The organism is Clostridium chromiireducens (assembly GCF_002029255.1).
In the GTDB taxonomy this organism is placed as follows: domain Bacteria; phylum Bacillota; class Clostridia; order Clostridiales; family Clostridiaceae; genus Clostridium; species Clostridium chromiireducens.
In genome coordinates this window covers 57,672-104,644 of the sequence record NZ_MZGT01000009.1, presented here as the reverse complement: position 1 = coordinate 104,644, position 46,973 = coordinate 57,672, and the positions used below count along the sequence as shown (strand labels likewise).

Here is a 46,973-nt window from a genome sequence, read left to right as displayed (position 1 = left end):
AATATTATCATTGGAAATAAAATAAAATATGCTGTGTTATCATTTTGACTTGATATAATGAACATAAATACAACATATGCACATGTTAATATTAATATTTTTTTGTTTTTTTTCTGTGAGTATTTATATAAATTTACAATTGTTAAAACAATCCAATAAAAAGTTAGTTCGTGAGTTCCACTTGTACCTATTAATCCCGTTACATGATCTTCATACATTGAATTACTTTGCACATTTCTCATTAGAAAATATGTATAATCTAGCTGTTTTATTAATATTGGAATATTTATAATAAAGTAGGTATTTAATATTATAAATAAATCTTTCAGAATAAAATTTTTCAATCCACCTCTATTCTCATTGGCTAACATTAAAATATAAATTACAACACTCAAATTTGCCATTCCTTGAGAATAAAAGTTACTTATGAATAAAGGTTGTATCCCATTATTAATTAGATTTATTATTAATATAAATACATATACTAATCCAATGATCGAATCTATTATTGTTATTCTAAAATTATTTCTTCTTCTAAGAATTATTGCAACTATAATTATTATGCTTACGTATGAAATATATGTCATTTGATTAAACCATCTTAAAAACAATATTTGAAAAATAAAATACATTAATATTATTTTATCAAAAAAATACAATTTGTTTTTTTCTTGCATTACCTCACCATTTTCCTTTTATAATTCTTTTTGTATTTTTAATAAAAATTTCTAAATGCTAGAACAAAACATTTTATCCTTATAATACCAGTTTTTCAATAACTTTTTTGCTTTTGCAATTTTACTTACTGTACTCTTTCTATGAGCTATTTGTTTTTAGCATTTCAATAATTTTATTTACTGTTTTGAGTTATTTCACTAATATTATCTTCATGTATTTCAGATTCTCTTTATTAAACTCCACCTATATTTTTTTCATCTACTTCTAATAGAATATAATGATTTGCAAATTCTCTTCACACAATTCCGCATAATTCGTGGTGAAATTATATATATATATGTTTTAATTAAATCATTTTTAAATATTCTTGTATATTTATATTTTTTTAAAATTTCTAAGCTCTCTTTTCTATTATTTGTAGAGGAGTGAATGATTCTAGCATAATATATTTTCCACATTGCAATATATTCTAGCATATAATAAAGTTTTTCACCTTGTACATTATATTTTAGAATATACTTTTCAGGGTAATCAAAAAAATCAGCATTTATTTTACCATTATATCTACTTGCACTTCCAATAATATTTTGTTGATATATAGCACATATCTTTGTAGAAAAAGCCACATCATATTTTAATGTAATTCGCGCCCACATATCCAAATCCTCCCAATTTCTCAACCCTTCTTGAAAGTATCCAATATCATAGAACACTTCTTTTTTTACTACTGCTGATGATGCAGTAAGATATATATCTTTTTTAATTTTATAATAAAAATAGTTTTCTATTATAAAGTCTTTCTCTTCCATATTTCTTCGTTTTGATTCTATTTGTTTTTCATAATCATTTAAACCTATCGCTGTCCCATAGACTTTTAAATTTGGATATTTATTCATTAAACTTATTATTGTTTCCAAAAAATTCTCATACCAAATATCATCTCCATCTATGAATGCTATAAATTCTCCTTCAGCTTTTTTTATCCCAAAATTTCTGGCCGCCGATGCACCAGCATTAGCTTGCTTATACACTTTTATCCTATCATCATTAAAACTGTTAGCTATTTTAAGACTATTATCTGTAGAACCATCATCAATAATTATTAACTCAAAGTCTGCGTAAGTTTGTTTTAATACCGATTCAATTGTTTTGTATAAGTATTTCTCCTTATTGTATAGTGGTATTACAACAGAAAATTTAAGCATCTTGTTTATCTCCTTTTATATTTTAATCAAGTTATCCTAAAATTCACTAAAATGTAAATTACTTCATAACTCTAGTTATCTTGCCAATCGCTAACTTTTTAAATAGTATAAAACAAATCAAATTCTATAGTATTTTTATTTATTTAATTTGACAAGAAAATATGCTTTGTAACTATGCATTTTTATTACTTTTAAAACTTATCCAATACGTGAATTCACTATAACCTCCTAAAAAATAAAAATCAACCAGTCATTTATTTAAACTTATCTTGTAAATAATTGCATCCTGAATTTCTACATATTTTTCATTATATATCCTTCTCTTGGTATTAAATTTTACTACTGATATAACTTGTAAAATAGTTGAAACTCGACCATCAACTAAACATGTTAAAAACTCTACATATTACCAACAAATTTTTTTAATATATGAAACACTTCTTTTCACCTTACATTTCTTCTCAAACTTAACACTTTCATTAAAAATATTAACGATATATAGAGGAATATCTCTTACAAGTAGTATTCCACATCTCTTAATCCCCAATAAAATACATTTTATTTTGCTTGATTCATCTTTATGCATTTGAGCTAAGCTAGCTCCTTCTAAAATTAGTCGATTAGTCACATATTTTTTATCTACTTTATTCTGATGAACTTTATGTTCTACCGATGCATTTGCAATATAATAAATTTCAAAGCCCTTATTAATTATTTTGCTACAAATATCACATTCCTCGCCTAAATAAAGCTTATTTCCTTGTATACCTAACTCAGAATTAAACTTACCAACTATATTAAAAATTTCTTTCTTAAAAATCATATTTGCTCCTATCGGAAATTCTCCTCTTCTTAATATTCTATCTTTATTTCCATATAATGTTTCTCCTATTATAGAAGCAAATGTATCTGTAAACCAAGTTGGTTTCGGTTCGTTCCAAACAGGTATTATTTTTCCTGCTGCACACATAATGTCGTTGTTAATATTAAAAAATTTCTCTATATTTTTTAAATAATTTATATCAACACATGTATCATCATCTATAAATATAATTATATTACCTTTTGCATTGTCTATACCAGTATTTCTAGCATTTGATAGTCCAATTTTTTCTTCAAATATATATCTGATATTAGTATTGTTTTCTACGAAATTAATACATATCTTTTCAGTATCATCCTCTGAATTATTGTTAACTATAACAATTTCATAGTTATCCTCAGGATAATTATTATTTAATATGCTATTTATACATTTTTTTATTAAATTACTTCTATTGTAAGTACAAATAACTATACTTATATACATATTACTAAGACCCCCATTTATTTCTACTCATTTCCACGAATCCTTATTATTCTAATTGGATTACCAACTGCTACAGAGTTGTGTGGTAAATCCTTATTAACTAAAGTATTAGCTCCAATAACACATCCATTTCCAACTTTAACACCATCCAAAAATACTGCACCTGCTCCAATCCAACAATTATCACCAATTTTTATTCCTTTATTTGTTACACCCTGTTCTCGTATTAATTGGGTCATATCGTCGTAATAGTGATTTTCGGAATGAAATCTGATGTACTGTCCTGCTACAACATCATTGCCAATTTCAATTCCTCCGGCAGCGCCAAAAAAGCAATCCGAGCCAAAAGTTGTCCTGTCACCTATCCGAACACCTTTTCCTATCTTTTGCAATCCTCCTGTACATTGGATTATTGTTCTTTTTCCAAGAACAACCGAATCTCCTATTATAACACCATCAGTAGATAACGCATCTATTTCACAATCATCATGAATCTTAGCTTTATTTCCCACTTGTAAATATCTCTTCTCATACAATTTAACCCCGCGACCAACGAATATACTGGATGAAATGGATTTACTGAAAAAGGAGATAATTCTTCCCCTGATCATCATCCAACCATATGACCAACATAATCTAATAATATACGAAATGCCAATCCTTCTATCTAACTTAAAATTTTCTTTTCCAACAATCTTCATTGCTTTATCCATAATTTTCATATAGCAACTTCTCCCTACTGATACAGCTTATCATTTTGTTTGACAAAAGTTTTATATTCGCAAATTTTATTTAATTCTAAAATTTTAGCATTATATGCCTCTAAATCTTCTATCTTAATATTATTAATTATATTCTTTAATTCCTGAACAGAGCTAGCTTCTATCACCCAATTAGGATTTAAAACAATATCTTTAGCACCTACATTTTCGCTCACTAAAACTGGAACTCCATAGCTTAAGGCTTCCAAAACTGTAAAACCAAATGTTTCGTAACATACACTAGGAGCAACTAACAAGTCGGTTTTATCAAAAATGCTTTCAAGTTCTTCGTAATTATAGCCATCTTGGATTTCCATATATGGACTAATTTTATTAGTTACGCTATACATATTTAATTCAAAATTTCTATTTCCTTCATCCCATAACTCATCCAAAGCTTGCTTTAAAACACTAAATCCTTTATATGGCTTTGCCGGCGCAAGATATGTAATCTTCAACTTACCATGATTAAATTTTTTCTTCTTGCGATTATCTGCAATTCCCTTATGAGTTATGTTAACAACTCTTCCATCCTTAGGTATGAAATATCGTTTATAAACCATTTCAGAAACTGATGAATTGAAGTGAATAACATCGATGTTTTTTAAAATATCGATATAATATTCTCTTAATTGTTTATATTTTTCTACTCTGCTATTAATCTCATTCTGCGCTAGTTGACATTTCACATTTCCTGTAGCCTCAAAGAACTGATTACGATGTTTTCTTCTTAACGCCTTAGTAATTGACAAATTTTTCATCTGACGATACATAGGTGACTGCAACAGCATAATCTTTTTCAAAGATAATGCTGTTTGATTGCAGTTAATACAATCCTCACATCCATGGTCATTATCGCAAACAGATCCATTATAGAAGAGTGTAACTTTAGGACATATACCATAATAATCATGTGTAGTAAAAACAGTTTTAATGTTAAGTTCTTTTGCCGCAATAATAAATTCCTTATGAATTCCCATCAACGTATGAATATGTATAGCATTAGGTGAAAACTTCTCCAAGAAATCTTTATAGATCTCCTTATTTCCCTTAGTCATATACATTTCTACATTTATAATTCCCTCATCTAAAGCAACAGGCAATGGATTTATAATCTCAAAACTGTGTATCCAATTTATATCAATTCCCTGTTTAATTGATGATTTTCGAAATGCTACTCTTATCTGTCCTGGCCAAAGTAATCCAACATCATGACCTTGCTCTCTCTGCGCTATCATTAAATCAGTACAGTATTTGGTTAAACCACCTGTTCTATATGGTGGAAAACCCAACGCGTAATGTAAAATTTTCATTCTAATCTCCTATACATAAATCATAATTCAATAACTTTATCATACTGAATTAAATTACTAGATATTATTTCAAGCCCATTGAATGATTTTTCATACTCACTAACAATGTCTTCCCAGCTATAGTAATCATTAATTCTCTTTTTTGCCAACTTGCCTATAGCTATAATCTCTTCTCTAGACATGATATCAGCCTTATCAATAAGGTTTGCAAGCTCCATCTCTCCCTTCGTCCAATAAAGGGCGCTCTCTTCTCCAACCTCACTATTAAATCCAACATCCAATAACAAATTCAAATCAGTTGTAGCTAACGCTTCTAATAAAGATGGATTGGTTCCCCCAACTTCGTGTCCATGAAGATACCCATATGCGTTTTCTCTAATTTTTTTCAATAATTCTTGATTATATACTGTTCCTACAAACTTTACTCTTTTATCTTTATCAAAGTTTGTCCTCGTTCTTAATTCCTCATAAAATTTATTCTTTTCTACATTTGTTATTAATACAAAATCTTTGTCAGTTTTTGATTTCATAAATTCAGTTATCATAGTTTCATAATTATTTTCTGGAACAAATCGTCCTACAACTAAGTAATATTCTTTTTTCTTAACATACTTTTCTCTATACCATTCTATCAAGGTATTATCATCATCAGATAATTTGGATTTTTCGGTGTCAGCTCCATAAGCTATAAAAATTGTCTTTGGATTGTATTGTTTATAATCTTCTTGTATATACTTCTCAATATTTTTGGAATCGCATATTAATAAATCTGCATGTTTAACCATATACTTTTCGGATACCTTCCAATATTGTCTTATAGCTTTATTCCACTTAGCTCTTTTCCATTCATGTCCATCTGGATTAACAATTAACGTTCCACCTAATGCCTTAAGTTTTCTTTTATAATACCCTAAAAATGGCCCTATTCTACAAGCTAAAATGTATACTATTGAATTTTTTATTTTATTCCTTTTTATGTGTTTAATAGTTTCCTTTAATGCGGCTATATCATAATAAACCGCTTTTGCAGCCCCTATATTAGGTACTTTAACATTAAAACACCTAGCGCCATTATATTCAAATTCTTTAATGTTATCTGCTAAGCAAGAAACATGATATTTTATTTCTTTACTTTTTTTACCTTCTGTCAATTTTTCAACAAAGGTCTCAAACCCACCATATTTTGCTGGTATTCCTTTTGAGCCTATAATAAATACATGTTTCATCTTACTTCCCCTATCTTGCATGTTCATCACCAAATAACACTCCAACTGTTTTAAATACCAGCATTACATCAACAAACGTATTTCTTTCCTTAACGTACTTAACATCCAATTTCATCCAATCCTCAAAGCCGATATCACTTCTCCCCGATACCTGCCAGTAACATGTAAGTCCCGGTTTTACCTCTAATCTTTTCATCATCCAGCCTTCGAATTTCATTACTTCTTTTGGAAGTGATGGTCTTGGTCCTACTAAACTCATTTCCCCTTTAAATACATTGATTAATTGTGGCAATTCATCAATACTCGTTTTTCTAATGAACTTTCCAATTTTAGTTATCCTTGGATCATCTTTCATTTTAAACATAGGGCCATTCATTTCATTTTTAGAAGTCAGCTTGTCCTTTAATTCTTCTGCATTAACTACCATTGATCGGAATTTATACATTTTGAATCTCTTACCATTTTTCCCCACTCTCTCTTGAGAAAAAATAGCATTTCCTTCTGATTCCATTTTTATCAAGATAGCTACAACTAAAAATATTGGGCTTAAAATTATAAGTCCAATCAATGAACATATTAAATCTATAGTTCTCTTTAAAAAACAATACCCTAATCTACTACTTTCTTCTTCATCCACTTGTTCTTTAAACAAAACTTCTTCCCTATTAAATTCTAATTGCTCCACTTCATTCACCCCTAAAAACTTTTTTTCTTATACTAAATTATCAATAGCTTTTAAGATTCTATGCTTTTTTATCAGAACTTATTACTCTATCGTTATTTTCCAACAAAAAGCAACCAACCAAAAAACTATCAAGGCCGGTTGCACTATTAACTCACCATATATAAAGTGCCCAGATAAAATATACGGTTCACTGTTTCCTTAAAAAAATTATACCATATATTACACCATTTGTTAACTTCAAACCCAGTATCCATCCTATTATTCGTACTACATAATAAGACATACTATGGTAAAATCACATTTTAAAAAAGGAAAATATTGTTTTCCTTTCCCTAATTTTTTCACCAACGAATTCAATTCTGTCATTATTTAGCAGTTTTTCAGAACTATCTTTAAGGATATCTTTATTTATACTTTTGTTTATTAACTCCAGAGCATTGTTAATGCCTGTATTTCTCTTATTAATATTATGCGCATCTGAACCTATAAAGTTATAAATGTTATTATCTAATAACACATCGGCTGTTCTCTTAACCTTTTCGCCAAATTTCCCTTCTATACTTCCTGCGTTTAATTGAAATAAATATCCTTCATTAATAAACCCATTAATAAGACTAGGCTTTTCTATAATAGGCTTATACCTTTCAGGATGAGCTATTATTGGAACAATTTCTCTAACTTGAAGCTCATAAAGAACATCAAATATATTTTCATCAAATTTATGCATTGGAAATTCAATAAGCATATACCTTGAATCGTTTATTGTTCCTATCTTTCCTTGTATGTAATAATCTATTATGTTTTCATTAAAGTATACTTCCTGCCCGCTATATACTTTAACATCTATTTTTTCCTGTTCTAGTATCGTATTAATTTCTTGTACGTAGTTCTTTATTTCATCAATTGTCGCCTCTCCATATTCAAGTAAATAGTGAGGCGTAGCCACAATTTTTTTAGTCCCATCTTTTTCTGCATTTCTAAGCATATCTAAAGTCATTTCCATACTCTTAGATCCGTCGTCAATTCCTGGTATTATATGTGAATGAATATCTATTATCATATTTACTCCTATTTAGCTTCTTTACTTTCATCACTACTTCCATAGTAATAATAGTATTTACCTCTAGTATTCTCCACTGCATGTAATACAGTACCTAATATATTAGCTCCAACCTTAGTTAATAGATTTTTCGCTTCAATTACTGAATCCCTGCTAGTTCTTTGTGCTCTTATTACAAGTATAGTTCCATCTGCTTTTGTTGAAAGAATCTGAGCATCTGTAACTGCTTGAAGTGGTGCACTATCAAGAATTACTATATCGTATTGTTCCCTTAATTTTTCTATCAAATTAGTCATAGATACTGATGACAGCATTTCTGAAGGATTAGGTGGAATTTTACCTGATGTTAATATATCAAGATTTCCATTACGGTTTTGTATTACGTCTTCTAGATTTTCTTTTCCTATAAGTACTTCTGATAAACCACTTAAATTAGATATTTTAAAGTTTTTATGTACAGAAGGCTTTCTTAAATCACAATCTACTATTATAACTTTTTTATCATTCTGAGCAAAAGATAAGGCTAGATTTCCTGATACCGTAGACTTTCCTTCTGCTGCTTCAGCACTAGTAATTACTATTGTTTTAATAGCCTTATCAAATGATGAATATTGTACATTTGTTCTTAGAGTTCTATAAGCTTCAGATACTATAGACTTTGGTTTCTTTTCCACTACAAACCCTTTGTAATCTTGATTAGCTACTGCCTTATGCAGTTTTTTCGCTGTAAACATCTCTCATCCCCCTATTCCAAATCATCAGGAATTGCGCCAATAACAGGTATTCCTAATATTTGTTCTACTTGTTCCTTATTCTTAAAAGTATTATCTATAAATTCTAATAAAAACGATAACCCAACACTGATCATAAGTCCAACTAAAAATGCAATAGCTATGTTCATTTTATTATTAGGACTAGCTGGATTTTCTGGTAATTTTGCCGGCTCGATTACTTTAACATTTCCATTTGGTATAAGTTCTGTAGATGTTTTAATAAATTCACCAGTAATAGAATCTAATACGACCTTGCTTAATTCCCTGTCCTTACTTATATATTTTATTTCCAAAATTTGCGTATTTGCTGTCGGAGTGACAGTCAAATCACTTAGAATTTCTTCTGAAGTTGTATTTAAATTTGATGTATTAATAGCTTTTTCAACTAAAGCATTGGTCTTTATAACTTCTGCGTATGTCTTTAATAACTGTTGATACATTTGAATATCACTATTGTTATAATTTTGATCTTTACTATCTGTTCTCTCTTTTCCAATGAAAACTTTTGTGCTAGCTTCATATTTAGGTGCGATTACAAAAATACTAATAATTCCTACTGTTAAAGTTGTAAGTAATGTTATGGAAAGTATCATTTTCCATCTTTTTAATAAAATATCTGCTATTTCTTCAATTCTTATAAATTCTTCACTTCTTATATTTTCTTCATTCATCTGCTAAACTCCCTATTTCTCTATTTTCACAATACTTGTCCTAAAATTTATCAATAACTAAGCTACTTAACTTTAATAAACTTCTATTCCAAAATTGTACATACCATTAATTTTATAAAGTTCCTCAAAAAAATATTCCCCCTAAAATAGTTAATTATTATTTTTATATCCACCTTTAACATTATAACATAAATTTTTCTCATATCATACTTATGATTCCATTTATATTGAAAATTTAATATTTAGTCCTTTATTTTCCAAAAAAATTTACTAATAATTACATTTACATTAATACTTTCTTACAAAATTTTAAAATACTGTGTATGCTTTCAACAGATTACAATAATATCAAGTTACTTAATTTATCTATATAATCAGAAAAAACTGGTAGTCTTTTACGCAGTGTTGCATAAAAAAATAGCTGTAATCATTTCTTCAGCAAAAGTTGTTCCATTCCTGCTTGTCATTAGCTTGCCTAAGAAACAAGCAGAAATGGCGCTACTTTTGCCGATAGAAATCCACAGCTATTCTCTCGATTCACATATTAGATAAATCCAAATTACGTATGAGGATTATAATAATATTAAGTTACTTATATTTATCTATATCACCAGAAATAGAAGGTGCTCTTTTACGCAATGTTGCATAAAAAAAATAATTGTAGGCATTTCTTCAGTAAAAGTTGTTCCATCCTTGCTTGTCACGAGCTTGCCTCGGGAACATGCGAGGATGGGTACAACTTTTACTGGTAGAAATCCACAATTATTCTCTCGATTCACTTATTAGATAAACCCAAATTACGTATGCGGATTATAATAATATTGAGTCACTTATATTTATCTATATCACCAGAAAGAACTGGTAGTCTTTTACGCAGTGTTGCATAAAAAAATAGCTGTAATCATCTCTTCAGCTATTCTCTCGATTCACATATTATGTAAATCCAAATTACGTATGCGATTATAATAATATCAAGTTACTTATTTTATCTATATCACCAGAAAGAACTGGTAGTCTTTTACGCAGTGTTGCATCGAGAATATGGCTGAAGGCATTTCTTCAGTAAAAGTTGTTTCATTCAAACTTGTCCAAATTTTATATTTTGAACTAGTTAAATGATTACAACTTTCAAGAGCATAAGCTTAAGTTCTAAACTTGATTTATGCCTTTAAATATATATTTCACCAGAAAGAGAAGGTGCTCTTTTACGCAGTGTTGCATAAAAAAATAGCTGTAATCATTTCTTCAGCTATTCTCTCGATTCACATATTATGTAAATCCAAATTACGTATGCGATTATAATAATATCAAGTTACTTATTTTATCTATATCACCAGAAAGAACTGGTAGTCTTTTACGCAGTGTTGCATTGAGAATATGGCTGCAGGCATTTCTTCAGTAAAAGTTGTTTCATTCAAACTTGTCCAAATTTTATATTTGGAACAAGTTTGAATGAGTACAACTTTTACTGGTAGAAATCCGCAGCCCTATTCTCTAGCAACCGAGTAACAGACTACCAGTTCTTTCGGTTTTTATATCACAAATTAAGTTATCCAAATAAAGTTCTATCACTTAATGCTTCTGATCCATTTGCTTTTTCGAATAGTCCTAGAAGTTTATTGTTATCTAGTTTTTCTTTATCTTCACCTTTAACATCAACTAAGATTTGACCTCTATGCATCATAAAAAGTCTATTTCCATGTTCAAGAGCATGTTTAAGATTATGTGTAACCATAAGAGTTGTTATTCCACTATCCTTAACAATGTTTCTTGTTATTTCCATGATTTTTTCTGATGTCTTAGGATCTAATGCTGCCGTATGTTCATCTAACAATAATAATTTAGGTTTCGACATTACGGACATCAATAGAGTCAACGCTTGTCTTTGTCCTCCAGATAAAAGTGTTACTTTATTATAAAGCTTATCTTCTAGCCCTAAATTAAGCTCTCTTACCATTTCCTTATAATAATCTATTCTCTTTTTATTGATTCCAAAGCTAAGACCAAAAGTCTTACCTTTATTATCTGCAAGAGCAATATTTTCTAAAATCGTCATATTAGGTGCTACTCCCTTTGACGGATCTTGAAATACTCTTCCAATAGATTTAGATCTTGCATACTCTGGTTTATTAATAACTTCATTACCATCTAATAATATAGATCCCGAATCCGCTTGAAGGGTTCCTGATATCATATTTAAAAGTGTTGATTTACCTGCTCCATTAGAACCAATAATACTTATAAAATCACCTTGTTTAACATCTAGAGATAATCTATCAAAAACTCTGTTTTCATTTATAGTATTTGGATTAAACACTTTGGATAGTTGTTTCACTTTTAACATTTTGTGCACCACCTTCCACAAGAGTCTTTTTCTTTCTGAATTTAAAAATTCCATTATTAGAGCATAGTGCTACAACAACAATTATTGCTGTCATTAATTTTAAATCATTAGCAGTTATTCCTACTACAGATCCATATTTTAATACAAGGGCAATGGCACATTTATAAATAATTGCACCAAATATTGATAATGTAGTTGCTTTTATAAAAGAAATCTTTTCAAATAAAGAACTTCCTATAATTACAGCTGCAAGACCCATTACTACTGTACCTGTACCCATACCAACATCACTGAAACCTTGGTATTGAGCCATCAATGCTCCTGCAAGTGCAGCTAATCCATTACTTATAACAAGTCCTAGTATTTTAACTAAGTCTTTATTTACTCCAATTGAAGAAACTACCTGCTCATTATCACCTACTGCTATAAGCAAAAATCCTGATTTTGTCTTAAGATATACATCAAGTAATAATTTTACTACTAAAAGTATTATTAAAATAATTACCACAGCTGGGATTCCTGATTTAAATATATTTCCTACATTAAACAAAGGGACATTTGCTTTCCCCATTATTCTTAAGTTTATTGAATATAATCCTATCATCATAAGTATTCCAGCCATTAAATTATCAATCTTAAACTTAACATGTAAAAAACCTGTTATTGCTCCAGCTATTGCACCTCCAATGGCTGCTGCTATAATACTAATCCATGGATTAACTCCATTAACTAGAAGTGTTGATGAAATAGCAGCTCCCATTGGGAATGTACCGTCAACAGACATATCCGGAAAATCTAAGATTTTATACGTTATATATACTGCAATGGCAACAATCGAGAATAGTAGTCCCTGTTCTAAAATGTTAATTAAAACATCCACTACTCAACGCCTCCAGTTACCTTTTTACAACTTGATTCTATATCTGATGGAATTGTAATATTTAATTTCTTTGCAACATCAGTGTTTATAGTAAATGACATTTTACTTAATGTACTTATTTCAACTTCTGATGGCTTCTTTCCACCTAATACTTCTGCAGCCTTATATCCTGCTTCTTTTCCTAATTGGTAGTAATCTATACCTATAGATGCAAGACCACCTTTAGTAACTACCGCTTCTTCTGCACCTATAATAGGAATATTCTTATCTAAACAAAGTTTACCTACTAATGCATATCCTGAAGCTACTGTGTTATCAGTTGGTGTATATAATACATCCATTTCACCTAATGCACTTGCTAAATTTTGATTTATTTCATTTACATTAGTAACTCCAACTTCTTTTACAGCTAATCCTTGTTTTTGAGCTGCTGCTTTAAGTTCATCAACTTGAATTACCGAATTTGTTTCTGAAGTATTATAAATAACACCTACAGTCTTAGCATTTGGTAATAATTGCTTAAGTAATTCTATTTGCTTATCAACTGGAACCTTATCTGATGTACCAGTAACATTTGTACCTGAACTCTTCCAATCCTTTGCTACTTCTGCTTTTACTGGATCTGTTACAGCTGTGAATATTATTGGAATATCCTTAGTTGAATTATACGCTGCTTGAACTGCTGGTGTAGCAATTGCAAAAATTAAATCCTTTTTAGCATCTGCAAATTGTTTAGAAATTGTTTGAGCATTAGCTTGTTCACCTTGAGCATTTTGTTGTTCAATCTTAATATTTTTTCCGTCCTCAAATCCTTTTTCCTTCAGACCATCAACAAAACCTTTGTTAGATGCATCAAGCGCATCATGTTGCACCAATTGAACAACACCAATATTTTTTACTGCTGATGCAGTACTTCCATTGTTAGAATCTGTTGCACTTTTTCCGCATCCTGCAAGGATTCCTCCAACTAAAACTGTGCTTAATAGCATAGCTAACTTTCTTTTTCCTACCATGTTTCCATCCTCCTACTAATTTTCCTTATTATCAATTTCCTACTATACTCCAGAACCTTAAACGTCACTAACAAATATAATCATAAATATATATCTATATTTATGATAAATACTCAAATAAATTGATAATAATTTATAAATCTTTTAAATTATAATATCATAATTTAATTTTTTTGTAAAGTTACCCCGCAATACTTCGAGGCTTTTTAAGTATTTTATTATAAAAATTATAACTATATAGGAAGTGACCTATGACCTATTCCTATAACCACTTCATCTAGATGTAATAATCCTATGTTTAAGAATATACATACCGATATATGTTCTCCACCTCTTGCTATTCCTATTTTTCCTCCGACATTTAAACCACTTGCCCTATTACCTATTTGAATAATAGCATCTCTCGCCGCACCAATAAGAGCACCTTCGTGTAAATGTTCTTCCCTTATCAGCCCATTCCTCTTCGCTGCAACTAACGCACTCTCAAGTATCTTTGTAATCGACGAATTAATATTCCCACCTACATTTACAGCAGTAACCTTTATTCCCTTTTCATCATAAACTTTCTTAAGACGCTCCTCCTCATGTCTATCACATATAGCCATCTTAGTAGCAATTTTAGCAACCTTTGTACTATTACTTTCCATTTTTTCACTCTCCAATCAATCGAAACCTATAACATTACTCTTTATTGACCTAAACATATACCTGTTTTATTATAGTCATTTTCCAATTTAGATATCATGTAATTATATATTCTTTCACTGAATATTCGGTTCGATATATTAACTTTTCCATCTTTATTTTCAAAATATCCATAAAGGTAACCTAATTCTATAAGTGGATTATCATTATTAAAACTCTTAACATTTCCTCTTACTATTATGTCTTCAATATAATCATAAAGTTCTTTATTATTTTCCAAGTTCTTGATCAGACTATCGAATAACGTATTTTTTTCTTCTAAAATTATCTTGACTGCCTTATGAATGTCTTTAATAGTCCACGGCTCTTTATCAAATTCATAAATTTTCTCATCTACTATTTGGCATAATCTGCTAACCAAAAATGGATACCCACTTGTAAAAAAATGAAGTTCTTCACTTAATTTATCTATATCCATTAACAGAGAATTTTCTATAGCATATTCATTTAGCATAGTAATTATTTCTTTAGGTGAAAAACTCATGTCTATATTGAAATCCACTGCAATATTCCACGGAGAATTATATTTTGCCTCGTTCTCGTTTCTAATCTTTATTTTCAAACTTTTTACATCATGAACTCCTGCTAGAATAACGCTTTTAAACGTGAAATCCTTCCCAACTTCTCTTGATAAATACTTGTTTCTAAGCATTCCAATAAAACTTAAAAATAATTGATTATTTGAACTTTTATCTACTTCGTCTACTATTAAAACAACATCCTTTTCAGCACCCTCAACAAATCTTGTTATTACTTCTGATAATTCTTCAATATCATTAATTTCTAGGTTTAGTTTTTCTAATCTCTCTTTTTCTTCTTTATCTACAAATGATAATTCTTTAATAATTAATTTCAAAAATTTATTGCAGAACTTTTTTTCGTCTTCAAATACAATATCGCCAATTCCTTCAAAGCTTATATTTATAACTAAATATAATTCCTTTAACTTATTATTTATTTCATTTAAAGTCGTTGTCTTTCCATACTGCCTGGGCCTATTTATTGTAAAATAGAATTCGTTATCTATAAGTTTTTTTATCTGCTCAATTTTATTACTTATATCAACCATGTAATGCTTTTGTGAAACGCAAACCCCTGTACTATTAAATCTTTTTCCCATAAATATAAAACACACCACCTTAAATTTTCAATTAAAATCTGCTTTACTTTAACATATGAAATTAATACCAATTTAAAAATCATATAAATATTTTTCTTATCTTTATAACATTATACCATAACTGCTAATTAATCAAAGGGGCTCATATACCTCAAAATAAAAGCAAAAAATCCCCTATCGGGGATTATTAACTTAATCTGTTCATACTCTATAAAGTCCGCTTATGGGAAAACCCATTGGAATTATACAATATTTTTCAATAAATTCTTTTGTTTTATTAATAGAAATTTCCTATTTGTCTAAATTTATTATATCTCTCGTTAAGTAATGACTCTAAATCTTTTCCTCTTAATTCAGCTAAAGCATCTATAATACTTTTTTTAACACTTTCAACTGTTTTAGCTGGATTTTTATGTGCTCCACCCCTAGGTTCTTTTATTATATCGTCAACTATGTTAAAATCCTTTAAGTTTTTAGCTGTGATTTTCATAACAGCAGCTGCTTCTTTTGCACGGCTTGCATCTTTCCATAAAATCGATGCAAATCCTTCTGGAGAAAGAATTGAATATATGGAATGCTCCATCATGAAAATTCTATCTGCAACTGTTAGCGCTAGAGCTCCACCGCTTCCACCTTCACCTGTAACAATAGATACTATTGGCGTTTTTAATCTGCTTAATTCAAAAAGGTTATTTGCTATAGCCTGACCTTGGCCTCTTTCCTCTGCTCCTACTCCACAAAATGCACCTGGAGTATCTACAAAACAAATAACTGGTCTTTTAAATTTTTCTGCTTGTTTCATTAGTCTTAAGGCTTTTCTATATCCTTCTGGATTTGGCATACCAAAGTTTCTTTGTATATTTTCAGTGGTATTTGAACCCTTTGTTATAGCAATTACAGTGACGCTTATATCATTGATTGATGCAATTCCTCCAATAATGGATTTATCATCTCCAAAATTCCTATCACCATGAAATTCTATAAAATCTTTAAATATAGTTTCTATATAAAATTTCCCTGTTGGTCTGTCTTTATGCCTTGCTATCTCAACACTTTCCCATGGTGTTACATTAGTCTTTATAAATTCTTTATCCATTATTTCTCACCCCATGTAAAATAAGAATTTTATATATGCATGCTCTTATGTTTTTTCTTTCAACAATGCTATCTACAAATCCTTTTTGCATCAAGAATTCGGCCTTTTGAAAATCATCTGGAAGACTTTCTTTTATTGTATTTTCTATTACTCTTCTTCCTGCAAAACCAATTAAGGCATCTGGTTCACTTAATATAATGTCACCTTCCATAGCAAAACTTGCTGTTACTCCACCTGTAGTTGGATCTGTTAATACAGAAATGTATAAAAGACCTGCTTCATCATGTTTCGCAAGGGCTGCACTTATTTTAGCCATTTGCATAAGCGAAAAAATTCCTTCCTGCATTCTGGCACCACCGGATGCAGTAAAAATAATAACTGGAAGTTTATTCTCCGTAGCATATTCTACAATTCTTGTGATTTTTTCACCAACAACTGTACCCATACTTCCCATCATAAAAAAACTATCCATAATAGCGCAAGCCACATTTATTCCATTTAACTGACCTACACCTGTTACAACTGCTTCTTTACTATCAGTTTTTCCACTTTTAAGTTTCTCTTCATAGCCTTTAAAGTCTAATGGGTTTGTAGTCTTCAAATCTCTCCAAAACTCTTTAAAAGTATCCTTATCAAAAAGAATTTTTATTCTTTCTTTTGCGTTTACTCTAAAATGATAGCCACAAACCGTGCAAACATGTTTAGTATTTTCTAAATCTTCACCATATATCATTGCATTACACTTGTCACATTTTACCCACATTCCTGATGGAATAGTTGGTTTTTCCTGTGGCTTACTATTTCTAACAACTGAAGGTCTGACTGTTGCATATTGTTGTTTTTTTATAAATAGGTCCTTAAGAGACATCCTTATTCACCATCTTTTCTGCTAAAAATGAGGTATCATAATCACCTTCTAAGAATTCTTTAGTTTCAAGTATAGATAACTCAAAATTAATATTTGTTTTTACTCCACCTACCGCAAATTCTGATAATGCTCTATTCATCTTTACAATAGCTTCATTTCTATCATTTCCAAAAGTGATTAATTTAGCTATCATTGAATCATAGCAATGTGGTATTTTATATCCACAGAATATTGCTGAATCCACTCTTACTCCCATTCCACCTGGAACGCAAAGTTCTTCAATTGTTCCTGGGCATGGTCTAAAATCATGTTCTGGATCTTCTGCATTTACTCTGCATTCTATAGCATGACCTTTAATCTTTATATCATCTTGTGTAAAGCTAAGTTTTTCACCTGATGCTATTTTTAACTGTTCTTTTACTAAATCTATTCCTGTAATCATTTCAGTAATTGGGTGCTCTACTTGTATTCTTGTGTTCATTTCCATAAAGTAAAAATTATTCTCTTTATCGAATAAAAACTCAATAGTTCCAGCATTTTTATAATCTACTGCACTTGCTGCTCTTTTAGCGATTTCACCCATTTTATGTCTTAACTCTGGCGTTAATACATTAGATGGAGCTTCTTCAAGAACCTTTTGATTCTTTCTTTGCATTGAGCACTCTCTTTCACCTAAATGAACTACAGTACCATGTTCATCAGCTAAAATTTGAAATTCAATATGCTTTGGCTTTTGGATATATCTTTCTATATATAATGAATCATCTCCAAAACAGGCTTTCGCTTCTGATTTTGCAGTTTTAAATCCCATTAAGAATTCTTCATCATTTTTTGCAATTCTTATACCTTTACCGCCGCCACCAGCTGATGCTTTTATCATTATTGGATATCCAATTTCTTTTGCTATTTCTAGAGCATGATTTTCATCTCTTATTTCGCCTTCATATCCTGGAACTACAGGAACTCCAGACTCTTTCATTATTTCTCTAGCTCTAGCCTTATTTCCCATCTTTTCAATAGTTTCATAATCAGGTCCTATAAATTTAATGTTACACTGTTTACACATCTTTGCGAATTTTGGATTTTCTGATAAGAATCCAAATCCTGGATGTATAGCATCAGCACCGGTTAGAACACATGCACTTAAGATATTAGTTATATTTAAGTAGCTATCTTTTGGCATTGCAGGTCCAATACATACAGCTTCATCTGCTAACTGCGTATGAAGTGCTTCTCTATCAATTTCTGAATAAACGGCAACTGTACTTATTCCCATTTCCCTACAAGCTCTAATTATTCTAACTGCGATTTCTCCTCTATTGGCAATTAGCACTTTCTTTAACATATTTATCACCTATCCTACTGCAATGCAAAAAGTATTTCTGCTTCGCAAACTGTTTTCCCATCAACTGAAGCTATTCCTTTGCCTATTCCTATAGGTCCTTTTATTTTTATAATTTCACAATATAAATCTAACCTGTCACCAGGTACAACTTTTCCCTTAAATCTAACTTTATTAGTTCCTGCAAATAAAGGAGTCTTTCCTTTATATTTTTCCATTGAAAGAATAGCAACTGCTCCTGCTTGAGCTAATGCCTCAATTTGTAATACCCCTGGCATAATTGGCTCTTGTGGATAATGTCCCTGAAAATAAGCTTCATTAGCAGAAACATTTTTATATCCTTTTACAAACAATTTTTCTTCTATATCCATTTCAATAACTCTGTCTATTAACAGCATAGGATATCTATGAGGTATTATTTCTTTAATTTCATTTACGTTAAGCAATCCCTATTCCCCCTTAACCTTAAATAATGGCTGGCCATATTCAACCATATCACCATCATTAGCTAGACGTTCAACAATTACACCATTATATTCACTTTCTATTTCATTCATAAGTTTCATAGCCTCAATTATGCATATAACTTTGCCTTTTGAAACTTTACCACCTACTTCTACAAAAGACGAACTTTCTGGTGATGCTGAAGAATAGAACGTTCCTACCATTGGAGCTGTTATGATGCTTACATCTTTGTCATCTATAGCTGCTTCTTTTACAGAATTTATAGCTTCTTCTTTTGCTGCTACAGAGCTAGCTGCACTTTCATTTGAGACAGTTGAATTTATAGCAGCATTAGCATTAACAGGAACACTAACAGCAGCCCCACTATTATCAGCTAATCCTCTGCTTAAAGATTTATCCATTTTTATATGATCATTATTACTTTTAAGCTCAAAAAATGCTAGGCTTGAAGAATCAACCAATTTAATAAGCTCCTTTATTTTTTCAAAGTCCATAAATATATCCTCCCTTAAATGGATGAATAATTAAACTTAATGATTAATGATGAATAACTGAGGACGAAACTACTTCGGAGTTTCTTTTATTTCATAGAAATCCCGCCTGGAATTCCCCCCTCAATCATTCATTATTCATCATTCATCATTCATCGTAATAAAAAAAATTATTTCCATTTCTTTAATAATAAAGTTGCATTGTGTCCGCCAAATCCTAATGAATTTGTAAGTGCATATTCTAATTCTTGCGCTCTTCCTACATTAGGTACGTAATCTAAATCTAATCCTTCATCCTTTGTTTCATATCCAATTGTTGGTGGAACAAATCCTTCTTGCAGTGCTTTTGCACAAATTATTGCTTCAATTGCTCCTGCTGCACCTAAAAGGTGTCCTGTCATCGACTTACTTGATGATATTGGAATCTTATAAGCAGCTTCTCCAAAAGCATTTTTAATAGCTAATGTTTCAAACTTATCATTTAATTCTGTTGAAGTTCCATGAGCGTTAATATAAGATACATCTTCTGGCGTTATTCCAGCTTCTTGAATCGCATCTTTCATAGCTCTTGCAGCACCAGTACCTTCTGGATCTGGTGAAGTAATATGATATGCATCACAAGTTGAACCATATCCTACTATTTCAGCTATTATATTAGCACCTCTAGCTTCTGCATGTTCTAAAGATTCAAGAATTACAACTCCTGCACCTTCTCCCATAACAAATCCGCCTCTATCCTTATCAAAAGGAATAGATGCTCTACTTGGATTATTTCCTGAATTTAAAGCTTTCATGCTATGGAATCCAGTAACTCCAAGTCTAGTTATAGGTGCTTCTGCTCCGCCTGCAAGCATTACATCTGCATATCCATGTTTTATAGTTCTAAATGCATCTCCTATATTGTTTGTTCCTGTTGCACATGCAGTTACTGCTGATGTACATGGTCCTTTTAATCCATGCTTAATTGCTACATTTCCTGCTCCTAAATTTACTATTGTCATAGGAACGAAGAATGGTGAAACTCTCTTAGATTTTCCAGTAGCAATTTTTGTACATTCATCTTCAATAGTTTGGAATCCACCTATTCCTGATCCAAGCATTACTCCGAATCTTTCTAGGTTTTCTTTTTCTAAATCTATACCAGAATCTTTTATTGCTTCATCTGATGCTACTAATGCAAATTGTGAGAATCTATCTAATCTCTTTGCTTCTTTTCTACCTATTAATGTATCTGGATCAAAATCTTTAACTTCTGCTGCAATTTTTACATCTATTAAATCTTGATCAATTAATGTTATAAAATCTATTCCTAATTTTCCTGCTTTAGCATTATTCCAAAATGTATCTACATCATTTCCTATTGGAGTTAATGCTCCCATCCCCGTAATAACAACTCTTCTTTCCATAACTCAACTCTTCCTCCATTACATTAGCATTCCGCCATCAACTTGGATAACTTGACCAGTAACATAGTTTGAACTTTCACTTGCAAGGAAAGCTACAACTTCTGCTACATCATTTGCAGTCCCAAGTCTCTTAAGCGGTATATTATTTTTCATTTCTTCTTTATATTTTTCGCTTAACGCTTCTGTCATATCTGTTTCAATATATCCTGGTGCCACTGCATTTACATTGATTCCTCTTGAACCAACTTCTTTTGCAAGTGACTTAGTCATTCCAATTACTCCAGCCTTAGATGCTGAATAATTTACTTGACCTGCATTACCTGATATTCCAACAACTGAAGAAAGATTTATTATCTTTCCATATTTTTGTTTTACCATAATTGGAGTAATAGCTTTTAAGCAATTAAATACTCCTTTTAAATTAACATCAATAACACTATCGAAATCTTCTTCTTTCATTCTAAGTATTAATGTATCTTTTGTAATACCAGCATTATTTACCATGATATCAATGCTTCCGAATTTTTCTTTTGCAGATGCAATAAGTTTCAGAGCTTCTTCTGCCTTAGAGATGTCTCCTTTTACGCATAGAGTTTCTACACCCATATCTTTTATTTGACTTTCAACTTCTAAAGCTTCTTTTTCATTGCTTCTATAATTTATAACTATATTTGCCCCAAGAGAAGCAAGCTTTAAAGCAATCGCTTTTCCAATTCCTCTTGATGCTCCAGTAACAATTGCACATTTTCCTTTTAGCATATACTATTTCCTCCTATATTTCAACTCATAACACAACCACAATTAATATTAGATTTCCATATTAATTGTGGATAATTATTAACTATTCAATTTTTCAATGGTACTATTTAATGAAGCCATATCTTCAACATTTAAAAGATTAGCGCTTTTATTTATCTTCTTAACAAATCCCCTAAGAGCTTTTCCTGGTCCAACTTCAATAAAAGTATCAACACCACTGTCAATCATATGATTTATAGTCTTTTCAAAAAGTACAGATGATCTTATATGTTTCTTAAGTAACTCTTTAACATCATCTTCTTTATCATAAGGAAGTCCTTTTACATTTGAATATACTGTTTTATTAACTTCTTTAATTTCTACAGTTTTTATTGTGTTAAAGAATTCTTCACTTGCTGGCTCAAGAAGAGAGCTATGGAATGGTCCACTTACTTTTAAAGGAATTCCAAGGCCGCCTAATTCTTTTGCAATTTTTACTGCTTCATCAATTGCGTTATTTTCACCTGAAATAACTACTTGACCTGGACAGTTAAAGTTAGCACCTTCTACTATTCCAAATTCACCTGCTCTAGTTAATAATTCTTCTATTTTCTCATCACTTAATTTTAGCACAGCAGCCATTTTACCAAGTCCTTCTGGTAGAGCGCTGCCCATAATTCTTCCTCTTTCTTTAATAAGTAGTAATCCTTCTTCTAAAGAAAGTGCTCCCCCGTATATTAATGCTGCATATTCCCCTAAACTAAGTCCTGCTGCATAATCTGCCTCAATATTATTAATTTCTAATGCTTTTAGAGCTATTAAAGACGCAACAAGAATTGTAGGCTGCGCATTTTCAGTAGCTGTAAGAAGATCTTCAGGCCCTTCAAACATCATCTTCTTAATAGGCATTTGTAAAATCTCTTCACTACGATCTAAAAGTTCTTTACATTCTGGTATATTATCACAAAGTTCTTTTGCCATCCCAATAGTTTGAACCCCTTGACCTGGGAAAAGAAATGCGGTTTTACTACTATTCATGTCTGCCTCCAAAACGCTTAAATATTTCATCTGCTTCTGTAAATAATTCTTCAATCATTTCTTTACATGTTTGTTCCTTACAAATAAGTCCAGCTATTTGACCTGACATAAGAGATCCATTATCAACGTCACCATCTACAACAGCCTTTTTAAGCGCACCAATCCCAAGCTTTTCTAGCTCTTCAACAGATGCTCCTTCTTTCTCTAATTTCAAGTAATTTCTTGCAAGCTTATTTCTTAAAACTCTTACTGGATGACCTGTTGGTCTTCCTGTTACTTCTGTATCTATATCATTAGCCTTTAATATCTTTTCCTTATAATTTTGATGTACTGTACACTCTTTAGCTACTAAGAATCTTGTTCCAACTTGAACGCCTTCAGCACCTAACATAAATGATGCAGCCACACCTCTTCCGTCACCTATACCACCTGCTGCTATAACTGGAATATTAACAGCATCTACAACTTGTGGCACTAATGTCATAGTTGTTAATTGTCCTACATGACCGCCTGATTCAGTTCCTTCTGCAATAATTGCATCAGCTCCCGCTTTTTCCATTCTTTTTGCTAAAGCTACTGAAGCTACAACTGGTATAACTTTGATTCCATGAGCTTTCCATTTTTCCATGTATTTTCCTGGGCTTCCTGCACCAGTTGTAACAACGGATACGCCTTCTTCGCATACCAAATCAGCTATTTCATCAGCATTTTCTGCTCTTAGCATTATATTAACTCCGAATGGTTTACTCGTCATTTCCTTAGCTTTTTTTATTTGCTCTCTTACCCATTCAGTTGGCGCCGCACCTGTTATTATTCCAATCCCACCAGCTTCACTTACACCTGAAGCCAAAGAAGCATCTGCAATTCTTGCCATACCACCTTGAAATATAGGATATTTTATTTTTAATAGTTCACACACTCTATTTTTTTCCATAATAAACTCCTCCTACCATTATCAAACTACAAATTACTATCTATACTACCTTGTTACTAATACAATAATGGATCAACTATTTGTCTTTATCGTATTTAAGAGCTATCTAGATAAAATAACCTATTATATGATAAGTAATTTTACTATATATAAGATGTAATTATCAATTGCATCCCTAAAAAATTAAAAATAAGTTCATATTCTCCAATAAAATCTTTATTGACATTTTATAATTTTACCATTCTACTAATGTAGCTGCATAGGTTAATCCCCCACCAAATGCAACTAAAATAAATTTATCCCCTTTATTAATTAAGTTCTTTTCATACATTTCATTTAACACTATTGGAACTGATCCTGCTGATGTATTACCAAACCTATCTAAATTCAAATACCATCTCTCTTCATCAATTCCAAGTTTATTAGCAGCTGACTTTATAATTCTATAATTTGCTTGATGTGGAACTATATATTTAATTTCGTCTAGAGAAACTCCTGTGTCTTTTAATATTTCATTAACTGACTCTACTATTGCATTAGTAGCAAATTTGAATACTTCTCTACCGTTCATTTTAATTATTCTATCTTTTAATTGTGGTTCCTTAGTAAATGGAGTATTAAAATCAGCAGCTCCTATAGTTAAAGCTTCTCCTTTTGCTCCATCTGATCTTAAATATGATTTTATAATTCCTTTTGAGTCACTTGGTTCATTTTTAAGTACGGCTGCACCACCACCGTCACCAAAAAGAATGCAGGTTCCTCTGTCTGACCAATCCATTACTTTTGAAAGTACTTCTGCGCCTACTACTAAAGCATTTTTATAATTCATTGATTTCATCATACTATTTGCTATTTCAAGTCCATATAAGAACCCTGAACAAGCAACGCTTATATCAAAACAAGCGGCTTTGCCTGCATTTAATTTACTTTGCATTATACAAGCAACAGATGGTATGAACATATCTGGCGAAATTGTAGCAACGATTATTAAATCTAAATCTTCTGCTTTAACACCTGCTCTCTCAAGAGCAATTTTTGCTGCTTCTATTGAAATGTCAGATGTATTTTCACCTTCTGAAATTCTTCTTTCTGTAATGCCTGTCCTTTCAACTATCCAATCATTATTTGTGTCAACAAATTCACTTATCTTTTCGTTTGTAACCACTAAAGATGGTACATACGCGCCAATCCCCGCAATTGTAACATTATTCATAGTGCTCTCCTTTTTTATTCTAATTTATATTTTTCTTTAAAAAAGTCATTTATTTTATTTAAAGAGGAGATTAGAATTTCTTCCTCATCTAAACTTAAGCCTTCTATTGCATTATTTATCATTTCTCTATGAAATCTTTGATGCAGCCTAAAGGCTAACTTTCCTCTTTTAGTTAACTTTACTAAAACTACTCTTCTGTCCTCTTCTATTCTTTCTCTTTCAACATAACCTTTTTTTATTAATCTGTTAATCGCAGTTGTTAATGTACCTACAGTAATCTTTAATTTTTGAGCTATCTCTGACATTGTTCGTTCATTATACATGCCTATAACTTCTATTGTGTGTATTTCTGTTATTGAAATATCTGAAAGCACACCACTTTTTAAAGTCTGTTCTTCAATCTGTAAGACGTCATTAAATAACTGCACCAAGAGTTCATTAATCAATGTTGTTGATTTACTCATTCATCTGCACTCTCCACTTTAGCACCTAAAAATCATTTGATAATACATTTATATTTTAATGCCTTAAAATATAAAATTTCGTAACATGACACTATTTTTAGCAACTAAACTTTTAAAATGTCATACGAAACAAGTAGAATACACATTATTTATTTTTAGAAATACTTTAATTTTTATTAATACGCAAACACTAGTAATGATTTTTTCATCCTTAAAATAATATGATGTGAAAATTTTTAATATCAAATAGTTTGATAATCAAAATATACTATACTAAAAATCTGTTGTCAAATCTTTTTCAATTTTTTCCATTTTAAGCATACTTTTAATTTCCAATTTCATATGGTATAATTAATTAATAATACATAACATAATAATTAATACCTAATAATAGGAGGTGTACATATCATGACAAGAAAATTGTTTTTGGCTACAGTTTTGATGTTAGGAATTACTTTAGTTTCCTGTAATACAAAGCCTAATGATACATCTAAATCTAATGACAGCACCAATACTACTGTAGAACAAAATAATGACAGCAAAAGCTCTTCTGAAGCAAAGGACAATAAAACCAATGAAGATGCAAAGGCAAATAAGGTAAAACTTTCTATATATAATATAGATGAAAATTCTTTGGAACCTAATGAGTCAGGTACTATTGAACTTGATGCAAAATTAAGTATTGAAGATAAATTAAAAGCCTTATCAAAGGCAGTATCTGAGAAAAAATTCGACAAACTACCTATTGAAATAAAATCAATTGATACTGTTAATGGCAAGAAAGTTGCTACTATAAACTTAACTGATTCAAGCAGCAGCAAATGGGTGCCAAAATTCCAAGGATCAACTGGTGGTTCTGTTACATCTAATACACTAATCGAAAACTTCCTTCAATCTAATAACAAATCAAAGGGAGAATGGATTGATGGTGTAAAGTTCCTTTATAATAACCAACCAATAGAATACGAACATGCTTCAGATTTATCAACTGTTCAATATAGAAATTAACCGAAAGGGAGTAGACTCTGTTATTTCGGTTGCTATAGAATAGGGCTGTGGATTTCTAACATCAGAAGTTGCACCACATCCGCATGTTCCCAAGGAAACCTTGGGACAAGCAGATATGGAACAACTTCTAATGAAGAAATCCTACAGCCCTATTCTAAATGCAACACTGCATGAAAGAGTCTACTCCCTTTCTGGTATTGCATATATTTATAGTGATAGACCCCCTATAACTCAGACTCATGCGGAACAACTTTTACTCAAGAAATCCTATAGCCGTTTTTCTAATACAACACTGCGCAAAAGAATAACTTTTCTTTCTGGTGTAGAATTTATTTCAAAGTATAAACACAATATGTAGATATATCTATCAACGCATGATTTAAATTCATGTTAAATCAACATAAATTAGGTATATTTAGATAAATAACATTTAAGCCATAAAAAACACCTATAGCAGGTGTTATAAACATTGAATATTTAATTTTATATTTCACATAATAGTTATTTTTCTTTCCAACTATTGAACTTTTCTTGGTTCTATAAAAACTTCTGTTTTACCAAGTACTACAAGTTTATATTGAGGTTCTAAAGGTATTAAATTAAAACTTCTTATAATTGGTGATAATCGTAGAGATTGCATTATAACATAATCTTCATTAAAAATAATTATATATGCATCTTCTGTTGACGAAACATTTGTGATGTTATAAAGATTGTCTGGAGAAACCCGAAGATCAGCTAATGTATAAACTCCTTCTTTTATAACATTAGTAATATTTACAGCAAAAGTTATAACTCCAAAAAAGTTAAATGATAGACCTAAAAAAATTAAGAATAATACAATAAATTTCTTCATTACACACCTCTCCTTTAGATATATCTTGTGTAATAAATATTGTAATATTCAAGTAAGTCACATCATAAATCTAAATTACTGCTCTTTATCCATAATTAATTCTTTATATTCTTTTAGTTGTCTTATGGGATCTAGTTCATTATCTTCTTTCATGTAATCTAGGAAAAACTCATTTAGTTCTATGCTCTTAACTATATCCTGAAACGCTTTTAGATTTTCTTCTATGTTAACGTAGAAACATCCTCTATTATAGTATAAAAAGCCTTCGTCACTATTTTCTCTTATTCCTTCACTAATTATTTCTATAGCTTTATTAAAATCCCCCTCTTCTCTATATATAACAGCTAAATTTAAAAAGCTATAGGGATACTCAGGATTTTCTTCAATTGACCTATTATAGTACTCTATACTTTCTGTAACTCTATCTAGCTTATTTAATATTACTGCCTTATTAAATAGCGCCTTATAATTCTTGTTATCTACTTTTAGTGCCTTATCTATGTAATGCAAGGCCTTTTCATTTCTATCGATTTCTTCAAGAATACAGGACACATTAACATAAGCCCAAAAGTCATTTGGATTTATTTCAATTGCTTTCTTATAATAAAGTATTGCTTTATCCTTTTCCCCAAATTCATCATATATATTTGCCAGGAAGAAATACGCCTTATCATAATTAGGATTTTTGTCTATTGCTTTCTCATAATAACTTTTAGCTTTTTCTAATTCACCATTTTCATCATATATTATAGCTAAACCATAATATGCTATTGCCTCATCTTCATCTAGCTCAATTACTTCTAAATATTTCTTTTCTGCTTCATCTGAAAATCCAATTTCATCATATAATAAGGCCATGTCCATAAGCAAATCAGTATCTTGTTTTCCCATACTTAGCGCATAAGCTTTTTTATAAAACGTTAGCGCCTTTAATTTATTATTTTCGGTTCTTAAATTTCTCGCCATATTTAAATAATTATTGTATAAATAATTCTTATTTTCCATCTTGTCTCTTCATCCATTCATTTTAATCGTACTGTAAAACTTATTTTTTATCTCTATCCTTAAGCCCTTTTTCTAACATCACTTACCTTGGGTAATTTTTATTTCCTCACCTTTAAAAACAATCGCAAGTTTTATGATATTTTTTATTTCTTTAGCTAAAATCTCTGCACAATATTTCTTCTCTTCAATCTGCTTTAAAGCTTCTAAGGTTCCTTGTTCTACCGTTTCCTTGGATAAGTTATTTATTTTTTTAAACTCAATGATAATTCCGGGTTTTGAAATATCTTTAGGAATTATCATTACATCATATCTTCCATAACCGCTTTCTTTATTAGATTTTACCTCATGAGTATTAGAAATTGATATAAGCATACCAAGTACAAAAGCATGGTATATTTTCTCTGGCTCTTTTCCTGACACATCAAAATAACTTATATTATTAATTACGAATTCTTCAAATGCATAACTAAAATTCTCTATATCTCCAGTTATTAAATTAGCAAGCATTTCTTCATATTTCTGATTGCTCATAGTCTCTTGAAACCATTTTATTATTAGGTTTTCATAAAATATCTGCACTTCTTCATTTGGAATCTTAAGTTCACAATTCAATCTACCTCTTATAAGTTCTGTCTTAACAGCCTTCAAATATCCACTCATCAATAAAAAACTCCAAATATTTTGATTAGAATCTTCAACCTCTGCCATTACTATAGTATCATCTATTTCCTTATTTATAGATTTACCCTCTATAAGCTCTTCCAACTCAAGTTTTATTTCTTTATCACCTTTAATTAATAATCTTTTAATCAAATCATTGCTGCTACTGTTAATCCAATATGGCATAAATCCTTCTCTTGGATTCTTTAAATAGTTCAAGACTGACCAAGGGTTATATATTATTTCTCCACCAAAAACATATCCGTTATACCATTGTTTTATAATTTCAATATTTTCTTCCTCATTATAGTAATTAACTAAATCTTCAATTTCACTTTCTGTAAAACCAAATTTATCATTAAAGCTATACCTTACAATCGTATTTACTTCTGCATTATTAAGTCCTGAAAAAATACTTTCTTTTGCTACCCTAAGTATTCCTGTAATAAGAGATTTTTCAACATATGAATTATCTTTAAGAGCTGCTGTTAATAGATTTCTTATTAAGACAATCATACTATTATAATATCCACGCATATACCCTTCTTGAATCGGCACATCATACTCATCTATGAATAACATGACTTTTCTTCCGTAATGCTTATTCATATATCCCATAAGATTACTTATTCCTTCTGATAAAAGTCCTATGGATGGATTTCTTAAAATAACCTCTTTAAAGTCGTTTTTATCAAATTCTGATAACTTAGGACTATGTAATAAATATTCATGCTCCCTATATAAATTAGACAATAGCATCTTAATTCCATCTTCGAAATTATCATATGACAAATGCTTTTGATTTTTAAAGGTAATAAAAATAACTGGATATTCCCCTTGAAGCTTCATTATATCTTTTTCATTTTCTATCTTCAAACCTTTAAATAAATCCTTTGTCTCTTCCTTTGTTCTTATATCAAAAAAGTATCTCAACATACTTAAGTTTAAAGTTTTACCGAATCTTCTTGGTCTAGGTGTCAAAATTATATCTGCACTATTTTCTAAGAATTCTTTAATTAACAGGCTTTTATCTACAAAGTAATTGTTCCCTTCTATTAACTTTTTAAAATCAGATGTTCCTATTTGTATATTCTTTTTCATAACAGCACCTTCTTTCTTCTTTTAATTTACTCTCTCCATATACTATCTCTATTATATCCAACTTTATATACTATTAAAAGAAGCCTACTTTCTATAATCAATACTATAATCCGTAAATTAATATCTAAAATAACAATAAGGAAGCATATCCCCCCCTAAAACTCCAAACGATAGGTGTTAACACACTTCCTTATATAATATAAAATATACAGATAAACAAACCACGAACTAGACTAATACTTTGAAATATTCCACACATTCTCTTTCGTGAGTTATCACATAAGTATGATTTTCAATTTGTTCATCTATAAAACTTATTTTTTCTCTCTATATTTTAATATAACACTATCTTTACTTTCCTCTAAAAATAATTTAAAGAAGTAAGGACTCATCTATAATTCCTCCGAAATAAGTATATTGTTCATCTATCTTTAACATTTTCTCAAAATCCGCATTATTTCTCGCATATTTTAGTACATAATGTTGAAAATCATACCATAGATTTTCATCAATAATATATTTATTATCGCTATCAACTGCAAATCTTGCATATTTACTTGGAAAATCTTTAAATAATATAAAAGTCAAATGTATATTGTCATAGTTGTAATATAGCTTTGATAATTCTAGAATTTCCTCCTCAATCTCCAATGTATCCATGAATGAAACTTCTGGTTTGACCACAACAGCTAAGTCTATATCACTTCTATCCTTATCCCAATACTCAGTTCTGTAACTTCCAAATTCAGAAATACAAATAATGCTGTTAATCTTTTTTATTTCATTTAAAAATTCTGATTTTTCCAAAACTATCACCCCTTTAGTATCACATAAAATACTCTTTATAACTATCTAGCGACTGGCACTTATCAAAAATTATGCTTAATCTATAATTCCCACTAATTTCGCCTTAACAGTAAACTTCTAATATATTTTTCTTTTTTCCTTGAAGAGTAACAATACTTTTCTCAACCTTTCCTGATTCCCCTTTAAGTTTTCTAAGATCAAATATTAAAAGATAACCTTCAGCTAAACTATATTGGTCTAAATATTCAGCTAATTGAAGTAGTCCCTTTTTATGATATTCTTCTCCGTTCCATCTTTTTAGCTCTAATATATACATTTTTTTATTATAGGTTATGACTATGTCAAATCGCTTCTCTTCTCCACCCTGCACTTCTTTAAAGGCGAAGCCTGTTCCATTTATTATAGGACTTATAAATGCTAAAAAAACTAATCTTCCATCTGCTTCTAAAAACTCTTCTCTCTTCTCCGAATATTCATGCTTCATGAACCCCTGGAATTTTATAAGTATTTTTTCAATATCTAAATCTCCATTGCTTTTTATGAATTTTTCTCTTTCATTATAAAATCCTAAGTTTGTTGAAGTTTCTATTAATGAACTCATGTAGTTATATATTCTTTGCTCATATATTCTATTATGGATCTTTACCTTACCATTATAATTATTAAATATACCATACATTATTGCCATGTTTATAATAAAGTTATCTTGATTATAGGTAATTTCATATCCATCAAGTATTATTTTCTTTACTAATGATTTTAAATCATCATTGTTTTCTATATTTTTAATTAAACTGTCAAAATTAGTATTACTCTCTTTTAATAATTCCTTAACAGCCATATCCATATATTCTTTTTCCCACTTCAATCCATCTTCTGGCATTATTTTTTCATCTATTATTTTGCATAGCTTACTTACTAAAAACGGGTAACCTGAAGTATAAAAATAAATCCTTTCCGAAAAATAGGTTTTGTCTAAAATTACTTCTTTACTCTGAATATAATCCTCTAACATTGTGCCTATTTCTTCTGTTGAGAAACTCATATCTACGTCAAAGTCAGATGCTATATTCCAGGGACTGTTATACTTATGTTCTTCATCCGGTCTTATTTTAATCTTTAAGCTCTTTACGTCATGAACTCCCGCGAGAATTACGCTATCAAAAGTATAATCTTTACCAGCATTTCTTAGGAGATATTTATTTCTAAGCATTCCTAAAAAGCTCAAAAATAATTGATTATTGCTGCTTTTATCAACTTCATCTATCATTAAAATCACTTTTTTATTACATTTTAGAATAAACTTTGTTATTTCTCTAGATAAATTGCTAAAACTTTCAACATTGTTTTTTTGTTTTTCTAAAAATGCAGATAACTCCATATGATTTAATAATAAACTATCAGCCATAATCTGTAAAAGTTCTTTCGAAAACATTTTTTCTTCTTGAAAAACCAAGTCCCCTATCCCCTCAAAACTTATAGATATTACTAAATACTCACTATCTTTGTTTAAAAGTCTTTCAAGCATATATAATGTTGTAGTTTTTCCATATTGCCTTGGTCTATTAATAATAAAATATTTCCCTTTATTAATTAATTTCATAGTATTATCTAATTTATTTGATGTATCAACCATATAATGCATATTCGGTATGCATGTTCCCGTTACATTAAATTCTTTTTCCATCCCTAAAATCACTTCCTTACTCCATCACTATAATTATTCTATCATATTTAACTTTATTTAAACATAAACAACAAATCCAAGGTCTCAATAAATACAAAATACTTATCGTCTGGGTTATGTTTTAAGTGAATTATTTGTTGGTTATAATATAAATACCTAATGAAGAAATTAAATATATCTTTAGAACTAAAATTCTAAAATGGTTTCAGGACGAAGTAAATGACTTGAGTAAAATGTATACTGCAATAATAGAATGAGATAACCCAAACAAGAATTTGATTTATGCTTTGAAATGCTTTCTATACCAGAAAGAGAATGTACTCTTTTTCTAGCAATCGAGAAACAGAGTACCTTCTCTTTCGGTTGGTTATCGTATAAATCTAAGTTTTGCATTGTATATCTATAGATATCCAATTGTGAATAATACTATCCTATAAATACATCTATAACATTCTCGGTCTTATAATGACCATAATACCAACTATTTGTGTAAGCTGTGGATCCAAAACTTAAAGAATCAGCAATTTTATTTTCTGCTCCATCCTTTGTCTTCCACAAGCTATATGAATCTCCGTCTTTTCTTACAAATAATATTTCATCGTCTGATAAATATTTAGGCATAAAGTCAAATGATTTACTATTTGTAATTTGAGTTACCTTTTTTGTATCCGCATTTACTTGATAAATATAGTGTGGCTCACTTTCCCAATCTTTCAGACTTTGTGATATATCATCTTTTACGCTATTAGTTCCTGAATACACTATATTTTTTCCATCACCAGAGTAGTCCGGCATCATTGAAACTTGATCCTCTGGAATTAGATTTGTGAAATTGTTAGCCTGAATATTAAAAATCCCCAAAGTTTTATTAGAATACATATCTCTGTATTCACCTTTATTGACTGCAACAAGATTACTATCCACTGGATTTTGCGAAATATTATCATTATATGCTAGCGCTATCATATTATTATTTTCTATAAACTTATTGTTTAAAAGATCAAATACTGCAAATTCTGTCATATCTGCAGATATTGAAGCTGAACGGGCTTTATTCCATATATATAAATATCTATCATCACTTGAGATTTTTGAGATGTTAGGTATTGATCCAATGGATTCAAGTAATTCAGAAAATGTAGCTTTCTCACCAATGTCTTTCCCATTGCCTTCTTTACTTTCCAAAAGAACTTTCTCTTCCTTACTATCTGGATCATAACTAACTATACCAATTGATTTAATATATCGATCATTCCCTTTAGAATATTCTAGCTGTTTATTTGCATATATCTTATTTTTACTATCACAGTTAATATTAAAATAATTATATTCATTACTTATAATCTCCTCTAACTTTTTAGTATTAGCATTATACATGGACATACCTGAATTTTTAGTAGAATAAATTAAGTTCCCTGACTTGTTCCAGTCATATGACTCTACATTTTTAGATACCTCAGTAACCTCACGAGTCTCTATATTGCAAATATATAAATCATCTTCTTTAGTATAAGCAACATATAATCCATCCTTAGATATTTTCGGCAATTTAATTTTTTCGTTTTTATCAAGAATAATTGGGTTATTTTCTTTTAATTTAGACATATATAACCCGTCATCTGATACAAACACTGCAAATTCTGCTCCTTTAGCACTTTTCGAAATATCGCTATTACTAGCAAATACAGTTTTTGAAACAAGCAAACTGGTAGATGTAAAAATTATAGTTACCATAAGTGAAATGCAAACAATTATTTTCTTTGACTTTTTAAAAAACACTATATTCTTCAAACGTGTCTCAATCTCCTTTCTACTTTTACAAACTGATGCCCCTAAACTTAGGGATTTACTCTGAGAATATTCTATTAACTCTAATATAATTTCTCCATAATATTTTCTTTTCGATTTATCCATATTTTTTATAAGTTGTTCATCTAAAGACAGCTCACAAATTATATTTATCCTATTTCTAATAATATAAACAATAGGATTAAACCAATTGATTATATTTGCTAAAAGTGCAACTGCCTTCACCCACAAATCTTTACGCTTAAAATGAATCAATTCATGATCAAGTATTATTTCAAGCTTATCTAAATTATGATTCATCTTAGGAATTGTGATAGTAGGTGCTAATATTCCAGTAATCATCGGACTTTTAATGCCACCACATTCTTTTAGAATTATCTTCCTATATATATTTAATTTTTTCTTACATGTTTCAAAAACATCAAGTATCGATTCATCCTCAATGACATCACTTACACTTTTAAGTTTCTTATAAAAAGATATATATACGTAAGTTTCCTTAATTACTAGTATGAGCACACCTAATATCCATACATAAAGCAGAATATCCCTATTCATTATTTTTTCCACTGTGCTTGTTTGTTTTAAATCTACTTGACTTTGACTTACAGGTTTAAGAGTACCATCTACTTGCGAAATATTTATATCATCACTTTTATCATTTATCTTCAGCATCTTTTCATAATTTTGCGCTGCTACCGTATTTGTATCCTGCATTGATAAATAATTCTTATGTTCCACCATCTGAGGTAATTTAACAAAACTGCCAATAGGTATAATAAAAATTAAAAGTGTTATAAACAACATATAATAATTCCAAGTAGCACTAAAAGTTTTCTTGATAAATGGCTTAAATAAACAAAGTATTAAAAACATAAAGCTGCCTGCCAGTGACATTTGCAGAATCGAATTTAGAATCTCCATATGTCTACACCTCTTTAAGCCATTCTTTCAACTCTGCTATATCTTTATTACTTATTTTCTTATTATTAAATAATGTTGCCATAAAGTTTCTAACTGATCCTTTATGCATATCTTCTAAGAAATTATCAGTTTGAATAGCTCTGTATTCTTCTTCTGTAATTTTAGGAAAATAATTATTTAACTTTCCTACTTTAGTCACGCTCAAAATCCCCTTTTCAGTTAATCTTGATATTAACGTCATTATTGTTGTTACCTTCCATGAATTTTCCTTTGGAAGCTCTTCTAAAATCTCGGCCGTAGTAATTTGCTCATTCTTTTTCCATATTATTTTCATTATTTCCATTTCCGCATCTGAAATCTTCCCTAATTTCATATATAATCATCCCCATAATTAAATTCTACAAGACGTAGTATATTTATATACTACATCTTGTAGAATCCACTGTCAATATATTCCTTAAAAACTATTTTAATATTCAGTTATCCAGCTTTAAAGCTATGATTATAATCATCTTTTTTTGTGTTTTAAGTACATCGTAAAGTCTAATTATAAGGAATCATGCTTCCCTAACTATAGATAACCCAAACAATAATTTGATATATACTTTGAAATATATTCCTCACCAGAAAGAAAGGGTATTCTTTTGCGCACCGTTGCATTGAGAAACCTGCTATAGTATTTCTTCAGTAAAAGTTGTTCCATCCTTGCGTGTCACGAGCTTGCCTCGGGAACAGGCTGGGATGGGTACAACTTTTACTGTTAGAAATCCATAGCAGGTTTCTCTCGCAACCGAGCAACAGAATACCCTTTCTTTCGGCGAGTTACATTTATAATTCTAAGTTACACATTGTTTATCTATATCTACTTTATTTATGTGTTCCAATATCTTTTCTACAATATGCACCTTCAAAAGTAACATATTTAATATTTCCGTAAGCATCGCTTCTAGCTTCTTCTAAAGTTTTTCCAACACCAACAACAGATAATACTCTTCCGCCATTTGTCTTTAAAACTCCATCTTCAGCCTTAGCTCCTGCTAAAAACACCTTATCTTTTACTTTTTCATCTATAGTTATTTCATATCCTTTTGTAAATTCCCCTGGATAGCCTTTTGACGCCAATACAACATTTATACAAACTCCATCATTCCATTTGATGGTAGTCTTATATAATTCTTCTCTTAATGCAGCTTCAATAACTTCAACTAAATCACTTTCCATTAAATAAAGAACAGATTGAGTTTCTGGATCTCCCATTCTAACGTTATATTCTAGAAGGTAAGTCCCTTTATTAGTGATCATAATTCCAAAGAAAATTATCCCCTTATAGTCAAAGCCCTCTTCTCTAATACCAGTTAATGTATTAGCCATTATATTGTCTTCAAAGTCTTTCATTACTTCTTCAGTAACATAAGGATTTGGAGCTAATACTCCCATTCCGCCAGTATTTGGGCCCTTACCGCCATCAAATATCTGCTTATGGTCTTTTCCTGACATAAATGGAATAATTGTCTTTCCATCAGTTATAGAAAGAATTGACGCTTCAACTCCTTCAAGGAATTCTTCAATAACTATTTTTTGACCTGCTCCATCAAATATATCATCCAACATATATGACTTTACAGCATCTATTGCTTCTTCCTTATTTGCACATATAGCAACACCTTTACCAGCAGCAAGTCCATCAGCTTTTATAACAGTTGGATATGGACATGTTTCTAAATACTTTAGAGCTTCATCCGCCTTAGTGAAGGTTTCATATTCTGCAGTTTTAACGCCATACTTTTTCATGAATTCCTTTGAAAAACTTTTGCTTCCCTCAAGCATTGCTCCATTTTCAGCTGGTCCAAATATCTTTAAACCTTCTTTTTTGAACTTATTAACAATACCTTTTGTTAAAGGATCTTCAGGCCCAACTATTGTAAGGTCTATAATTTCTTTTCTTGCAAAGTTAACTAATTCATCAAAATCTGTTATATTAATATTTTCACATTTATTTTCAAATGCAGTACCACCATTACCTGGTGCAACAAAAATTTTCTCAACCTTTTCACTTTTAGCTAATTTCCAAGCTAAAGCATGTTCTCTACCACCTGAACCGATTAAAAGAAGTTTCATATAATATACCTCCAAAACAATTTTCTATTGAGAACTTAAATTATGCTCAACCTAGAAATTGAATACATGTTTATAACCTCAAGGGTCATAATATGAAATAGGCATTTCAAAATAGGATTGTTAGGTTCTTAATGACTGGTCATTCCATTTACTGCTTGTCACAATAAAATTGGGAGCATACAGAAATTGAGCAACCAGATATTTAGAACCTTCAGCTTATTTTCATAGTCCTATGGAATAAACATGTATTCAATTTCGGTGATTATACACATAGGTTCGATTATGACTTAGGAACCTTATATAGATAAAACAATTATAAACTATACTTATACTTTTAAATACATTCCAACTAGAAATAAGTGACATACTTTTGTGGAATGTTTCATTGGAAATTTTGATGGCTGTAATTCTTAGGCTATAAGTTGTTCCAAATGTGATAGTTCAAAGCTTGTTCTTTGAAGCTCTCACTTTGGTGCAACTTATAGCCTTAGAATTACCCATCAAAATTCCCAAGAAACTGGAACAAAAGTATGTTACTTATTTCGGTGAATTATTGCATAAGTATAAGTTCACAGTTATTTATCTATATTAATGTTTAAAGTGTCTATATCCTGTTAATACCATTGCTATTCCGTGTTCATTACAAGCATCTATTGATTGTTGATCATTCATAGATCCACCTGGTTGAATTATAGCTTTTATACCAGCTTTTGCAGCTTGATCTACTACATCTCTAAATGGGAAGAACGCATCTGATGCAAGGATTGTAGCGCCTTGACCTCTCTTTAAAGCATCTTCAGTTGGCCAGATTCTATTAACTTGACCACCGCCAATTCCAAGTGCTATTCCGTCATGAGCGACAACTATCGCATTAGATTTAACATATTTAACTACTTTCATTCCAAATAATAAATCTTTCATTTCTTCGTCAGTTGGTTTCTTTTCAGTTACAACTTTAATTTCTTCAATTAGCTTATTATCTTCTTCTTGAACAAGCATAGCTCCATCAACTGTAACCATATATTTATCAGCTTTTGGTGTATTGTTGAATTTAAGAACTCTTAAGTTCTTTTTAGATTTTAACACTTCTAAAGCATCTTCATCATATTCTGGTGCTGCAATTACTTCTAGGAATATTTTAACCATTTCTTCTGCAGTCTTCTTATCTACTTTTCTATTAAATCCAATGATTCCACCGAATATTGAAGTTGGGTCTACTTCATATGCCTTCATATAAGCTTCATATGAGTCTTTTCCAACTGCAACGCCACAAGGTGTATTATGTTTCAATGCACAACAAGCTGGTTCATCAAATTCATTAGCACATTTCCATGCTATATCAACATCTTTGAAATTATTGTAAGATAATTCTTTACCATTTAGCATTTCAAAAGTGTTCATAGCCCCATCAAGCATAGTAGATGAATAAACTGCTGCACTTTGATGTGAGTTTTCACCATATCTTAAACCTTGCATCTTTTTGTATGATACAGAAAGATATTCTGGATACTCTTCTTCATCTGCAAGTAAAAAGTTTGAAATTGCTCCATCATAAGCACTCATTAAGTTAAACACTTTTCCTGCTAATTTCTTCTTTGTCTTTAATGAAGTTTCGCCACTAGCTTCAATTTCATCCATTACAACTTTATAGTCATTCTTATCAGAAATAACTACAACATCTTGGAAGTTTTTAGCTGCAGCTCTAAGCATTGTAGGACCACCAATATCTATAAATTCAACTTTTTCTTCAAATTCTAAATCTTCTTTAACTTTTTCGAAGAAAGGGTATAAATTTACAACAACATAATCTATTGTATGAATGTCTCTTCCTTTTAATGTATTCATATGTTCTTCGTTATCTCTTATTGCGAGTATTCCTGCATGGACTAATGGATGAAGAGTCTTAACTCTGCCATCTAACATTTCAGGAAAATTAGTAACTTCATTAACTTCGATTACATTTACTCCATTTTCCTTTAAGTATTTATAAGTTCCACCAGTTGATATAATTTCAACATCTTTAGATACTAAAAATTTAGCAAAATCTAAAACTCCATCTTTATCAAAAACACTTATTAATGCTCTTTTTTTCATAAAAACCCCCAGAAATTAGTCATCAGCTAGAAGTAAGCACAGTTAAACATTAAAATAAAACTCCCCCTACAGAGTTTCATTTTAATTATTAACTATATACTGCCGCCGTAACTAGATTTATTTTTGTTTTATAAATTATAATTATTTATTTTCTAATATTTTAGCTTTTCCATCAACAAATTCTACTTTACCTTCACTTAATAATTTAATAGCCTCCGGTAATATTACATGTTCTTTTTCCAAAATTCTTTTTTGAAGAGTCTCAGCAGCATCTTCAAAATAAACTGGAACAGCTTCCTGAAGTAATATTGCTCCTCCATCAACCTCTGAATTTACAAAGTGAACTGTACATCCTGAATATTTAACACCGCTCTTAATTACTGCCTCATGAACCTTTAATCCGTACATTCCTGGACCGCAAAAAGAAGGAATCAGAGATGGATGAATATTTATGATTTTATTATCAAACTCTTTTAATATTTCTCCATCTAGAATTGATAAAAATCCAGCAAGTACTATTAAATCAACTTTACCCTTTGTTAATTCTAATATCTTATCTGAAGATTTATCTCCATACTCGCGTCTTGTTACAACAAATGTTTCTATATTATGTTTTTCCGCTCTCTCTAAAGCATAAATATTATCTTTGCTACCTATAACCATTTCTATTTTAACATCTAAATATTTATTTTCCACTGCATCTATTATAGATTGAAGGTCTGTTCCTCCCCCCGAAACCAAGACCGCTATTTTAAACAAATACCGTCACCTCCAGATGTTACATATCCTATTTCATAAGCTTTTTCTCCCATTTCTTCTAAAGCCTCTATAATAGGTTTAACATCTTCGTCTTTAACAGCAAGAACAAATCCAATTCCCATGTTAAAAGTATTGTACATATGCTCTTTATCTACACCTTTTTCAATAATTCTTTTAAATATATCTGGAAGTGGATATGAATCCTTATTAATTACAGCAGTAAATTCTCCTCCATTGAACATTCTTGGAACGTTCTCAATAAATCCACCACCTGTAACGTGTGACATTCCCTTAATTTCATAGCTTTCTAATAATTTAAGGATAGGTTTTACATAAATTTTAGTTGGAGTAATTAATGTCTTCCAAACTTCTTCACCATTAAATTCTTCATTTAAATCTGGAAATACTTTTCTGATTAATGAATAACCATTAGAATGAACTCCTGATGAAGCAATTCCTATTAGCTTATCGCCTTCTTTAATATTACTTCCATTTATAATTTTATCTTTATCAGCAATACCAACCGCGAATCCTGCCATGTCATATTCACCTTCTGCATAAAAACCTGGCATTTCTGCTGTTTCTCCACCAATTAGAGCACAGTCAGAATCAACACATCCATCTGATATTCCTTTAACTAAATCTGCTGCAACTTCAGCTTCAAGCTTTCCACAAGCTATATAATCTAAGAAAAATAATGGCTTTGCTCCATGACATAAAATATCATTTACACACATAGCTACACAGTCGATTCCTACTGTATCATATTTTTTATTCTTAAATGCAATTTCAAGCTTTGTACCTACACCGTCAGTTCCAGATACTAAGACTGGTTTCTCGTAACCTGATGGTAATTCAACCATTCCTGCAAAGCTTCCAAGCCCATTTAAGACATACTGACTCATAGTTCTTGCCGCATATTCCTTTATAAGTTTAACTGATTTATATCCTTCTTCTATGTTAACTCCTGCTTCTTTATAAGTAATCATTTATTAATCCTACCTTTCAAGATCTTCTACTGGTGCTGCAACTGGATAAACTCCATTAAAGCATCCCATACAAAATTCTTCTCTATCATCGCAACTCTTATAAACGCCTTCTTCACTTAAGTACCCTAAATAATCTGCTCCAATCATATCTCTGATTTCTTCTACAGTATTATTAGCAGCAACAAGTTCACTTCTATAAGGTGTATCTATTCCAAAATAACATGGATATTTAACACTTGGAGATGCAATTAAGAAACTAACTTCTTTTACTCCTGCACGTCTAAGTGATTCAACTAAATGTTTTGAAGTAGTACCTCTTACTATTGAATCATCAATAAGTATTACTCTTTTTCCGTCTAAATTGACTTTTAAAGGGTTTAATTTTACCGCAACAGCTCTTTCTCTTATTTCCTGAGATGGTGAGATAAACGTTCTTCCAACATATCTATTTTTAATAAATCCAGTATCATATGGTATTCCAGATGCTTTAGCATATCCTATAGCTGCTGGTATTCCTGAATCCGGAACAGCAATAACTAAATCTGCATCTAGTGGATGTTCTTTAAATAGTTGTTCTCCTGCTTTTACTCTTGTTGTATGAACTTCAAGTCCATCAATTTTCGAGTCTGGTCTAGCAAAATATATATATTCAAAAGCACATGTTTGACATTTAGTGTTTTCAGAATATCTATATGAATTTATTCCTTCTTTATCTATTATAACTATTTCCCCTGGTTCTATGTCTCTTACGTGCTCAGCACCTACTGCATCTAAAGCGCAACTTTCTGAAGTTAATATATACCCTTCATTAATTTTCCCCAAACAAAGCGGTCTTATTCCATGTGGATCTCTAGCCCCAATTAATTTATCTTTTGACATAATAGTTAATGCAAACGACCCTCTTATAGCTGACATAGCATCAACAACAGCCTTTGCAAAACCTTTTTTTGCACTTCTTGCTATTAGGCAGGCAATTACTTCCGAATCAGTTGTAGTATGAAAAATTTGTCCTGCATCTTCAAGCAATTCTTTTATTACATCAGCATTTACTAAAGTTCCGTTGTGAGCCATAGCTATTGGACCCATTTTTGACGTAGCTAGTATAGGTTGAGCATTTTCAATACCCTTACCGCCAGCAGTCGAATACCTTACGTGACCTACAGCTATATGTCCTTTTAACTTATCTAAATCATCTTGCTTAAATGCTTCTGTAATTAAACCTAAACCTTTGTGTATATCTATTTTTTCTCCGTCTGCAACTGCTATTCCTGCACTTTCTTGACCTCTGTGTTGAAGTGCATACAGTCCATAATAAGTCATCGATGCAACATCTATTGGCTCATTAGCATAAACCCCAAAAACTCCGCACTCATCCTTAAACTTATCATTACTTGGATCCATTATTAATTCAAAATTTGGATTACTCATTTACACAATCCTCTCATTATCATTTTTGATTAAAAATGAATAATGAATAGTGAACAATTATGGATAAAATCTCCTTTGGAGATTTCCTCCTTAATCATTCATTATTAATTATTCATCATTCATTACTTAGAGATTCTCTTTAATATTTCAACGTAAGCGTCTTTAACGTTACCTAAATCTCTTCTAAATCTGTCTTTATCTAATTTTTCACCTGTAGTTGCATCCCAGAATCTGCAAGTATCTGGTGAAATTTCATCAGCTAAGACTATAGTTCCATCAGCTAATCTACCAAACTCAATCTTAAAGTCAATTAAGTTGATGTTTTGTTCTTTAAATACTGCTTTTAATACATCATTTATTTTAGCTGTCATATCATACATTACTTTTAATTCTTCAAAAGTTGTTGCTCCGATTCCAACTGCATGATAATCATTTATTAATGGATCTCCTAATGAATCATCTTTATATGATAATTCAAATACTGTAGTCTTAAGTGCAAATCCTTCTTCAAGACCTAATCTCTTAGCCATGCTTCCTGCTGCAACATTTCTTACGATTACTTCAAGTGGTACAATTTCAACCTTCTTACATAATTGTTCTCTATCATTTAGTTTTTCTATAAAATGAGTTTTAACTCCTGCTTTTTCTAATAATTCAAATATAACTGAAGTTATAGCATTATTCATAACACCTTTGTCTTCGATTTGACCTTTCTTTTCTCCGTTAAAAGCTGTCGCATCATCTTTGTAATATACAATTACTTCGTCTGCCTTATCTGTTGCATATATTTTCTTTGCTTTACCTTCATACATCATTTCTAATTTTTCCATTATAGTTCTACCCCTTCCGCATTTTCCTCAATGAATTTTTTCTTCATATCTGCTCTGAATTCTTTTAATTTATTTTTTAATTCATTATTATTAACTGATAACATTTGAACTGCTAACATTCCTGCATTATAGCTGTTATTAATTCCAACAGTTGCAACTGGAATTGATTTTGGCATTTGCACTATAGAATATAACGCATCTAGACCTTCAATAGCGGCCTTAACTGGAACTCCTATTACTGGAAGTATTGTCTTCGAAGCTATTACCCCTGGTAAGTGAGCTGCAAGACCTGCTCCTGCTATAATAACTTGGCAGCCTTGTTCTTGAATTTCTTCTAATGTTTCTTCTAATTTTTCTGGCACTCTATGAGCTGAAAGAATAAACGCCTTGTATTCTATTCCGAATTCCTTTAAAGCATTTGCAGCTCCTCTCATCACTTCTGTATCAGATTTACTTCCAAAAAATATTGCTACTTGCATTTTAAGCCTCCTATTTTTTATATGTTAAACTATTTTTATTCTTATATTTCTTTGCTATATAGATTGAACTCCTTCTAAATGAAACCCGACTCAAATTCGTTCGCTGGGTAAGTGACTCACACAAAATCATAGATTGCACTGTGTGAAAGTTCGAAGAACGAAATGTAAAATTTCGATTCTCACTTTTGGTTCGCTACTTAAAATAATTTACCCCTGCTTTGAATATCTTTTGATCAAAGTCTCCTGGAATATTTCTATATAAATCTGTTCCTATTCTTTCGCTATGAGCCATCTTACCTAGAACTCTTCCATCTGGACTTGTTATACCTTCAATTCCATACATTGATCCATTTGGATTGAATGGCATATTTAAAGATACATTTCCGTCAAAGTCAACATATTGAGTTGCTACTTGACCGTTAGCTATTAATTCTTGAATTAAGCTTTCTGGCGCAACAAATCTTCCTTCACCATGTGAAATTGCAACTGAATGTATATCTCCTAAATTAACTTCGCTGAACCAAGGTGATTTATTTGATACTACCTTTGTACTGATAATTGAAGACATATGTCTATTTATATTGTTATAAGTTAATGTTGCCATATCTTCTTTTATATCTACAATTTCTCCGTATGGTACTAAACCTAACTTAATTAAAGCTTGGAAGCCGTTACAAATACCAATAGCTAATCCATCTCTATTCTTAAGTAATTCCATTACACTATTGCTTATCTTTTCATTTCTAAGAGCATTAGCAATAAATTTACCTGAACCATCTGGTTCATCCCCTGCTGAGAATCCTCCTGGGATCATAAGAATTTGAGCAGTACTTATTTCTTTTGCAAGTCTTTCAATTGATTCATTAAGTGCTTCCTTAGTAATATTTCTAAATACTACTTGAGTTACTTCTGCTCCTTCTTTTTCAAATGCTCTAGCACAATCATACTCACAGTTGTTTCCTGGGAATACAGGGATTACAACCTTTGGCTTAGCTATTTTAATAGCAGGTGAAAGAATTGATTTATTATCATATAAAACAGTTTCCACTTTTTCGTGAGCATCTTTTGTTTTAATTTTAAATACTGATTTTAATTTTTCTTCGTATGTTTTTTCTAAAGCTTCTATATCTAAGTTCAAATCATATTCCTTAGAAATTATAACTGCTGAACTTATTGTCTTACCAACTTCTTTATATAAACATTCTTTGAATTCTTCTTCTACATTAACACCATTTTTAACTTCTAATACTATAGTTCCATAGTTAAATGCAAATAATTCATCTTTTGTTAAGTTTTCAATTTCTGCACCAATTCTATTTCCTAGTGTCATCTTAGTGATAGCTTCAGAAACTCCACCGTATTTAACTGCTGATGCTGAAATTACTTTTCCATCTTGAATTAAGTTGTATAATACTTCTAAATTCTTCTTAAGCGTTTCGATATTTATTGTTCCATCTCCCAGCTTTTCAGTTTGAAGTAAAACTAAACTTGATCCTGCTTCTTTAAATTCTGGTGATATTATATGTCTTGCCTTTTCTACTCCTACAGCAAATGATACTAATGTTGGAGGTACATCTAAATCTCCAAAGCTTCCTGACATAGAATCTTTACCGCCAATTGCCGCAGTTTCAAATGCCATTTGAGCTTCGTATGCACCAAGTAATGCTGCAAATGGTTTACCCCATCTTGAGCTTTCGCTGCCTAATCTTTCAAAATATTCTTGGAAAGTTAATCTGGCTTTTCTGTAATCTCCACCCATAGCTGCAAGTTTTGATATACTTTCAATAACTGCATAATATGCCATGTGATATGGGCTCCAAGTACCAAGTTCAGGATTAAATCCAAATGTCATTAATGTAGCATCTGAGCTTTCTCCATCAAGAACAGGAATCTTAGCTGCCATTCCTTCAGCTGGAGTCTTTGCATATTTACCACCAAATGGCATAAGTACTGTTCCATGTCCTATTGTTGCATCAAATCTTTCTGATAATCCTTGTTGTGATGAAACATTTAGTTTCTTTAAGTTATTTACCCATTCTTCTTTAACATTAATATCTGCTACTACATATGGATAATCAGCTGGTGCTTTAACTGTAACATTCGTTTTTTGAGTAGCTCCGTTTGTATCTAAGAAGGTTCTCTTTAAATCAACTATTTGTTTGCCTCTCCAGAATAGTCTTAGTCTATCTGTATCAGTAACATGTGCAACCAAAGTAGCCTCTAAATTTTCTTCATTTGAAAGTCTGATAAATTCATCTGCATCTTCTTTTGTTACAACAACTGCCATTCTTTCTTGTGATTCTGAAACTGCAAGTTCTGTTCCATCTAAACCTTCATATTTCTTTGGAACTTTATCTAAATCTATATCTAATCCTCTGCAAAGTTCTCCTATTGCAACTGAAACCCCACCTGCACCGAAGTCGTTACATCTCTTGATCATTTTAGCTACTGTTGCATTTCTAAATAATCTTTGAAGCTTTCTTTCAGTAGGTGCATTACCTTTTTGAACTTCAGCTCCACATTCATTAATTGAATCTACTGTATGTTCCTTTGATGAACCTGTAGCTCCACCAACACCGTCTCTTCCTGTTCTTCCACCAAGTAAGATAATAACATCGCCT

42 protein-coding genes and 1 riboswitch (1 of these 43 only partly in view) are annotated in these 46,973 nt (G+C 30.7%); of the genes, 1 reads left to right on the top strand and 41 read right to left on the bottom strand.

The window, feature by feature from the left end:
* The 26 genes from CLCHR_RS04675 to CLCHR_RS04550 form a co-directional block, all read right to left on the bottom strand.
* A partial coding sequence (locus CLCHR_RS04675; protein ID WP_139376210.1) for a hypothetical protein occupies positions 1–587 on the bottom strand: 587 nt, incomplete at its 3' end.
* Positions 588–932: 345 nt separating this feature from the next.
* Positions 933–1,883 (bottom strand): glycosyltransferase family 2 protein, encoded by a 951-nt coding sequence (locus tag CLCHR_RS04670; RefSeq protein ID WP_079438531.1) that lies wholly within the window; start codon positions 1,881–1,883, stop codon positions 933–935.
* A gap of 406 nt (positions 1,884–2,289) precedes the next feature.
* On the bottom strand, positions 2,290–3,192 hold the full coding sequence (locus tag CLCHR_RS04665; RefSeq protein ID WP_079438530.1) for a glycosyltransferase family 2 protein: 903 nt from the start codon (positions 3,190–3,192) through the stop codon (positions 2,290–2,292).
* Between the two features lie 23 nt (positions 3,193–3,215).
* The gene (locus CLCHR_RS04660; protein ID WP_079438529.1) at positions 3,216–3,914 is read right to left on the bottom strand and encodes an acyltransferase; all 699 of its coding nucleotides are present in this window, start codon (positions 3,912–3,914) and stop codon (positions 3,216–3,218) included.
* Positions 3,915–3,928: 14 nt separating this feature from the next.
* On the bottom strand, positions 3,929–5,266 hold the full coding sequence (locus CLCHR_RS04655) for a glycosyltransferase (RefSeq protein WP_079438528.1): 1,338 nt from the start codon (positions 5,264–5,266) through the stop codon (positions 3,929–3,931).
* A gap of 20 nt (positions 5,267–5,286) precedes the next feature.
* Positions 5,287–6,492, bottom strand: a complete 1,206-nt coding sequence (cps2T, locus tag CLCHR_RS04650) for a beta 1-4 rhamnosyltransferase Cps2T (protein WP_079438532.1) — start codon at positions 6,490–6,492, stop codon at positions 5,287–5,289.
* 10 nt (positions 6,493–6,502) lie between these two features.
* On the bottom strand, positions 6,503–7,177 hold the full coding sequence (locus tag CLCHR_RS04645) for a sugar transferase (RefSeq protein WP_079438527.1): 675 nt from the start codon (positions 7,175–7,177) through the stop codon (positions 6,503–6,505).
* A gap of 123 nt (positions 7,178–7,300) precedes the next feature.
* Positions 7,301–7,384, bottom strand: a riboswitch (cyclic di-GMP riboswitch).
* Between the two features lie 88 nt (positions 7,385–7,472).
* Positions 7,473–8,234, bottom strand: coding sequence for a tyrosine-protein phosphatase (locus CLCHR_RS04640; protein WP_207652302.1), 762 nt, complete (start codon positions 8,232–8,234; stop codon positions 7,473–7,475).
* Between the two features lie 11 nt (positions 8,235–8,245).
* On the bottom strand, positions 8,246–8,971 hold the full coding sequence (locus CLCHR_RS04635; protein WP_079438525.1) for a CpsD/CapB family tyrosine-protein kinase: 726 nt from the start codon (positions 8,969–8,971) through the stop codon (positions 8,246–8,248).
* Between the two features lie 11 nt (positions 8,972–8,982).
* Positions 8,983–9,681, bottom strand: a complete 699-nt coding sequence (locus tag CLCHR_RS04630) for a YveK family protein (protein WP_079438524.1) — start codon at positions 9,679–9,681, stop codon at positions 8,983–8,985.
* A 1,549-nt stretch (positions 9,682–11,230) separates the two neighbouring features.
* A complete protein-coding gene (locus CLCHR_RS04625) occupies positions 11,231–12,025 on the bottom strand; it encodes an ABC transporter ATP-binding protein (protein WP_079438523.1) in 795 nt (264 codons plus the stop codon).
* The gene (locus CLCHR_RS04620) at positions 11,991–12,905 is read right to left on the bottom strand and encodes an ABC transporter permease (protein ID WP_079438522.1); all 915 of its coding nucleotides are present in this window, start codon (positions 12,903–12,905) and stop codon (positions 11,991–11,993) included. Before CLCHR_RS04620 ends, CLCHR_RS04625 begins: the two co-directional genes overlap by 35 nt.
* The gene (locus CLCHR_RS04615) at positions 12,905–13,918 is read right to left on the bottom strand and encodes an ABC transporter substrate-binding protein (RefSeq protein ID WP_079438521.1); all 1,014 of its coding nucleotides are present in this window, start codon (positions 13,916–13,918) and stop codon (positions 12,905–12,907) included. Before CLCHR_RS04615 ends, CLCHR_RS04620 begins: the two co-directional genes overlap by 1 nt.
* Before the next feature lie 233 nt (positions 13,919–14,151).
* Entirely contained in the window at positions 14,152–14,565 is a 414-nt protein-coding gene (locus tag CLCHR_RS04610; protein ID WP_079438520.1) for a HutP family protein, read from the bottom strand.
* A gap of 41 nt (positions 14,566–14,606) precedes the next feature.
* A complete protein-coding gene (locus CLCHR_RS04605) occupies positions 14,607–15,743 on the bottom strand; it encodes a P-loop NTPase family protein (protein ID WP_242965988.1) in 1,137 nt (378 codons plus the stop codon).
* Between the two features lie 277 nt (positions 15,744–16,020).
* The gene (locus CLCHR_RS04600) at positions 16,021–16,839 is read right to left on the bottom strand and encodes an acetyl-CoA carboxylase carboxyltransferase subunit alpha (protein ID WP_079438519.1); all 819 of its coding nucleotides are present in this window, start codon (positions 16,837–16,839) and stop codon (positions 16,021–16,023) included.
* Positions 16,832–17,707, bottom strand: a complete 876-nt coding sequence (gene accD, locus CLCHR_RS04595; protein ID WP_079438518.1) for an acetyl-CoA carboxylase, carboxyltransferase subunit beta — start codon at positions 17,705–17,707, stop codon at positions 16,832–16,834. Before accD ends, CLCHR_RS04600 begins: the two co-directional genes overlap by 8 nt.
* A complete protein-coding gene (locus tag CLCHR_RS04590) occupies positions 17,697–19,052 on the bottom strand; it encodes an acetyl-CoA carboxylase biotin carboxylase subunit (RefSeq protein ID WP_079438517.1) in 1,356 nt (451 codons plus the stop codon). The genes accD and CLCHR_RS04590 overlap by 11 nt, the downstream gene beginning before the upstream one ends.
* A 14-nt stretch (positions 19,053–19,066) precedes the next feature.
* Positions 19,067–19,495, bottom strand: a complete 429-nt coding sequence (gene fabZ, locus CLCHR_RS04585) for a 3-hydroxyacyl-ACP dehydratase FabZ (protein ID WP_079438516.1) — start codon at positions 19,493–19,495, stop codon at positions 19,067–19,069.
* 3 nt (positions 19,496–19,498) lie between these two features.
* A complete protein-coding gene (gene accB / locus CLCHR_RS04580; RefSeq protein WP_079438515.1) occupies positions 19,499–20,008 on the bottom strand; it encodes an acetyl-CoA carboxylase biotin carboxyl carrier protein in 510 nt (169 codons plus the stop codon).
* Between the two features lie 167 nt (positions 20,009–20,175).
* Positions 20,176–21,411, bottom strand: a complete 1,236-nt coding sequence (gene fabF, locus CLCHR_RS04575) for a beta-ketoacyl-ACP synthase II (protein WP_079438514.1) — start codon at positions 21,409–21,411, stop codon at positions 20,176–20,178.
* An 18-nt stretch (positions 21,412–21,429) separates the two neighbouring features.
* Positions 21,430–22,170, bottom strand: coding sequence for a 3-oxoacyl-[acyl-carrier-protein] reductase (fabG, locus tag CLCHR_RS04570; RefSeq protein ID WP_079438513.1), 741 nt, complete (start codon positions 22,168–22,170; stop codon positions 21,430–21,432).
* Between the two features lie 78 nt (positions 22,171–22,248).
* Entirely contained in the window at positions 22,249–23,187 is a 939-nt protein-coding gene (fabD, locus tag CLCHR_RS04565; RefSeq protein WP_079438512.1) for an ACP S-malonyltransferase, read from the bottom strand.
* Positions 23,180–24,121 (bottom strand): enoyl-[acyl-carrier-protein] reductase FabK, encoded by a 942-nt coding sequence (gene fabK / locus CLCHR_RS04560; RefSeq protein WP_079438511.1) that lies wholly within the window; start codon positions 24,119–24,121, stop codon positions 23,180–23,182. The genes fabD and fabK overlap by 8 nt, the downstream gene beginning before the upstream one ends.
* A 235-nt stretch (positions 24,122–24,356) precedes the next feature.
* Positions 24,357–25,334 (bottom strand): beta-ketoacyl-ACP synthase III, encoded by a 978-nt coding sequence (locus CLCHR_RS04555; RefSeq protein WP_079438510.1) that lies wholly within the window; start codon positions 25,332–25,334, stop codon positions 24,357–24,359.
* A gap of 14 nt (positions 25,335–25,348) precedes the next feature.
* Complete coding sequence (locus CLCHR_RS04550; protein WP_079438509.1) at positions 25,349–25,798, bottom strand: MarR family winged helix-turn-helix transcriptional regulator; 450 nt, start codon at positions 25,796–25,798, stop codon at positions 25,349–25,351.
* Between the two features lie 408 nt (positions 25,799–26,206).
* Between CLCHR_RS04550 and CLCHR_RS04545 the strand changes: the two genes are divergently transcribed.
* Entirely contained in the window at positions 26,207–26,806 is a 600-nt protein-coding gene (locus tag CLCHR_RS04545; RefSeq protein ID WP_079438508.1) for a hypothetical protein, read from the top strand.
* Positions 26,807–27,323: 517 nt separating this feature from the next.
* Here the strand turns inward: CLCHR_RS04545 and CLCHR_RS04540 are convergent.
* The 15 genes from CLCHR_RS04540 to CLCHR_RS04470 form a co-directional block, all read right to left on the bottom strand.
* Positions 27,324–27,662, bottom strand: a complete 339-nt coding sequence (locus CLCHR_RS04540; protein WP_079438507.1) for a hypothetical protein — start codon at positions 27,660–27,662, stop codon at positions 27,324–27,326.
* Between the two features lie 75 nt (positions 27,663–27,737).
* On the bottom strand, positions 27,738–28,667 hold the full coding sequence (locus CLCHR_RS04535; RefSeq protein WP_079438506.1) for a tetratricopeptide repeat protein: 930 nt from the start codon (positions 28,665–28,667) through the stop codon (positions 27,738–27,740).
* 78 nt (positions 28,668–28,745) lie between these two features.
* The gene (locus CLCHR_RS04530; RefSeq protein WP_079438505.1) at positions 28,746–30,428 is read right to left on the bottom strand and encodes an AAA family ATPase; all 1,683 of its coding nucleotides are present in this window, start codon (positions 30,426–30,428) and stop codon (positions 28,746–28,748) included.
* 372 nt (positions 30,429–30,800) lie between these two features.
* Positions 30,801–31,235, bottom strand: coding sequence for a nucleotidyltransferase domain-containing protein (locus tag CLCHR_RS04525; protein ID WP_079438504.1), 435 nt, complete (start codon positions 31,233–31,235; stop codon positions 30,801–30,803).
* Positions 31,236–31,338: 103 nt separating this feature from the next.
* Positions 31,339–32,922 (bottom strand): P-loop NTPase family protein, encoded by a 1,584-nt coding sequence (locus tag CLCHR_RS04520; protein WP_079438503.1) that lies wholly within the window; start codon positions 32,920–32,922, stop codon positions 31,339–31,341.
* Between the two features lie 426 nt (positions 32,923–33,348).
* Complete coding sequence (locus CLCHR_RS04515) at positions 33,349–35,655, bottom strand: M56 family metallopeptidase (RefSeq protein ID WP_079438502.1); 2,307 nt, start codon at positions 35,653–35,655, stop codon at positions 33,349–33,351.
* 4 nt (positions 35,656–35,659) lie between these two features.
* Positions 35,660–36,028, bottom strand: coding sequence for a BlaI/MecI/CopY family transcriptional regulator (locus CLCHR_RS04510; protein WP_079438501.1), 369 nt, complete (start codon positions 36,026–36,028; stop codon positions 35,660–35,662).
* Between the two features lie 494 nt (positions 36,029–36,522).
* A complete protein-coding gene (gene purD / locus CLCHR_RS04505; RefSeq protein WP_079438500.1) occupies positions 36,523–37,773 on the bottom strand; it encodes a phosphoribosylamine--glycine ligase in 1,251 nt (416 codons plus the stop codon).
* 588 nt (positions 37,774–38,361) lie between these two features.
* On the bottom strand, positions 38,362–39,867 hold the full coding sequence (gene purH / locus CLCHR_RS04500) for a bifunctional phosphoribosylaminoimidazolecarboxamide formyltransferase/IMP cyclohydrolase (protein ID WP_079438499.1): 1,506 nt from the start codon (positions 39,865–39,867) through the stop codon (positions 38,362–38,364).
* Between the two features lie 141 nt (positions 39,868–40,008).
* Positions 40,009–40,626 (bottom strand): phosphoribosylglycinamide formyltransferase, encoded by a 618-nt coding sequence (gene purN, locus CLCHR_RS04495; protein WP_079438498.1) that lies wholly within the window; start codon positions 40,624–40,626, stop codon positions 40,009–40,011.
* Positions 40,614–41,615, bottom strand: a complete 1,002-nt coding sequence (purM, locus tag CLCHR_RS04490) for a phosphoribosylformylglycinamidine cyclo-ligase (protein ID WP_079438497.1) — start codon at positions 41,613–41,615, stop codon at positions 40,614–40,616. The genes purN and purM overlap by 13 nt, the downstream gene beginning before the upstream one ends.
* A 9-nt stretch (positions 41,616–41,624) precedes the next feature.
* Positions 41,625–43,043 (bottom strand): amidophosphoribosyltransferase, encoded by a 1,419-nt coding sequence (gene purF / locus CLCHR_RS04485; protein WP_079438496.1) that lies wholly within the window; start codon positions 43,041–43,043, stop codon positions 41,625–41,627.
* A gap of 122 nt (positions 43,044–43,165) precedes the next feature.
* Entirely contained in the window at positions 43,166–43,873 is a 708-nt protein-coding gene (gene purC / locus CLCHR_RS04480) for a phosphoribosylaminoimidazolesuccinocarboxamide synthase (protein ID WP_079438495.1), read from the bottom strand.
* Entirely contained in the window at positions 43,873–44,352 is a 480-nt protein-coding gene (gene purE, locus CLCHR_RS04475; RefSeq protein ID WP_079438494.1) for a 5-(carboxyamino)imidazole ribonucleotide mutase, read from the bottom strand. The genes purC and purE overlap by 1 nt, the downstream gene beginning before the upstream one ends.
* A gap of 193 nt (positions 44,353–44,545) precedes the next feature.
* Positions 44,546–46,973, bottom strand: partial view of a phosphoribosylformylglycinamidine synthase gene (locus tag CLCHR_RS04470; protein ID WP_079438493.1) — the 3' portion only. It continues 1,319 nt past the right edge of the window; the window shows 2,428 of its 3,747 coding nt (coding positions 1,320–3,747); its start codon lies beyond the right edge, outside the window; the stop codon is at positions 44,546–44,548.

Excerpts from the sequence above, each read along its gene's own strand:
- CLCHR_RS04670 (WP_079438531.1), bottom strand. The coding sequence starts at position 1,883 with ATGCTTAAATTTTCTGTTGTAATACCACTATACAATAAGGAGAAATAC.
- CLCHR_RS04665 (WP_079438530.1), bottom strand. The coding sequence starts at position 3,192 with ATGTATATAAGTATAGTTATTTGTACTTACAATAGAAGTAATTTAATA.
- CLCHR_RS04660 (WP_079438529.1), bottom strand. The coding sequence starts at position 3,914 with ATGAAAATTATGGATAAAGCAATGAAGATTGTTGGAAAAGAAAATTTT.
- CLCHR_RS04655 (WP_079438528.1), bottom strand. The coding sequence starts at position 5,266 with ATGAAAATTTTACATTACGCGTTGGGTTTTCCACCATATAGAACAGGT.
- cps2T (WP_079438532.1), bottom strand. The coding sequence starts at position 6,492 with ATGAAACATGTATTTATTATAGGCTCAAAAGGAATACCAGCAAAATAT.
- CLCHR_RS04635 (WP_079438525.1), bottom strand. The coding sequence starts at position 8,971 with ATGTTTACAGCGAAAAAACTGCATAAGGCAGTAGCTAATCAAGATTAC.
- CLCHR_RS04630 (WP_079438524.1), bottom strand. The coding sequence starts at position 9,681 with ATGAATGAAGAAAATATAAGAAGTGAAGAATTTATAAGAATTGAAGAA.
- CLCHR_RS04625 (WP_079438523.1), bottom strand. The coding sequence starts at position 12,025 with ATGTTAAAAGTGAAACAACTATCCAAAGTGTTTAATCCAAATACTATA.
- CLCHR_RS04615 (WP_079438521.1), bottom strand. The coding sequence starts at position 13,918 with ATGGTAGGAAAAAGAAAGTTAGCTATGCTATTAAGCACAGTTTTAGTT.
- CLCHR_RS04610 (WP_079438520.1), bottom strand. The coding sequence starts at position 14,565 with ATGGAAAGTAATAGTACAAAGGTTGCTAAAATTGCTACTAAGATGGCT.
- CLCHR_RS04605 (WP_242965988.1), bottom strand. The coding sequence starts at position 15,743 with ATGGGAAAAAGATTTAATAGTACAGGGGTTTGCGTTTCACAAAAGCAT.
- CLCHR_RS04600 (WP_079438519.1), bottom strand. The coding sequence starts at position 16,839 with ATGGATAAAGAATTTATAAAGACTAATGTAACACCATGGGAAAGTGTT.
- accD (WP_079438518.1), bottom strand. The coding sequence starts at position 17,707 with ATGTCTCTTAAGGACCTATTTATAAAAAAACAACAATATGCAACAGTC.
- CLCHR_RS04590 (WP_079438517.1), bottom strand. The coding sequence starts at position 19,052 with ATGTTAAAGAAAGTGCTAATTGCCAATAGAGGAGAAATCGCAGTTAGA.
- accB (WP_079438515.1), bottom strand. The coding sequence starts at position 20,008 with ATGGACTTTGAAAAAATAAAGGAGCTTATTAAATTGGTTGATTCTTCA.
- fabF (WP_079438514.1), bottom strand. The coding sequence starts at position 21,411 with ATGGAAAGAAGAGTTGTTATTACGGGGATGGGAGCATTAACTCCAATA.
- fabG (WP_079438513.1), bottom strand. The coding sequence starts at position 22,170 with ATGCTAAAAGGAAAATGTGCAATTGTTACTGGAGCATCAAGAGGAATT.
- fabD (WP_079438512.1), bottom strand. The coding sequence starts at position 23,187 with ATGAATAGTAGTAAAACCGCATTTCTTTTCCCAGGTCAAGGGGTTCAA.
- fabK (WP_079438511.1), bottom strand. The coding sequence starts at position 24,121 with ATGGAAAAAAATAGAGTGTGTGAACTATTAAAAATAAAATATCCTATA.
- CLCHR_RS04555 (WP_079438510.1), bottom strand. The coding sequence starts at position 25,334 with ATGAATAATGTTACAATTGCGGGGATTGGCGCGTATGTACCATCTTTA.
- CLCHR_RS04550 (WP_079438509.1), bottom strand. The coding sequence starts at position 25,798 with ATGAGTAAATCAACAACATTGATTAATGAACTCTTGGTGCAGTTATTT.
- CLCHR_RS04545 (WP_079438508.1), top strand. The coding sequence starts at position 26,207 with ATGACAAGAAAATTGTTTTTGGCTACAGTTTTGATGTTAGGAATTACT.
- CLCHR_RS04540 (WP_079438507.1), bottom strand. The coding sequence starts at position 27,662 with ATGAAGAAATTTATTGTATTATTCTTAATTTTTTTAGGTCTATCATTT.
- CLCHR_RS04535 (WP_079438506.1), bottom strand. The coding sequence starts at position 28,667 with ATGGAAAATAAGAATTATTTATACAATAATTATTTAAATATGGCGAGA.
- CLCHR_RS04530 (WP_079438505.1), bottom strand. The coding sequence starts at position 30,428 with ATGAAAAAGAATATACAAATAGGAACATCTGATTTTAAAAAGTTAATA.
- CLCHR_RS04520 (WP_079438503.1), bottom strand. The coding sequence starts at position 32,922 with ATGGAAAAAGAATTTAATGTAACGGGAACATGCATACCGAATATGCAT.
- CLCHR_RS04515 (WP_079438502.1), bottom strand. The coding sequence starts at position 35,655 with ATGGAGATTCTAAATTCGATTCTGCAAATGTCACTGGCAGGCAGCTTT.
- CLCHR_RS04510 (WP_079438501.1), bottom strand. The coding sequence starts at position 36,028 with ATGAAATTAGGGAAGATTTCAGATGCGGAAATGGAAATAATGAAAATA.
- purD (WP_079438500.1), bottom strand. The coding sequence starts at position 37,773 with ATGAAACTTCTTTTAATCGGTTCAGGTGGTAGAGAACATGCTTTAGCT.
- purH (WP_079438499.1), bottom strand. The coding sequence starts at position 39,867 with ATGAAAAAAAGAGCATTAATAAGTGTTTTTGATAAAGATGGAGTTTTA.
- purM (WP_079438497.1), bottom strand. The coding sequence starts at position 41,615 with ATGATTACTTATAAAGAAGCAGGAGTTAACATAGAAGAAGGATATAAA.
- purF (WP_079438496.1), bottom strand. The coding sequence starts at position 43,043 with ATGAGTAATCCAAATTTTGAATTAATAATGGATCCAAGTAATGATAAG.
- purC (WP_079438495.1), bottom strand. The coding sequence starts at position 43,873 with ATGGAAAAATTAGAAATGATGTATGAAGGTAAAGCAAAGAAAATATAT.
- purE (WP_079438494.1), bottom strand. The coding sequence starts at position 44,352 with ATGCAAGTAGCAATATTTTTTGGAAGTAAATCTGATACAGAAGTGATG.